Origin of the sequence: Pseudomonas sp. NBRC 111139, assembly GCF_001753955.1 — a bacterium.
Classification (GTDB): domain Bacteria; phylum Pseudomonadota; class Gammaproteobacteria; order Pseudomonadales; family Pseudomonadaceae; genus Aquipseudomonas; species Aquipseudomonas alloputida.
Genome location: NZ_BCBP01000033.1, coordinates 57453 through 101451 on the forward strand (window position 1 = coordinate 57453; position 43999 = coordinate 101451).

Consider the following 43999-nt stretch of genomic DNA (forward strand, 5'->3'; position numbering starts at 1 on the left):
CATCTAGGCTTTGGGTGGCCGGCAAAAAGTGTCATCGCCTGCAGGTGTGACTTGGTAGTCACATGCAGACTGACGATTTGGATTCAAGCAGTGGGTTGGGGATCGCGCAAGTGCCGTTCGGTAAGTAATGTGACTTTTGTCGCTGAGCGGTCGTGTGACGACACCGGCTGTCTGTCACGCCTGGACAGTGGCTATCTCATTGGCCGTCAGTTCACGATACTCCCCCGGCGCCAACCCCGGATCCAGCCGGATCGCTCCCATGCTCTCCCGATGCAGCCCCACCACCTTGTTGTTGAAGTGCCCGAACATGCGCTTGACCTGGTGGTACCGCCCCTCGACGATCGCCAGCCGGGCTCGGTGGGGGCCGAGGATGTCCAGCTGGGCTGGTTGGGTGGTGAGGTCTTCGAAGGCAAAATAGAAACCCTCGCGAAACTTGGCCACATAGTGCTCGCCAATCTCGTCATCGGTGTCCACCAGATAATGCTTGGGCAGCTTTGTGGCAGGCTGGGTCAGGCGCCGTGACCACTGGCCATCGTTGGTCAGGATCATCAGGCCGGTGGTGTTGAAATCCAGGCGCCCGGCTATGTGCAGGTCATCTCGCAACGCCGTGGGCAGCAGGTCGAGAACGGTACGGTGTTGCGGGTCGTGGGTGGCGCTTACGCAGCCAGTGGGCTTGTACAGCATCAGGTAGCGGGCCGGCCGGCCGGTCTGCAGCAGTTGCTCGTCCAGCTCTACGCGGCTGAATTCACGCACGTCGGTCAGCGGGTCACTGGCGACCTTGCCGTCCACCCGCACGCGGCGTTGCGCCAGCATCAGGCGAACTTGCTGGCGGTTGTAGCTGGGCAGGTTGGCGAGGAAACGGTCAAGGCGCATGGCAACGATCAGTGGGCAGCGGATGGACGGAGCTGTTCTTCAACGGCGGCGCAGCGCGGGCACAGACAGGCTTTGTTACGCAGTTCATCGGGCAGGGCCTGAAGCACGGCCGGGTCGATGGTCACGCTGTAGCACCAACACGCCTGGGTGGCACGGCGTGGGTCGGCCAGGCTGCATTGGTTGAGGGCACCGCAAGCGGGGCAGTGTTGCTTGTCATTCATGGCGGGTATCACTGCAGACGCGGTTGCGGCCAGCCTGCTTGGCACGATAAAGCGCGCGGTCGGCGCGGGTCAGCAGGGCGTGCAGGGTATCCCCCGGTTGCAGGCTGCTCAGGCCGATGCTGGTGGTCAGTCGCAGCGGCTGGTTGTCGTAACTGAAGGTCAGCTGTTCGGTGCGTCGCCGGATCTTTTCCGCCACCTCGATGGCCTGGTCGCCTTCAGCTTCGCGCAGCAGCACGATGAATTCCTCACCGCCCCAGCGGCACAGTATATCTGACTGACGCAGGCTGCCTTGCAGCACATTGGCGAATTGGCGTAGCACTTCGTCACCTGCCAGGTGGCCGTGGTTGTCGTTCAGTGCCTTGAAGTGGTCCAGATCAATCAGCAAGGCCACCAGAGGGCTATTGTCGCGCCGGGCTTCTCGCAGCGCCTGGGCGGCGAGCAGGTCGAAGCTGCGCCGGTTGTGCAAGCCGGTGAGGCTGTCGAGCGTGGCCAAGGCTTCGGTGCTGGCCTGGTGGCGGCGGACCATGGCATGCACCAGTGCCAGCACCACCAGTGTGATCATCGTACAGATCGCCAGGTTCAGGTACAGCGCGTGGCGAATGCGGTCGAGGACGCCGGTTTCGCGTTTGTCCACCAACAGGTACCAGTCCAGTTCGGGCAGGTGGCGAACGTTGAGAAAGTGGCTGTGGTTTTCGCTGTCATGGTACTCGTGGCTACCTTCGCCCGGCACCCACTGCTCGGCCAACATGGCCTTCAGCTCAGGGTTGTCGCTGAGTGACTGGCCAACTTGCAAACCATGCGGGCCACCCTCGGAGCCGGTCAACAGCACCTTGCCTTTGGCATCGGTGAATAGCACCGCGCGCTGGTAGCGGCGTTGGTACTGATCGATCAGCTTGACCACCGACGATACGCTCAGCCCTACGCCTGCCGCGCCGATGAAGCGCTGCTGGTAGTCGTGCACCTGGTAGTTGATGAACACGGTCAGGCTGTCCTGGTTGGCCATGTCCAGATCGACGTTGATCTCATAAGGGGCCTTGAGCTCACGCAGACGGAAATACCAGGCATCACGCCAGGTGCCCGGTTCGACGTGCTTGAGCACGCCTTTGGCCTGGTAGTAGGTCCGCGTGCGATCGGACACGAAAAAGGACGTGAAGATGTCCTGCTTGCCCATGACCTCGCTCAGGTAACGGGTCATGCGTTCGGTATCCTGCTCGCCGGACAGCACCCAGTCGCGCAGGAAGGTGTCCTGGGCCATCATCGAGGCGATCAGCACCGGGCGGATCAGGTCTTTCTGGATTTCCGAGTAGACAGTGTCGGAGGTCAGCGGCAATTCGGTATTGATGATGCCGTCGCGGATGGCGCTTCGCGAGGAGAAGTAGCTGAGCAGCGAAGTGGCCAGGAAGCCGCAGGCCAATAACACGAGCAGGGTAACGATCAGCGAGCGTTGCGAGAACAGAGCGGAACGTAAGGGCATGATCTTCCCGTGATGTGTGCCGAGCCGCTTATTCTAGTGAGATGGCCAGCAAATGACTGCAAGTTTTTCAGGGTTATTTCACCTGTATCAAGTTATTGCAGAAATGGCACTGAACCTGCGCGCCACTGTCTTATTAAGTGTCGATTGACGCACCTCGTCTCGACGCTCGCCAGCGCCGCTGTTCGGGCACTCCCGCGGTCCAGGAGGCCGCCATGTCCTATCGAATCCTGTTGATCACCCTGCTGGGGCTGATGACTTCGGCCTGCGCCCCGTACTACGAGCGCGGGGGCTATTACCGTTCGGACTACTACTCCACCGACCGCTATGTGGCGCCGGGGTATTACCGCTATGACCGGTACTATGTGGCGCCAGCCCCGCGCTATTACTATCAGCCTGCCCCCCGTTACTACCATGGGGCGGCCCCTGCGCCCTATTACCGGCCATATTCGCAGCCAGGGATGAACCAGTGGCATGGCAACCCGCGCTATGACTATGGCAATCGCCAGCGACAAGACTACAGGCAGGACCGGGATCGCCATGACTATCGCAATGACAGCCAGCGTTACCGGCATGGCGACTGGCACTCCAATGGGCAGGGTAATGACCGCGGGCGCTGGGAGGGTCGGCGCGGGCAGGGGCAAGGAGGAAACTGGCAGCGCTAGGTGAGTGGAGGCGGGGCTGAAAAGCAGCCCCAGGTTCACGAAGCTAACCCACATCCGCCAATGGGTGGCGTCCCTCCCACGCCTTGGCAAAATGCGCCTCGACTACCGCCGCCGGCACTTGCGCCACATCAGGCCAGTGCCAGCGCGGCTGGTTGTCTTTGTCCAGCAGGCGAGCACGCACGCCTTCGCTGAACTCAGGGTGGCGGCAACAGTTCAGGCTCATGCTGTATTCCATCTGGAACACTTGCGCCAACGACAGATACCGCGCCCGGCGGATCTGCTCCCAGACCAGATGCGCGGTCAGCGGGCAACCCTCATGCAGGCGTTGGCCGGCATCTGCCAGCAATGGGTCGTCATGCTGCTTGAGCCTTTCCAGCGCGCGCCAGGCTGAAGCCGCATCGGCCACGTCGAGTAACTGATCGATCACATGCCGTCGTGGCAGCCACTGGGCATCAGGCAGCTCGGCGCAGGCACGATGCTGCTCGGCCTTGAGCAAGCTGTTCAGTTGTACGGCGGTCTGCTCCTGCCAGTTGAGTTGCAGCAACTCCTCGATCAAGGCCTCTTGCTGGTGCTCGCCCAGAAAACGGTCAGCCAGGCCCAGGTCAAGGGCATCGCGGGCGTTGATCGGCGCGCCGGTCAGGCCGAAGAACAAACCCAGCTTGCCCGGCAGCCGGGCCAGGAACCAACTGGCGCCTACGTCAGGGTACAGGCCGATGCTGATTTCCGGCATGGCCAGCCGGCTGCTGGGTGTGACGATACGCACATTGGCGCCTTGCAGCAGCCCCATGCCGCCACCCAGTACATGCCCATGGCCCCAGCAGAGTAACGGTTTGGGGTAGGTGTGCAGGGCAAAGTCCAGGCGGTATTCGGCGGCGAAGAAAGAGGCCGCCAGCGGTGGGACACTGCCGGGGTGGTCGCGGCAGGCTTGCACCAGCGCACGGACATCGCCGCCTGCGCAAAAGGCTTTTGCCCCGTTGCCGCGCAGCAGCACGCTGACGATACCCGGGTCGCGGGCCCAGGCATGCAGTTGTTCGCCCAGCACTTCGATCATCGGCAGGGTCAGGGCATTGAGCGCCTTGGGCGCATCCAGGGTGGCGATGCCGATGCGGGCGCCATCGACGCCGGTGAGTACCTCGCAGTGAATGGTCATGGACTACCTCTCGCAAGTCATCGCTCAAGTATGGCTTGCCTGGCCAATCATGCCGGTCGTCGGTCGGATCGTTTGACAAGCGCGAAGGGCTTACCTAGTGTCGCGCCATTGTTTATGGAAGGCCCCATGACTGACGACGATCGCATCAAACTCGAACCCAGCTGGAAGGCCGCATTGCGCGGTGAATTCGACCAGCCTTACATGCACCAGCTGCGCGAATTTCTGCGTGGTGAGTACGCTGCCGGCAAGGAAATCTACCCGCCAGGGCCGCTGATCTTCAATGCGCTCAATTCGACACCGCTGGACCAGGTGAAGGTGGTCATCCTCGGGCAGGACCCGTATCACGGGCCGGGGCAGGCCCATGGCTTGTGCTTCTCGGTGCAACCGGGCGTGGCCACGCCGCCGTCGCTGGTCAATATCTACAAGGAGCTGCAGCGCGACCTGAACATCCCGATCCCCAGCCACGGCTACCTCCAGAGCTGGGCAGAACAAGGCGTTCTGTTGCTCAACACGACCATGACCGTCGAGCGCGCCAATGCCGCGTCGCATGCCAAGAAAGGCTGGGAATTGTTTACCGACCGGATCATTCAAGTGGTCAGTGAGCAATGCCCGAACGTGGTATTCCTGCTATGGGGGGCGCATGCACAGAGCAAGCAGAAGCTGATCGACGGTACCAAGCACCTGGTACTGAAGTCGGTCCATCCTTCGCCGCTGTCGGCGTATCGCGGGTTCATCGGTTGCGGGCATTTCAGCCGTACCAACAGCTTCCTCGAGCAGCGGGGGCTCGGGCCCATCGACTGGGCACTGCCCCCGCTGTGAGAAACCGGGGTGGGGTACGCAATCGCTCAGGGCGTCATGCTGATGCGCGGCTCGCTGCGCTGGCCAATTGCAATACCCCGCTCATGGTTCTGGCGTACATACGCCACCAAGGCTTCCAGGTCGGAGATGCCGGTGTCCTGGCGTCGCCTTCCTTCTTTGAAAGTGGCCAAGCCACCGCCACCATCGGCCAGGAACAGGTTGCTGACGACGCGATAATGGGTCAACGGCTCAACGGGTTTGCCGTGAAGACGCACACTGCCCTCGACGACACGGCTGCCGACAGGCCGTGAACCATCCCACTCATAATGAAAACCCTTCGATACTTGCAGCGGATTGAAACTGCCCCTGTTCCATTGAAGGTTGAGCAGTTCGGTAATCTGCTTGCCTGTCAGTTCCTGAACCACCAGTGGGTTATTGAACGGTTGTACGGCAAATAATTGTTCGTAGGTCAGGTCGCTATCGGCAGGCTGTATCAAGTCACTTCGCAGCCCACCCAGGTTGAGAAAGGCAATCTGGGTATTAAACGCTTGGGTCATGGCCAATTGGGCATCCGTGACCAGGTTCCCCAAGGTTGTTTCACCGGCGGCATTTTCTTTGCGGTCAAGTTCTGCCGTCGAGATGCGTCCTATGGGTTCGAGCAATTTTTCCCCGGACCGCTGACGCACTTCCTCCAGCAAACTCGTCAACTTGGCATTCGGCAGGTAGTTCTGTGGGTCAGCAGGAATATTGCGGGCGGTGATGTTCGTGACGTGATGGGTGCCTGGCGTTACCTGCAACTGCAACTGAGTCAGGAAGTGGCCGTATTTGCCAGCCTGAGTGATGCTCAGGTCACCCACCCTGCATTGATAGCTGGCATGCGAGTGACCGCTGATGACAGCATCTACCGCAGGATCCAGCCGCTTCGCCACGTCGACGACCGCGCCACTCAGCTGGCTGCAATCCTGCGTGTCGAACGGCTCGACGGTATCCCCTCCTTGGTGCATGACCGCAATGATTGCATTGACGCCTTTGGCCTTGAGCTCCGGAATCACGTCATTGATGGCTTGCGCTTCATCTGTGGCTTTGAGCCCTGCGAATGCGCTGGCCGAGACCACTTTTTCCATGTTGCGTGGCACGGCACCGACGAACGCTATCTTGACCCCTTTCACCTCTTGAATGTGATAGGCCGGTAGCAAGCGCTCGCCCGTGGTGGTATCGATCAGGTTGGACGCTATGTAAGGGAAGCCACTTCCTGGATAATCGCCGCGAAACGTGCAGGCCTTTTCAGGGCGCGTTGACTCGCATCCTCCGTGGATCTGACGAAGAAACTCGGCCTTGCCTGCATCCAGTTCGTGGTTCCCGGATGCGCTGACAATCATGCCCATCGCGTTCAAGGCCTCAAGCACAGGCTCGTCAGCCCACAGCGCAGAAATGGCGGGGCTGCCCCCTATCAAGTCGCCAGCCCCGATGAACAGCAGATCGGGGTCCTGCGTTCGCAGCTCATCGAGCATGGCGCCGAGTGTGGCGATGCCGCCGTAGGTCAGGCGGGTAGCGCCTTGCGCGCCGGCGTAGTCCTGGGGGTTGGGTTCCAGGTAGCCGTGAAGATCATTGATAGCCACGACGTTGATCTGGACGGGGGCAGGTGGCTCTGCGGCAAGGCTGCCTGCGCTGATGGCAAGGCATGCCCAGGCAATAGCCGAGCGATAGTTGCAAGAAAGACGGACTTTCATCATTACCTCTTGAATGCCGGGAAGTGTGGGTTTGCTGGCGATCAGGGCAGCAATCCGACTCTATTCATCCGGGCATTGGGCAAGTGGTAACTATCTATCTTCAGGGGGCTTGCCGCTTGAATACCTGTTGTCCCACCACCGGAAAAGCGGTTCTGCAAGAAACAACACCAAGATCAGGCGCATCACCTGCAGCGCGGTTACCAGCGGCACTGACAATTGCAACGTTTCGGCCGTGAGGCTCATTTCGGCGATCCCGCCAGGCATCATCCCCAGTGTCAGCGAACGCAAGTCCAGTGCAGTCATCATGCTCAGCACCCACGCGGCACTGGCTGCAATCGCCATGCACAACGCCGTGGCCATCAAGGTGCGTCCCAGGAACGACGGTGCGCGGCGGAAGAACGCGCGGTTGAAGTGGCAGGCCAGGCCGCTGCCGATGAGCCACTGGCCGATCTGGCTGGCGCCGTTGGGCAGGGCGATCTGCAGGTTGCCGGCCAGGCTGACCGTAGCCGCGACCAGCAATGGCCCGAACAGCCATGGGTTGGGCTGGCGCAAGCGCTGCCAGAGCAAGGCAACGGCAACGCCCAAGGGCGCAATCAACGCCAGCCAGCCCCAGCTCACGCTACCGGTGTGGTTCAGTGGTACCCCGTCACCCAGCAGAAACTTGAACAGCGCCGGCACGCACAGCACCACTGCCAGCACACGCAAGCTTTGCGCTGCCGCCACCTGGCTGAGCACCGCGCCATTGCGCGCCCCAAGGTTGACCATCTCGCCCGAACCGCCTGGCATGCTGGCAAAGAACGCGGTGGCGCGGTCTTCACCGGTTCGCCGCAGCAGCCATACGCTGATCACGCTGGACAGGGTGGTGAACAACGCACCGAAGCAGATCAGCGCGAAATGGCTGGCCACCTGCTCGATCACCGCGGGGGTGAAGTGCAGGCCAATACCGATGCCGATGATCCACTGCCCGCACTTGCGGCCGTTGGGGATTTCCGACAGCTGCCAACGCGTCAGGCAGCGCACCAGGATGATCGCCAGCAATGAGCCGACCATCCATGGCAAAGGCCAGCCGACCTTGCTGGCGGCAAAACCGCCAGCAAGGCCGACCAGCCCGGTCGCGACGAACAATGGCAACGACCGATCAGGCATCGGCCAGGGCCCGGCGCTGCAGGCTGCGTTTGCGCCAGATGCGCAGCAGCGGCAGGGCGAGCATCAGCACTACCAGCGCCCAGACGCCCATGCTGATCGGGCTGGACCAGAGGATGCCCAGTTCACCGTTGGAGATCGACAGCGCCCGACGCAGGTTTTGCTCCATCAGCCCGCCGAGGATGAAGCCCAGCAGAATCGGCGACAGAGGGAAGTCCAGCTTGCGCAGGATGTAGCCCATGATGCCGATACCGACCATGAGGAACAGGTCGAAGGTAGTGGCATGCACGGCGTACACACCGATCGCGGTGATGATGGCGATCACCGGCACCAGCGCCCAGTTTGGCACGGCGAGGATGCGGGTGAAGATGCGGATCATCGGGATGTTGAGGATCACCAGCATGATGTTGGCGACGAACAGCGAGGCGATCAGGCCCCAGACAATATCTGGCTGCTGTTCGAACAGCAGTGGGCCAGGGGTGATGTTGTACAGGGTCAGGGCGCCGATCATCACAGCTGTGGTGCCAGAGCCCGGTACGCCCAGGGTCAGCATCGGGACCAGGGCGCCACAGCAGGACGCACCAATGGCCGTTTCCGGCGCTGCCAGGCCACGGGCATCGCCTTTGCCGAACTTGCCGCTTTCCCCGGCCATGCGTTTCTCGGTCATGTAGGCCACGGCGCTGGCCAGCGTTGCGCCGGCGCCGGGTAGAACACCCATGATGAAACCGAGCAGGCCGCAACGGATGTTGACCAGGAACACCGAGGCCGCTTCCTTGAAGTTGAACAGCATGCGGCCGGTAGCCTTGACCGCCTGGTGGCCATGGTGGGTCTTTTCCAGCAGCAGGAGGATTTCGCTGACGGAGAACAGGCCCAGCACGAGCACCACGAACTGAATGCCGTCGGCCAGGTGCACGCTGTCACCGGTGAAGCGGTAAACGCCGCTGTTGGCGTCGATGCCGACCGCCGACAGGAACAGGCCGATGAGAGCGGCAATGAAGGTTTTCAGTGGTTTGTCACCGGCCATGCCACCCAGCGCGACGATGGCGAACACCATCAGCACAAAGTACTCCGCCGGGCCGAAGGCGATGGCCCATTTCGCCAGCAGCGGGGCGAACAGCACCATGCCGCAGGTGGCAATGAAGGCGCCGATGAACGAGCTCCAGGCCGACAGCGACAGCGCGACGCCTGCCAGTCCTTGGCGAGCCATCGGGTAGCCGTCCAGGGTTGTCATCACGGTCGAGGCTTCGCCCGGGATGTTCAGCAGGATCGAGCTGATACGCCCGCCATATTCGCAGCCCAGGTACACCGCCGCCAGCAGGATCAGCGCCGATTCCGGCGGCAGGCCGAGGGCAAAGGCGATGGGGATCAGCAGGGCCACGCCATTGATCGGGCCCAGGCCCGGCAGCAGACCGACCACGGTGCCGATCAAGGTGCCGGAGAGGGCGGTGACCAGGTTGTAAGGGGACAGGGCAATGCCGAAGCCCTGGCCCAGGTAGCTCAAGGTATCCATGTCAGTTCTCCAGTACGCTCAGCAGGCCAAGGGGCAGTGGCACGTCCATCACACGGTCGAACAGCCAGTAGAGGAAAATGCTCATGCCGGCCACCACAATGGCGCTTTGCAGCCAGCGGCCACCGTACAGCCGAGCCATGGGCAGGCCGACCAGGATGGCGCTGAGGATGAAGCCGAGCGCTTCAAAAGTGGCGGCGAAGACGATCAGCAGGCCGACACAGGCGGTGATCTTGATCAGGGTCTCGCGGTCCAGTTCCGGTTCGTCATCCTTGCGCACGATGGGCGTTGGGCGGAACAACAGGTACAGCAGGCCCAGCCCCATCAGGCCTAGCACTAACAACGGGTAAGCGCGCGGGCCCACCGGTTCATAGGAAAATGCAGCCTGATAGGGCCAGGCCATCACGGCCAGGGCGGCACACACCACTAGCAGAGCCAGGGCGAAAATGCGTTGAAGGATCATTGGGGAATCCTCGTTGGGATTGCTCAAGTGAGATGCACATCCTGTGGGAGCGGCCTTGCGTCGCGATCGGGCGCGAAGCGGCCGCTAAACCTGCCGATGCGATCTGTCCGAAGCATCGTATCGGCTGTGCCAGGGGCCGCGTCGCGCCCGATCGCGACGCAAGGCCGCTCCCACAGGGGTGGTGGTGAGTCCGACAGGCTTACTGGATCAGGCCGAATTCCTTGGCCAGTGCCTTGTAGTCAGCCACTTGCTTCTTCACATAGCCGTCCAGCTCTTCGCCGGTCATGGCGAACGGGAACAGCTCGCGCTGGTCTCGCAGCTTGGCGAAGTCCTCGGAGGCCAGCATCTTGTCGAACGAGGCCTTCCACCAGGCGTAGTCCTCGTCGCTCACTTTTGGCCCCAGGTAGAAACCGCGCACCACCGGCCAGACGATGTCGTAGCCCTGCTCCTTGGCAGTAGGGATGTCTTTCATTTCCGGCTCGTCCAGGCGGTTTTCAGAGAACACCGCGAGGATGCGCATGTTGCCGCTCTGGATGTGCGGCATGGAGTCGGAAATGTCGGTAGAGCCGACCTGGATATGGCCGCCCAGCAATGCCGTGGCGATTTCGCCGCCGCCCTCCAGGGCCACGTAGCGCAGGTCGCGCGGGTTTATGCCTGCGGCCTTGGCGATCAACGCGGTCTGCATCCAGTCCTGGCTGCCGACGGTACCGCCGGAACCGATCACGACCTTGCTCGGGTCTTTCTTCAGCGCTGCGACCAGGTCATCAAGGGTCTTGTAGGGCGAGTCGCTCTTCACCGCGATGGCACCGTAGCTGGTGCCGACGGCAGCCAGCCATTTCACTGCGTTTTCGTCGAAACGGCCGAATTTGCCCTGAGCCAGATTAAGCAGTGAGCCGCTGGACCAGGCCACCAGCGTGCCGGCGTCTGCCGGGCGCTGGGCGACCACGGCGTTGTACGCGACCGCGCCGACACCGCCGGGCATGTAGGTGACGCGCATCGGCTTGCTGAGGATTTTTTCTTGTACCAGTGCGCTTTGCACCAGCTTGCAGGTCAGGTCGAAGCCACCGCCAGGGGAGGCGGGTGCGATGCATTCGGGGCGTTTCGGTTCTGCAGCGAGGGCGTTGCCGGCCAACAGCAGGCAGCCGGTAGCGAGGACGAGGCGGCGCAGTGAAAAGGTCATCGTCGATCTCCGTGAGCGTTGTTGTTATTGGATTACCGCTATGGGGTTACCACAGCGCCACGCTGTAGCTGACCAACAGCCTCACTTCATCCGCGTCACGGGCAAAGTTGGAGCGGAAGGTGGCGTTGCGCAGGCGCACGGCGACGTTCTTCAACGGGCCGCTTTGTACCACGTACTTCAGTTCGGTGTTGCGTTCCCACTCTTTGCCTTCGCCACCGGCAGCACGGCTGACGTTGTCACCGCTGATGTAACGGGTCATGAAGGTCAGGCCCGGTACGCCGAGCGCGGCGAAGTTGTAGTCGTAGCGCGCCTGCCAGGAGCGTTCGTCGGCACCGGCGAAGTCGTTGATCTGGACGAAGTTGACCAGGTACGGGTCGGCGCCATCCACATACGGGAAGGCACTTTCGCCAGACAGCTGCTGCCAGGCGGCGCTGACCTTGTGCCCGCCCAGGGCATAGCTGAGCATGCCGTTGACGGTGGTGTTGTCGATGTTGCCGGCCTTGGCTGCACCGGCGTCGTCGCTGATGGCAAGGCGCAGGTCGGCACCCAAGGTGCCCGGGCCCCATGGCTGGGTGGCGACCATGCCGATGAAGTGCTGGCGGTAAATATCGTCGAGCTGGGCGAAGTGGTAGCTGCCGGTGATGCGGTCGGTGAACTGGTAGTCGAGCCCGCCCAGGGCCAGGTTGTCAGCGCTGAAGCTGCCACCGAAGCGGCCGTTCTTGTTGTTCAGCGCCAGGTCTTCCCAGTTGGTGTCGTTGCGGTCCTTGGCCTTGTCCAGGCGGCCACCGGTGAAGGTCAGGCCCTTGATCTCTTTGGAGGTGAGCAGGCCGCCCTCGAAGGTTTGCGGCAGGATACGCCCGTCGTTGGGCTGCAGGGTCGGCAGTTCGGGGATCAGGGTGCCGATCTTGAGTTCAGTCTGGGAGATCTTCACCTTGCCGGTCAGGCCCAGCTTGGAGTATTCGTCGGCAGCCTTGCCGTCATCGTGGGTCGGCAGCAGGCCGCTGTCGGTACGGTCGGGGCTGGAGTCGAGCTTGATGCCGAGCATGCCCAACGCGTCCAGGCCAAAGCCCACGGTGCCATCGGTGTAGCCAGACTCGAAATTGAGGATGAAGCCCTGGGCCCATTCATCGCGCTTGGATTGCTGCGCGCTGGTGCCGTCGCGGAAGTCGCGGTTGAAGTACATGTTGCGGGTTTCGAAGGTGGCCGTGCTGTCTTCGAAGAAGGCGGCCTGGCTCATCGGGGCGACACCGGCAAGCGCGAGGGCGCTGGCGATGGCTGAGGGGCGTGGGGCAAAGGAACGGGTAGGCGCGAACGCCTGCGGCTGCAATGACAGCATCGTCGATGACTCCGTTTATTGTTCTTATTCGTTGCACCTTGCTGGTGCTTTTTTCGGCGCGAAGGGCGACCGTGGTGCGATGCTAGGCAACGAACCTTTCGCTAACCTTTCAGCGTGAAAGGTTTGTCACGAGGGGCTTCACAGGCGTGGTGACAGCGGTACACTCCGCGCCACCGCCCCACCCGAGCCGGGAGAATCCGATGCGTGTGCTACTGGTCGAAGACCACCTGCAACTGGCCGAAAGCGTGGCCCTGGCCTTGAAAAGCCATGGCCTGACCGTAGATGTGCTGCATGACGGCGTGGCTGCCGACTTGGCGCTGGCCAGTGAGGAATACGCCGTGGCCGTGTTGGATGTCGGCCTGCCGCGCATGGACGGCTTTGAGGTACTGGCGCGCTTGCGAGGCCGTGGCAAAACCTTGCCAGTGCTGATGCTGACTGCGCGCAGCGACGTCAAGGACCGGGTCCATGGCCTGAACCTGGGCGCCGACGATTATCTGGCCAAGCCGTTTGAGCTTACCGAGCTGGAAGCGCGGGTCAAGGCCTTGCTGCGCCGCAGTGTGCTCGGTGGCGAGCGACAGCAACGCTGTGGGCCGTTGGTGTATGACCTGGACACCCGGCGCTTCACCCTCGGTGATGACAACCTGACGCTGACCTCACGCGAGCAGAGTGTGCTGCAAGCGCTGATCGCCCGCCCGGGTCGGGTGATGAGCAAGGAGCAGCTGGCTGCCCAGGTGTTTGGCCTGGACGAAGAAGCCAGCCCTGACGCCATCGAAATCTACATTCACCGCCTGCGCAAGAAGCTCGACGGGCACCCCGTAGCCATCGTCACGTTCCGTGGTCTGGGTTATTTGCTTGAGCACCGCGATGCGTGACAACGGCAGCCTGCGCGGGCGCTTGCTGGGTAATTTGGCGCTGTTGCTGGTGGTGCTGATGCTGGCCAGCGGCCTTAGCGCCTACTGGAATGGCCGCGAGGCCGCCGACACCGCCTACGACCGCACCCTGCTGGCTTCGGCGAGAACCATCGCCGCGGGCCTGTCGCAGCGCGATGGTTCGTTGAGCGCGGATGTGCCTTACGTGGCGCTGGACACGTTCGCCTATGACAGTGCGGGGCGCATTTACTATCAGGTGCTGGATATCCAGCAAAGGCTGATTTCTGGCTACGAGAACCTGCCGCCACCGCCGCCTGGCACGCCGCGCACCGACGACTATCCGGCATTGGCACGGTTCTACAACGCCACTTACCTGGGCCAGGACGTTCGTGTGGTCAGCCTGCTGAAGCCGGTCAGCGAGCCGAACATGAACGGCATGGCAGAAATCCGCGTAGCCGAAACCGAGGAAGCGCGGGTGCGTATGGCCCGAGGGCTGATGGCCGATACCCTGCTGCGCCTGGGCATGCTGGCACTGGGGGCGTTGGTGATGGTGTGGTTTGCCGTGAGTGCCGCGTTGCGGCCGTTGGAGCGCCTGCGCACAGCGGTGGAGGAACGTCAGCCGGACGACTTGCGAGCGTTGCCGGTGGTACAGGTACAGCGCGAGCTGGGCCCGCTGGTGCGCGCCTTGAACCACTTTACCGAGCGCTTGCGTGGCCAGTTCGAGCGCCAGGCGCAGTTCATTGCCGACGCGGCCCACGAACTGCGAACGCCGCTGGCGGCGTTGAAGGCACGTGTCGAGCTGGGCTTGCGCTCGGCCGAGCCACAGGAGTGGCGGCAGACCTTGGAGTCTGCAGCCCAGGGCACCGACAGGCTGACCCACCTGGCCAACCAGCTACTGTCGTTGGCGCGGGTCGAGAATGGCGCACGGGCAATTGCCGAGGGCGGTGCGCAGCGTCTGGATTTGAGCCAGCTGGCCCGTGAACTGGGCATGGCCATGGCGCCATTGGCGCACAAGCGCGGGGTGTCGCTGGCGCTGGAGGCCGAGGCGCCGGTATGGCTGAAGGGGGAGCCGACGTTGCTCAATGAGTTGTTGAGCAACCTGGTGGACAATGCCTTGGCGCATACACCAGCGGGTGGCAATGTGATTTTGCGGGTAATGGCGCCGGCGGTGCTGGAAGTGGAAGACGATGGGCCAGGTATTCCCGAGGCCGAGCGCGAACGGGTGTTCGAGCGGTTCTACCGGCGAAGTGCGCAGGGCAGTGGATTAGGGCTGGCGATCGTTGGCGAGATCTGTCGGGCGCACCTGGCGCAGGTGAGCCTGCATGATGGCGAGAAGGGCGGGTTGCGGGTGCGGGTGAGTTTTATTGCGGATTGAGGGTTTGCCTGTGTCGACCCTTTCGCGGGCTCATCTGCGAAAGGGCCCTGGCAGGCTGTTACAGCTCAGCGCAACATGCTCCGCGCCTCTAGCAGTTCATCGACCTCCAGCTCGGTGCCAAACGGCAGCCCCAGATGGCGGTAAGCCGGCAGCGCAGCCAATGGCCGGTGGCGCCCGCGCTGACTGATGCAGCGGGCGATCTGCACAATGTCGATGTAATCAATCTTGTCAGTCTGGCGGTCCAGGTCATGAACCTGGCTCGGCAGGTTGACCAACTGCTCCGGAAACTCCCAGGCCTTGAGGATCTTGTCCCCCAGCACCGGCTGGAGTTGCTCGATCACGTAATGCAGGCAAACCGGGTCGGACAACAGTTCGTTGTGCTCTTCGGCATAGATGAGTACCGGCAGCGCGCCAATCTGGTTGACCAGCCCACCCAAGGTGGCCTGGTCAGGCTTCAGAGGTGTAAAGCGACGGCAGATTTCGTAGCTGATGCCCGCCACTTCCAGGCTACTGGCCCAGATATCGCGCAGTTTCTGCTCGACTGCCGGCGAGCGGGCATGGAAAATCTGCTCGATCACCAGGCCGATGGCCAGGTTGCAGCTGTAGTTGATGCCTAGCCGCGTGATGGCGGTATGCAGGTCGGTCACCTCGACCGCAGCACGCAGCAGTGGGCTGTTGACGACCTTGATCAGGCGCGCTGAAAGGGCCGCGTCGCGGCCGATCACCTTGCTCAGGGCCGCTACGCTGATCTCGTTGTCTTCCGCTGCTTCGCGGATGCTCAAGGCAACCTCGGGCAGGGTTGGCAGGACCAGGTCATCCTTTTCGATGGCGTCGAGCAATTGTGCTTGAACCAACTCGGCCAGCTTGTTCATGGGCATGTCTACCGCAGTGGTGGTGCGGCCCCGCCACAGGGGTGGGGCAGGCTGGTCAGCGCTGGATTTCCCGGTCGCGGTCCAGTTCGTAAGGCAGGGTCAGCACCTGCAGGCGCGGGCCTTCGAGGCTGCCCAGGTGCAGGTTGCCGTCTTCCACCGCCTCGGCGCTGAGCACTGCGAGCAGTTCGCAGCCGGCGCCGTTGCCGGCAGCAATGACCACTTCACCGACCGACGACCCATGGGTGGGCGAGAAGATCTCGGCGCCCGGGGCCGGAATGGCCTGCTGGTCCAGAGCCAGGCGGTACTGGCGGCGCTTGAGTTTGCCCAGGTACTGCATGCGGGCGACGATTTCCTGGCCGGTGTAGCAGCCTTTCTTGAAACTGACGCCGTCGACGGCCTGCAGGTTGATCATCTGCGGGATGAACAGTTCACGGGTCGGGCCCATGACCTGGCCGATACCTGCGCGAATCTGGCCCAGCAGCCAGTCGTTGAGCGTGCCTTCGGGCAGCGCTGCGGCGAGGGCCTGGCGTACAGGCTCGGCGTCAGCCGCCGGCACCCACAGCTCAACCCGGCCGGCGGACACGGCGATCGCGATCAGCCCGTCATGGCGCACGGTGCTACCGGCGGCTGCGGGCACGACAAGCCCCAGCGCCTGCAGTGCAGCGTCGCCACCTTGCAGGCCGAAGCGTGCCCATGCGCTGCTTTCGTCGGTCAGCGTGGCCTTGGAGAACACAGCGTACTTTTTCAGGTCGGCCAGTTGCGCGTCGAGCAGTTCACTGGCCATGGCCAGCAAGTAGCCGTTGCCTTCGGGCACTATGCGGAAGCTCGACTGCATGCGCCCCTTGACCATGCAGCGGGCGCCGAGGCTGGCGTGTTCCTGGCTGAGGTAGTTGATGTTGCAGGTCAGCTGGCCTTGCAGGAACTTGCCTGCATCGGAGCCGCGGACGGCGAGGATGCCCTCGTGGGACAGGGGGCAGAAGAAAGCGGAATCGGCCATGGGTCATCGCGGTGGCTAAAGACTGGCGGCCATCATAGAACGCCGGTAACAAAATAGGTAGGTGACTAGACCAACGCCCGGTGTCGCTTCGCGCGCCGGGCTGTATACTGGCGGCCCATTCGAGGAGGGCCCCATGGTCGAACAAACTGAACTCAACCGGCTTTTCTGGCACAGCCGCCGCGGCATGCTGGAACTGGACGTACTGCTGGTGCCTTTCACCCAGGAAGTCTACCCCACCCTCAATGAGACCGACCGTGAACTGTACGTGCGTCTCTTGAGCTGCGAGGATCAGGACATGTTCGGCTGGTTCATGGAGCGCACCGAGTCCGAAGACCCGGAACTGCAGCGTATGGTCCGCATCATTCTGGACCGTGTCCAGCCCAAGTGAGTGTTTCGAGTGCCGTTGGCAAGGCTCGCGCCTGCTGCTGACGGCCTACCTGGCTTGTCAGGTACTGGCGTGGCTTGCCGTGTGGGCGAGCCCGCTGCCCGGGTGGCTGGCCTTTTCTGTTGTCGCCGCCTGTACGGCCCACGCTGGCTGGGCCATTCCCCGACGTATTCTGTTGACCCATGAGCATGCTGTTGTCGGCCTGCGCCGTGATGTGCGGGGCTGGCAGGTGTTCAGCCGTGCCTGTGGGTGGCAGTCAGTGCGCTTGTGCCGGGATAGTGTGGCTTTGCCTGGGCTGGTGGTGTTGCGCTTTGAGCGGGCGGGGCGGTGGTTGGGGCAGAGCCAGTGCGTACCGCGGGATGCGCTGGGGCCGGATGAGCATCGGCGGTTGCGCGTGCGATTGAAGTTCAGCCGGCGGCGCTGGGCTGCGGTGAGCCGGACATAGATCAGGATCGGGTCAGTTTCTTCGCGGGCTCGCCCGCTCCCACAGGTACTGCGCAATGCTGCAAGGCAGTCAAATTCCTGTGGGAGGGGGGGGCGAGCCCGCGAAGGCCGCGACGCCGTTTTCAGAGCGGGCTGAGGATGGTGTCCTTGGCCTCGTCCAGCATCCCTGGATAATCCAGTGTGTAATGCAACCCTCGGCTTTCCTTGCGCTGCATGGCGGACAGGATCATCAATTCGGCCACTTGCGCCAGGTTGCGCAGCTCGATCAGGTCACGGCTGACCTTGTAGTTGCTGTAGAACTCGACGTGATGAGGCTAAACCCAATGGATACAGGGGTTTCAGCCGATGACCATCAACCAGCCCTCCCAAACTGGGACAAACCTGTTACAAACTGCCCTCGCCAAGCCATACCACTATCGCCGGTCTGGTCGCTATTACCTTCGCCTTCGCCCTCAAGGCACCGCTAAGGGCTTCTTCACGCTGTCACTCAGGACCACCGACAAGGCCACCGCTATGACCATCTCGCAAGACATCCTCTCGACCCTCAAGGCCTACCATCTGGACAACCCAGAGGCGTCATGGGATGAGCTGAGAGAGCGTCTGTTGGACATCGCTGAGTACAGCCTGACGATGGCCCATGGCGATAGCTCACTGGTTGCCTACGAGATGATTAACGATGAGCACCATCAGGCCCTCCGTGAGGCAAGCGCAAAGCTGCCCCTGAGCGTCAATCAGCAACGGGCTGTGAGTAAGGCACTGGAGATCATTGAGGCGTCTCAGGAGCGCATGAAGGGCAGGTCTGGGAATCTGGTGGAGATCGTAAAGGGTCTCAAGGATGAGCATTGTAGCACGTCAGTGGCCCTGTCTCCGTCCCTATCTGTAAGTTCATCTGAGCGGCTGACCTTCAAGGCTCTGTCTGCGCTGTACATGGAGGAACGCAAAGACAGCATTCAGGCCAGCACCATGCGGGACGTGAGATCGTCCTGTGAGGCTATCGCTACGATCCTCGGTGACTTGGACTTGAAGGCCCATACGCGGGAGGACATGAAGAACCTTCGGGACAAACTCCTTGAGGACCGCAAGCCATCGACGGTGAAGAAGCTACTGACCCGGCTATCAACTGTCATGGACTGGGCTGTGCATAACGGTTACCTCGATAAGAGCTTCGACAAGGGTCTGAAGCCAACGAAAGGAGCTGATAGCTCCCGTGAGGCGTTCTCTCAGGATCAGGTCAAGGCCCTCATGGCGCACGCTAAGACCCTGCCGGTGGACGCATGGCTGCGTTGGGCATTGTCCCTTGGGGTCATCGCTGGGACCCGTATCGAGGAACTCAGGCAGTTAACGAAGGCCGATGTTAAGCAGGTCGGGGATGTCTGGGTTATCGACATCAATAGGAACGATGGCAAGACAGCCAAGACCAAGAATGCTTTGAGGGTCATCCCGTTGACCGATGGCGCCTATGGGTTCGACCTGAAGGCTTTCCTTGAGTTTGTCCAAAGGGCGGACTCTCGCCTGTTCGCTTTGGGCGCTGGGCGATTCTCTGAGTTGCTCAATGGGCTTATCCGTGATGTCTTGGGTGTGAAGGCTGATCGGACGCAAACCTTCCACTCGCTACGGCACTCTCTGGCTGGTGCCTTGAAGGCCGCTGAGATTCCTGTTGGCACCGCTGAGTCCATCTTGGGGCACGCTTCGGGGTCGATCAGTTATGACCTGTATGGGGCGGGCAGTGCGGTTGAGGTGGGGCGTATGGCTGAGGCACTGAAGACTGCCTTTCTCTAATGGCATGAAGGGTCTGCCGCTTGCGGTGGACCTGCTTTGAAAAGCGTAATTTCATGGGCATCGAGCTGGATGTTCTCGTGGGTCACCCTGAGCATGACCTGCTGTTCGTGGCGACTCAGGTTGCCAGAGCTGCTGGTCTGAAAGACCCATCTGTCGCAGTACGGGACCACCGGAAGACTAAGCACGGGTCTGGGCACGGGAGGATGCTTGAGGCACTGATGGGGGATTCACCCATTAGCCGCCCAGAGGACCACTTGGGCCGCTGCCTGCGCTGCAACACGGTCATGTTCATTGAGTCCGAAGTGTACGCAATGCTGCTCAGGTCACGAGCACCTCAAACCGAACCGTTCCGTAAGTGGGTCACTGAGGAAGTCCTCCCGACCATCCGCAAGACCGGCTCGTACAACGCTGCTGAGTCGAGCAACCCGATTGCCGTGGGCATCATGGATGAGCTGAAGCTGCTCCGTGGGGAACTGGTGGAACTGAAGGAGATCGTTAAGGCCCTTGTTTACTGGACTTGATGGCTGGTGTCGCCAAATACCCTCACTATGGCTGCACGTTCGCAGCGGCCATCTGAGGACCACTTCCATGACCCTGCTCACCCAACCCGGACCACTGCACCGCCACGTCGATCACGAAACCGGCACCATCCTTCACATTGACCCAATCACTGGCGAGGTCATCCGCCGCAAGGACATGGTACGACCCGCAAACCTCGAAGCCCAGTATCAGGCATGGGCCGCTGAGCGTCGTGCCGATGAGTCGCTCTCTGAGGACCACCAGAAAGCCGCCAAGGGCCTTTCCAGCGACCCCCAAGGGCAACCCCAAGAGACCCCAAGCGATGAGCCTAAGCGAGGACGTGGACGCCCAAAGGCCACCTTCGCCAACCCTGTCGCAGCCTATATGTACCTCCTTGCGATTCCCGATCCGCTGCCATGGGTAGACGACATCATTACCGGGTCAATCATCACCAGTGCAGGAGTCACCAACGGAAAGATCAACGTCAAGGCCCGAGCGGTCATCGGTGCGTTGTTCCTTTCGGAGATCACAGCGGACGCCTGCAAGACCAATGAGTATTCCTTGAGGACCGCCCAGCGAATCGCCAAGGCTGCTCGACACGCTGCCCATGGGATCGCTTCGTATGTCGAGAGACACCCAGACATCAAGGCTGAGATTGTGGCTGAGGTAGGCGCAGAGGCTCTATTCCGGGGCTTAGCGACTTAACGCCGGATAATATAAAGAAAATCTCAACGACCATCTTCAGGTCAAAGCATCGACCAGACCCAGAGGGAGAGGGGTTGTTAATTACAACTCCCCTCATCTCAAAGGGCATCTTTAAGAACACCTCAAAGGAGACCTTCCAACATGACCAGCATTGTCTGCCCAGCTAACTCACGCCTCACCGAACAAGATATGTCAGTCTTGTCTACTGTATTCCCTCGACCAGCTCGAACCCAGCTCATCGAGTTGCGTCGTGCCCTTAGTGACCATCGCTCCAACTTCAGGACCTACAAGGCTGGACAGGTCACCTTCGATATGGACGGTGTGGCCCAACGGGTCCTCGCTAAGTGTCCCCAAAAGACTCTCGACCGTTTGAACCAACTACTTGAACAAGGGTTGTGTCTTCAAGCCATCGCCTCGACTCACTTGAGGATTCCATTAAGCGGCTCTGAAGGAATCTCACTCACAACTTAAAGGCGTCCGTCAAGACTGTCGTTAAAAACCCTCACTATGGGTAAGACAGGAAGACCAACAACAAAATAATTTCCTCGACCCTGCACAACAGCCGTCGCCACGGTTGATCCAGTAGCGAGCTAACGCTGCGCCCTTCGATGCCCTTCAGGCTTGCCATGTCCTGAATCAGCGTCATCAACACCACTTGAAACCCAGAACCTTTTGATCGTCCTTGAAGATGCCCGCGAAGGCTTTCTCCTTGGCCGTCTGGTCGTGCGCGTCTATGGCGCAAGGACGAATCAAAGGGTCCCCAATAGGAGAACCCAAACCATGAAAATCACTATCACGAAAGTCCTGAAGAACGAAGTCACCGTGTCGGGCCAGACCCTGAACCGTGAGTACGTCGAGAACATCATGTTGCCCATGCTGGTCGCCCAATGCGGGACCGTTAAGGGCCAGCAATTCGAGATCGTTAAGGCGTTCGATGAGGCCGGTCTGTCGCTCCAAGCGATTCCCGTAGTTGCCCGAGAGTACCGCCAAGACCAATACCAGAAGGCCCAAGAGAAGGCTCAGAGAGAGGCTGAGGCCCGTTGGCATCAAGAGCGCTGCCGTGAGTACACACCTCGTGAGATCGCCCAAGCGAAGGCCGATAAGGAAGCCCGAGCCGCTGCCATTCGTGAGCATGGTGCCCGTATCCGTGCTGCCTCCCGTGCCAATAGCGCTGGCTGGTAACAGCACCTCGACACACAACCACTTCATTCATCTATTCAGGAGAAACAACCATGACTAAGCCATTCCAGTACACCAAACCTTCGACCTACACCACCGCCATCACCGATGAGCACACTGGGTCGATTCGATTCAACACTGCTGATGTTCGCCCAGAGACCCAAGCGGCCACCGATGTGTCCGTCTATGTAGAGGCCCTCGTGGAAGCCGCTGAGGACTACTTGAACGGCGATGAGTGGCGAGAGGCTGCCATGGAGGCAACCCCTTGCGAGTTCCGTCCGGCTGGCTCTGAGGCCACTGGGCAACAAATCATCACCATGGCCGACCGCTCTGTCACCTTCGACCCTCGTAAGAACTGGGATAACCAGACCGTCGAGAAGGGCGAGGTCCTGGCCGGTTCTGTGATCTTCACCGAGGCGACCGACAAGGCATTGGTCATCAGCCACCGAGCTACGATCTTTGACCACAACCTGATGGCAGGCTTCACCGTCCAGTCTATGGAGCAAACCGCTGACAAGATGCTTCGTGACATTGAGCACAGCGCAGCCGGTAAGGTCGCTGCCATCTTGGCGACTGCCCCAAGCACTGAGAGCGTCTCTGAGGCCAAACCAACGGGTAAGCCTGCTGAGATCGCTGAGGACCTCATCGACATCCTCACGACCCACGTTAACCAGACTGTAGGGACCTCGCTGAGCGACTTCGTGATCCTGCTGCCCGTGTCACTGGTGGCTGTTCTTGAGCGTGCTGCTCAACGTGCTGGTCAGGACTCTATCGAGGACCTCATTGGCGCGGGCGTACAGCCGTACACTGGGACCGACCACGGCGTCTTCATGTTGCCCAAGCTTTTCACCTCGCTGAGCTACCGTGAGCGCCAAGACGGTAGCATCTGGAAGATTGAAGCGACTCGCAACCCAAACGCCCAAGGCTGGGACCTTGAGATCGTGGCTGTGGTGGACATCATCGCCAATGGCATGGTCAAGGTAGCTCTGACCGAGGATCGTCTTCAGACCGTTCAAGTGCCGTTCCCGCTGGTCACTCGCATTGCCCTGAGCTGATCGAAGGGAAACCCTGAGCTGATCTAAGGGAAACCCTGATAGCCCCGTAAGGCCGGACCTAAAGAGGGACCGGCAGGGGCACAGCTTCACCTATCCGCATCATCGCCCGTCGCTGGGCATCTATCTAACCGAAAGTCTTTCTGTTTGTTCCTTCATGCCACCGGCAGAACCCTTGGTCGGGTCTTTCGGCTGCCGGTGGGAGCGAACTTGAGGGAGCAAACAAGAGGAAAACAGACTATGACCATGACCACCAATACAGCGACCATCTTCGAGAACATCTCCAAGGCCGGAGCGGTATCCTCAACGACTCTCAACGGCTTACCCGGTATGTCGTCCTTGGAGATCGCTGAGATCACCGGTAAGCGCCATGACCATGTACTCAGAGACATCCGAAAGATGCTCAACGAGCTGGAAAGGGAGACCCCAAATCTGGGGGCACCTCAATGGGTCGAGGCCAGCTACCAGTCCAGTCAAAGCAAGTTATTACCGCTGACCATCCTCGACAAAGAGCTGACCTTTACGCTGCTCTCCCGGTATTCCTTCAAGCTGTCCAACATGATCGTCAAGCGCTGGCTTGAACTGGAAGGCTCAGGGTTTGAACGTGTGTCGATACAGGCTGCTGTGGTTCACCTGCTCGAACGAGAGAAGGACAACTATCGAATCGCAATGAGGGACATCAAGGCCGCTGCAAGGCGTCTCAAGGCCCGCTGAGGTCGTTGATTGATACTTCCTCAAACGAAGCGTGACGGGCTATGCTCAATAGCTAAGTTGCCCACAAAAAGGTCCCGCGATGAGTGTCACACTGTGCTACACCTACAAGGGCAAACGGGTAGTCACTAAGGTGCCTGTCCAGTCTCTGACACCACATGCGGCGCTATGCTATGCCTTGCTTCAATCAGGCGCTTCTAATGACCAATCTCAAGGGAGTTGGCCGCATACCTATGAGCGCCTCCTTGAGGTAGCCCTGCAACACGAACTCACAGACGTTCGCTTTCACAAGTCACTCTAACCCTTCAAGGAGAACCCCATGGACCACCTACAGGCCCTCTACTGGGTCTGTCTGGCCGTTCAACTGGGGTTCTGGTTGTGGTCGCATAGGCCCCCTTGAGAATCTGACAGAAAAATCTGAAAGGTCACCATTACAAGACTTCCCGCGCAGGCTCCCCCGTAGGCCCTCGCATGGGTGCCCGTGGGCGCGTTAAGGACCCTCGCGGGCAGGCGATAAGGACCCCAGCGATGGGACAAAGATGCGCCAAAGCTGTAACAAACCGGGGCCTTACCGTGCTACGCTGAGGCTTCCTAACGTGCCTCATTCGGTCGGTGTAAGGATCGTATCCTTCGCTTCTGAAAGCAGCCCTGGATAGTCCAGCGTGTAGTGGAGACCCCGAGATTCCTTGCGTTGCATGGCTGACCTAATCATCAGCTCCGCTACCTGAGCAAGGTTCCTCAGTTCGATCAGGTCCCTACTTACTCGGTAGTTGCTGTAGAACTCGTCGATTTCATCCAGCAGCAGGCGAATGCGGTGCTGGGCCCGCTGCAGGCGCTTGCTGGTGCGCACGATGCCGACGTAGTCCCACATGAAGCGCCGCAGTTCGTCCCAGTTGTGCGCAATGATCACGTCCTCGTCCGAGTCGGTCACCTGGCTGGCGTCCCAGCCGGGCAGGGCCTTGGGCATGGCCACTTGCCCCAGGTGCGCCTGGATGTCGGCAGCGGCGGCGCGACCGTATACGAAACATTCCAGCAGCGAGTTGCTGGCCATGCGGTTGGCGCCGTGCAGGCCGGTGAAACTGGTTTCGCCGATGGCATACAAGCCAGGCACATCGGTGTGGCCGCAGTCGTCGACCATCACCCCGCCGCAGGTGTAATGCGCCGCAGGCACCACCGGGATCGGCTGACGGGTGATATCGATGCCAAAGGCCAGGCAGCGCTCGTACACGGTGGGGAAGTGGCTCTTGATGAAATCTGCGGGCTTGTGAGTGATGTCCAGGTATACGCAGTCCACGCCCAGGCGCTTCATCTCGTGGTCGATGGCGCGGGCCACGATGTCCCGTGGGGCCAGCTCTTCGCGTGGGTCGAAGCGTGGCATGAAACGTTCGCCGTTGGGCAGGCGCAGCAGGGCGCCCTCGCCGCGCAGGGCTTCGGTGATCAGGAAGCTCTTGGCCTGCGGGTGATACAGGCAGGTCGGGTGGAACTGGTTGAATTCCAGGTTCGCCACTCGGCAGCCGGCCCGCCAAGCCATGGCGATACCGTCGCCGCAGGCACCATCGGGGTTGCTGGTATAGAGGTAGACCTTGGCCGCACCGCCCGTGGCCAGCACGGTGAAGCGCGCGCCGAAAGTGTCCACCTCGCCGGTGTTGCGGTCGAGCACGTAGGCGCCCAGGCAGCGTTCGCCGGGCAGGCCCAGGCGGCGTTCAGTGATCAGGTCGACCGCCACCCGCTGCTCCAGCAGCTGGATGTTCGGGCGCTGGCGAGCCTGTTCCAGCAGCGTGGTGAAAATTGCCGCGCCGGTAGCGTCGGCGGCATGGATGATGCGCCGGTGGCTGTGGCCCCCCTCACGGGTGAGGTGGAACTCGAATCCGCCATCGTCGACGCTGTAGTGCTCATCGCGGGTGAAGGGCACGCCTTGTTCGATCAGCCACTGGATCGCTTCGCGGCTGTGCTCGACGGTAAAGCGCACTGCGTCTTCATGGCACAGCCCGCCGCCGGCATTGAGGGTGTCCTCGACATGCGACTGCACAGTATCGGTATTGTCCAGCACTGCAGCGACGCCGCCCTGGGCCCAGAAGGTCGAGCCGTTGGACAGGTCGCCCTTGCTCAATACGGCAACGCGAAGGTGGCTGGGGAGGTTAAGTGCCAGGCTGAGACCGGCGGCACCGCTGCCGATCACCAGGACATCATGTTGGAATTGTTGGCTCATGTCGGGACACTAGTAATCTTTGGGAGGGGCACGGCACAATGGTCACGCGCGGATGGCATTGTGAAACTATCGTTAAACGTGGCCGGGATGCCTTTATAGCAGCCCCGGGTGGCCAATTTCCATGCTACCTGCCAGGTTGCGACGACCTTTGTGGGAACTTTCCGACATCGCCGGAAATCCTATGAAGGCTGCCCGTACGCCACAATTTGCCGCGGCGACGCAGGGCGGCAGGCCTTTCCGGGCTTTACCCCTGCGTATTTGAAACCTGATTATCGACGTAGCCGGCCGTGACCGCGCCGCGTCTTCCGTGCAAGCCGACCAAGGGCTGCAGGAAACTTGCTTGGAGGGGAGAACTTTTGCGCAAAGCCCGAGTCTATGTTTGCAAGCCTGAGCGATGGCTGATGCAACGCTCCTTCGAGTTCACTGAGGAGTGTTCATGCTAACCCAGGAAGAGGATCAGCAGCTTGTCGAGCGCGTTCAGCGCGGCGACAGGCGAGCTTTCGATCTGTTGGTGTTGAAGTATCAGCACAAGATTCTCGGGTTGATCGTGCGGTTTGTCCACGATACCCACGAGGCCCAGGATGTAGCACAGGAAGCCTTCATCAAGGCCTACCGTGCGCTTGGCAACTTCCGCGGCGACAGTGCGTTTTATACGTGGCTGTACCGCATCGCCATCAACACGGCGAAGAATTACCTGGTGTCCCGTGGAAGACGGCCGCCAGACAGTGATGTGAGCTCCGAGGATGCGGAGTTTTACGACGGCGATCATGGTCTCAAGGATCTCGAGTCCCCAGAGCGCTCGTTGTTGCGGGATGAAATCGAAGGCACTGTCCATCGCACCATCCAGCAACTGCCCGAAGACCTGCGTACGGCATTGACGCTACGCGAGTTCGACGGGCTGAGTTACGAAGACATTGCCAGTGTCATGCAATGTCCGGTGGGTACCGTGCGCTCTCGAATCTTCCGCGCTCGGGAGGCCATAGATAAAGCCCTGCAGCCGTTGTTGCAGGAAACCTGAGACAGCGGCGACAGCGCCAAGAGAGGAACCGCCATGAGTCGTGAAGCTTTGCAGGAATCGCTGTCCGCGGTGATGGATAACGAAGCGGATGAACTGGAACTGCGTCGGGTGTTGAACGCCGTCGACGACGCCGAAACCCGTGCCACCTGGTCGCGTTACCAGGTTGCCCGTGCAGCCATGCACAAGGAGCTGCTGCTGCCTAACCTGGATATCGCCTCGGCGGTGTCCGCGGCGCTGGCCGACGAAGCCGTGCCAGCCAAGGTCAAGAAAGGCCCTTGGCGCAGCATTGGCCGCCTGGCGGTAGCCGCCTCGGTTACCGTCGCGGTACTGGCCGGTGTGCGTATGTACAACCAGGACGAGATCACGGGTGCAGAGCTTGCTGCCCAGCAGCCTGTCCAACAGGGCCTGAGTGTGCCACAAGCGCAAGGCCCGGCCGTTTTGGCAGGCTATAGTGAGAGCAGTGAGCAACCGACCGGGCCGATGGCCAATGGCGTGCTGCAGAACCAGGCCGGCTGGGATCAGCGTCTGCCAGGTTACCTGCGCCAGCATGCCCAGGAATCTGCGCTCAAGGGCACTGAAACCGCATTGCCGTATGCCCGCGCCGCCAGCCTGGAAAACCGTTAAGTAAGGAGGATCATGCGCGCGCTACCTCTCCTGTCGCTGCTGATTGGCAGCTGCATGACGGTGCCAGCATTGGCGGCCAATTCTTCGCCTGAGGCGAGTGAGTGGTTGAACAAGCTGGCACAGGCCGAGCAAAAACAGAGCTATCAAGGGTCGTTCGTCTACGAACGCAACGGCAGTTTCTCCTCCCACGACATCTGGCACAGGGTCGACGACGGCAAGGTCAGCGAGCGGCTGTTGCAGCTTGATGGCGCCGCCCAGGAAATCGTGCGCGTGGATGGCAAGGTGGAGTGCGTCAGCGGGGCCTTGGCCAGCGGTGTCACGGCGCCGCCGGATACCGCGCCGCGTGTGCTTGATCCGCTGAAACTGATGGGCTGGTACGATTTGAGTGTGGCAGGCAAGTCACGGGTCGCCGGGCGCGATGCCGTGATCATTACGCTAACGCCACGCGACCAGCATCGCTATGCATTTGAATTGCATCTGGACCGTCATTCGGGTTTGCCGCTGCGTTCGTTGATGCTCAACGACAAGGGGCAGTTGCTGGAACGCTTCCAGATGACCCGTCTCGATACCGATGATGTCCCCAGCGACGCAGACCTGCGCCCAGGTGCTGCCTGCAAGCCGGTGCAACATGTGGCCGCCGGCAGCAATGATACCGTCGCGGGTTGGCGTTCGGACTGGCTGCCACCCGGTTTCGAGCTGGTCAACAGCTCGGTACGCCGTGATCCCAAGCGCAACAGTTCGGTCAGCAGCTTGATGTATGACGACGGCCTGGCGCGTTTTTCGGTGTTCATCGAGCAAGTGAGCGATGATGGCGGCACCGACATGCGCACCCAGTTAGGCCCGACCTCGGCAGTCTCGCGTCGCCTGAACACACCCAAGGGCAAGGTGATGGTGACCGTGGTTGGCGAAATTCCGCTGGGTACGGCAGAGCGCGTTGCCCTGTCGATGCGCCCCCAGGATGCCCAGGCGCGCCAGTAATGGCGCGCTTTTGCGTGCCGAGCCAAGGTGGGCGGGTATACGGCTGAAATGAAATTAAAGCATTGTCATTTGCAATCCATCGGCAAATTTTCTATAGGTCAGGCTTTGAAGAGCCTGGCCTTTCTGCGTTGTGCAGGGGTCTTTCCAAACTACCGCTCGTTGTGACGGGAGTCGTATGTCAATACCACGCTTGAAATCCTACCTAATGATGTTCGCTGCTGTGCTGATGCTCGGCCAAGTCCTCACCGCCCAGGCCGAGGAAGCCCTGCCGGACTTCACCACCCTGGTGGAGCAGGCTTCGCCGGCGGTGGTCAACATCAGTACCAAGCAGAAGCTGCCTGACCGCCGAATCGCCGCAGGCCAGATGCCGGACCTGGAAGGCCTACCGCCGATGTTCCGCGAGTTCTTCGAGCGCAACATGCCCCAGCAGCCGCGCTCGCCGCGCGGCGACCGCCAGCGCGAGGCGCAGTCGCTGGGCTCGGGTTTCATCATCTCCAGTGATGGCTACGTGCTCACCAATAACCATGTGGTGGCCGATGCCGACGAGATCATCGTCCGCCTGTCGGACCGTAGCGAGCTCCAGGCCAAGCTGGTGGGTACCGACCCGCGTACTGACGTGGCGCTGCTGAAGGTCGATGGCAAGAATTTGCCAACGGTGAAATTGGGTGACTCCGAGAAGCTCAAGGTGGGCGAGTGGGTACTGGCCATCGGTTCGCCGTTCGGCTTCGACCATTCGGTGACCAAAGGTATCGTCAGCGCCAAGGGCCGGACCCTGCCCAATGACACCTACGTACCGTTCATCCAGACCGACGTGGCCATCAACCCGGGTAACTCCGGCGGCCCCCTGTTCAACATGAAAGGCGAAGTGGTGGGGATCAACTCGCAGATCTTCACCCGTTCTGGCGGTTTCATGGGGCTGTCGTTCGCCATCCCGATTGACGTGGCGATTGATGTCTCCAACCAGCTGAAGAAAGACGGCAAGGTCAGCCGCGGCTGGCTGGGCGTAGTGATTCAGGAGGTCAACAAGGACCTGGCTGAATCGTTCGGTCTGGACAAACCGGCGGGCGCCCTGGTGGCCCAGGTGCTGGAAAACGGCCCGGCAGCCAAAGGCGGCCTGCAGGTGGGCGACGTGATCCTCAGCATGAACGGCCAGCCAATCGTCATGTCGGCCGATCTGCCGCACCTGGTTGGCAGCCTCAAGGATGGCGAGAAGGCCAGGCTGGAAATCATCCGCAACGGCAAGCGCCAGAACCTGGACATCAGCGTCGGCGCACTGCCGGATGACGACGTTGAGATTGGCGCTGGCACCGAAGGTGGCGCCGAGCGCAGCAGCAACCGCCTGGGTGTATCGGTCGCCGACCTGACCGCCGAGCAGAAAAAGTCCCTGGAGCTCAAAGGTGGCGTGGTCATCAAGGAAGTGCAGGATGGCCCGGCAGCCATGATCGGCTTGCGCCCGGGTGATGTCATCAGCCATCTGAACAACCAGGCTATCGGTTCGGCGAAGGAATTCACCGAAATCGCCAAGGAACTGCCGAAGAACCGTTCCGTGTCGATGCGCGTGCTGCGTCAGGGCCGCGCCAGCTTCATCACCTTCAAGCTTGCTGAATAAGCGGTTTCGCTAGGCGAAAGGGCAGCTTCGGCTGCCCTTTTTCATGAATCTTCACAATTGCCGGAATGATTGCTGTGTACAGTCGGACAGAGGAATCTCCCATAACCCAGCAGCTTAAGGTACAATTCCCGGCTATTTTTCGGCGGGCGTCCGGCTCGCAGCCTTTTCGAGTGTTGACCCGTGAGTGATTTGAGTCATATCCGCAATTTCTCCATCATCGCCCACATCGACCATGGCAAGTCGACGCTGGCTGACCGTTTCATCCAGATGTGCGGTGGCCTGTCGGCGCGCGAGATGGAAGCCCAGGTGCTCGATTCCATGGACCTGGAGCGTGAGCGCGGTATCACCATCAAGGCCCACAGCGTCACCCTTCACTACAAGGCGCAGGACGGCAAGACCTACCAGCTGAACTTCATCGATACCCCCGGCCACGTCGACTTCACCTACGAAGTTTCGCGTTCGCTGGCTGCCTGTGAAGGGGCACTGCTGGTGGTTGACGCCGGTCAGGGCGTGGAAGCCCAGTCCGTAGCCAACTGCTACACCGCCATCGAGCAGGGCCTGGAGGTCATGCCGGTCCTGAACAAGATGGACCTGCCCCAGGCCGACCCGGACCGCGTCAAGGACGAGATCGAGAAGATCATCGGTATTGATGCCACCGACGCCGTGGCCTGCAGCGCCAAGAGCGGTATGGGCGTTGACGAGGTGCTCGAGCGCCTGGTGCACACCATCCCCGCGCCAGAAGGTGAGATCGATGCACCGCTGCAAGCGCTGATCATTGACTCCTGGTTCGACAATTACCTGGGTGTGGTCTCGCTGGTGCGTGTGCGCCAGGGCCGCGTCAAGAAAGGCGACAAGATCCTGGTCAAGTCCACCGGCAAGGTGCACCTGGTCGACAGCGTCGGTGTCTTCACCCCGAAGCACACCCAGACCGCTGATCTGAAAGCCGGCGAAGTAGGCTTCATCATCGCCAGCATCAAGGACATCCACGGTGCCCCGGTTGGCGACACCCTGACCCTGTCCTCGACCCCTGAGGTCGAGGTGTTGCCAGGCTTCAAGAAGATTCAGCCGCAGGTCTACGCTGGCCTGTTCCCGGTCAGCTCCGACGACTTCGAGGATTTCCGCGACGCTCTGCAGAAGCTGACCCTGAACGACTCCTCGCTGCAGTACATGCCGGAAAGCTCCGACGCGCTGGGCTTTGGCTTCCGTTGCGGTTTCCTGGGCATGTTGCACATGGAGATCATCCAGGAGCGCCTGGAGCGCGAATACGACCTGGACCTGATCACCACCGCACCCAGCGTGATCTATGAGCTGGAGTTGAAAACCGGCGAAACCATCGTCGTCGACAACCCGTCCAAGCTGCCGGACGTCTCGGCTGTAGCCGACTTCCGCGAGCCGATCGTCACCGCGACCATCCTGGTTCCGCAGGAGCACCTGGGCAACGTCATCACCCTGTGCATCGAGAAGCGTGGCGTACAGCGCGACATGCAGTTCCTCGGCAGCCAGGTGCAGGTGCGTTACGACATGCCGATGAACGAAGTGGTGCTCGATTTCTTCGACCGCCTCAAATCCACCAGCCGCGGCTATGCTTCGCTGGATTATCATTTCGATCGCTACCAGTCGGCCAACCTGGTCAAGCTGGACGTACTGATCAATGGCGACAAGGTCGATGCCCTGGCATTGATCGTGCACCGCGACAACGCGGCCTACAAAGGCCGTGCGTTGACCGAGAAGATGAAGGAACTGATCCCTCGGCAGATGTTCGACGTAGCGATCCAGGCAGCCATTGGCGGCCAGATCATTGCGCGGACAACCGTCAAGGCGCTCAGAAAGAACGTACTGGCCAAGTGCTACGGCGGTGACGTCAGCCGTAAGAAGAAGCTGCTGGAGAAGCAGAAGGCCGGTAAGAAACGCATGAAACAGGTGGGCAATGTGGAAATTCCACAAGAAGCCTTCCTCGCCGTGCTCAGGTTGGATAGCTAGGTCCTATGTCGCTAAATTTCCCGCTGTTGCTAGTCATCGCCGTCTTCATCTGCGGTCTGCTGGGCTTGATCGACCTGCTGTTCCTGGCCCCGCGCCGGCGTGCGGCAATCGCCAACTATCAGGGCAGCGTCAGCCAGCCTGAGATGGCGGTGGTCGAACGGCTGAACAAGGAGCCGTTGCTGGTCGAGTACGGCAAGTCGTTCTTCCCGGTGCTGTTCATCGTGCTGGTGCTGCGTTCGTTCCTGGTCGAGCCGTTCCAGATCCCTTCGGGATCGATGAAACCGACCCTGGAAGTGGGCGACTTCATCCTGGTGAACAAGTTCTCGTATGGCATTCGCCTGCCGGTGATCGACAAGAAGGTCATCGAGGTCGGTGACCCGCAACGCGGGGATGTGATGGTGTTCCGCTACCCGAGTGACCCGAATGTCAACTACATCAAGCGTGTGGTTGGCCTGCCGGGCGACGTAGTCCGCTACACCAACGACAAGCGGCTGTTCGTCAACGGCCAGCCCGTTGCCGAACAACTGGTGGGCAGCGAGCCGGGTACCCTGGGCAGTGCTCAGCTGTACAAGGAAAAGCTCGGCGCGGCCGAACACCTGATCCGCAAGGAAATGAGCCGTTATCGCATGCCGCCGGACCAGCAGTGGACCGTGCCTGCAGGCCATTACTTCATGATGGGCGACAACCGCGACAACTCCAACGATAGCCGTTTCTGGGATGACCCGAACATTCCCAAGGAACTGCACGGCATGGTTCCGGACCGGAACATTGTCGGCAAGGCCTTCGCGGTGTGGATGAGCTGGCCAGAGCCCAAACTCAGCCACTTGCCCAACCTGTCGCGGGTTGGCCTGATCCATTGATACCCATCGGCGCTGTCCAGCAGACAGCGCCGAATGCATTTCTGACATAGGCTGTGTTCTCAGGGATCGGGAGATTCGCCACACATCAATCGGCGGACCACAGCCAAACAGTCTTTCAGGATGTTGATTTGAACAACGCGTTGAACAACGATCGGGTGGCCGCATGAGTGCTTCCCTTGCCGGTCTGGAGCGAAAGCTCGGTTACACCTTCAAGAACCAGGACCAGATGCTCCTGGCACTGACCCATCGCAGTTACGCCGGGCGCAACAATGAGCGCCTGGAGTTCCTCGGTGACGCCATTCTCAACTTCGTTGCCGGCGAAGCGCTGTTCGAGCGTTTTCCGCAGGCTCGCGAAGGCCAGTTGTCGCGGCTGCGTGCGCGGTTGGTCAAGGGGGAGACCCTGGCCCGTCTGGCCCGTGGTTTTGATCTGGGCGATTACCTGCGCCTGGGTTCCGGAGAACTCAAGAGCGGCGGCTTTCGCCGCGAGTCGATCCTGGCCGACGCCCTGGAGGCACTGATTGGTGCCATCTACCTGGACGCTGACATGGACACCGCCCGGGAGCGCATTCTGGCCTGGCTGGCCGATGAGTTTGAAGGCCTGACACTGGTCGACACCAATAAAGATCCGAAAACCCGCCTGCAAGAGTTCCTGCAGTCGCGCAGCTGTGAGCTGCCGCGTTACGAAGTCGTGGATATCCAGGGTGAACCACACTGCCGGACCTTCTTCGTCGAATGCGAAGTGGTACTGCTGAACAACAAGAGCCGTGGTCAAGGCGTTAGCCGGCGTATTGCCGAGCAAGTCGCCGCCGCGTCTGCACTGATCGCCCTGGGCGTGGAGAATGGCAATGACTGATAGCAACCCGACCCGCTGCGGCTACGTAGCCATTGTTGGCCGTCCCAACGTCGGCAAGTCGACCCTGCTCAACCACATCCTGGGCCAGAAGCTGGCGATTACTTCGCGAAAGCCGCAGACCACCCGCCACAACATGCTCGGCATCAAGACCGAAGGTGATGTGCAGGCCATCTACGTCGATACCCCCGGTATGCACAAGGCCAACGACAAGGCCCTGAACCGTTACATGAACCGCAATGCCTCGGCGGCCCTCAAGGACGTCGACGTGGTGATCTTCGTGGTCGACCGTACCAAGTGGACCGACGAGGACCAACTGGTGCTGGAGCGCGTGCAATATGTGACCGGCCCGCTGATCATCGCGGTCAACAAGACCGACCGTATGGAAGAGAAAGCCGAGCTGATCCCGCACCTGCAGTGGCTGCAAGAGCAGCTGCCGAACGCCGAGGTGATGCCGATTTCCGCACAGCAGGGGCACAATCTCGAGGCGCTGGAAGCACAGATCGCCAAGCACCTGCCCGAGAACGATCATTTCTTCCCCGAAGACCAGATCACCGACCGTAGCAGCCGCTTCCTGGCCGCCGAACTGGTGCGCGAGAAGATCATGCGCCAGTTGGGTGCGGAGTTGCCGTACCAGATCACCGTGGAGATCGAAGAATTCAAGCAGCAGGGCCATGTGCTGCACATTCACGCGTTGATCCTGGTTGAACGCGATGGCCAGAAAAAAATCATCATTGGTGACAAGGGTGAGCGCATCAAGCGCATCGGTTCCGAGGCGCGCAAGGACATGGAAGTGCTGTTCGATTCCAAGGTCATGCTCAACCTGTGGGTCAAGGTAAAGGGCGGCTGGTCCGACGACGAGCGCGCCCTGCGTTCGCTGGGCTACGGCGACCTGTAAGCCGCGCGCTGGTCCCTGTAGGAGCGGCCTTTTGTCGCGATAGGGCTGCGCAGCAGCCCCGGCGATTTATGCTGCGAAGCTAAAAATCTGGGGCCGCTTTGCGGCCCTTTTCGCGACACAAGGCCGCTCCCACAAGGGCCAGTGCAACCCTCGGCGCGAGTGATTTTTAATGGAACAACCTGTCGGCCAGCCAGCCTACGTGCTGCACAGCCGTGCCTATAAGGAAACCAGCGCGCTGGTGGACTTTTTCACCCCGCAGGGCCGCATGCGCGCCGTGCTGCGTCGCGCGCGGGGTAAGGGCGGTAGCCTGGTGCGGCCGTTCGTCCTCCTGGAGCTAGAGCTGCGGGGGCGCGGCGAGCTGAAGAATGTCGGCCGCATGGACAGCAACGGCATCGCCGCCTGGCTGCATGGCGATGCGCTGTTCAGCGGGTTGTACCTGAATGAGTTGCTGATGCGGCTGCTGCCCGCCGAAGCACCGTTTCCGGCCATTTTCGAGCACTACACCCTGACCTTGCAGGCCCTGGCTGAAGGCCGCCCGCTGGAACCTCTGCTGCGTTCGTTCGAATGGCGGCTGCTTGATGAGCTCGGGTATGCGTTTTCATTGCGCCAAGACGTCAACGACCAGCCGATCGCCGCCGACGGCCTGTATCGCCTGCGCGTGGATGCCGGCCTGGAGCGGGTCGAGCTGTTGCAGCCCGGCCTGTTTCGCGGGATCGAGTTGCTGGCCCTGGCTGAAGCCGACTGGGACGCACCCGGCGCCTTGCTCGCTGCAAAGCGGCTGATGCGCCAGGCACTGGCAGTTCACCTGGGGGCAAAACCGCTGGTCAGCCGGGAACTGTTTCGCAAGCGCTGATCAGGACGTATGCTGTTGGGCTCAATCTTCAGGAGAGCCTTTCGTGACTCACAGCAACCGCATGCTTCTTGGCGTAAACATCGACCACGTGGCGACCCTGCGCCAGGCCCGTGGCACGCGCTACCCTGACCCGGTCAAGGCTGCCCTGGACGCCGAGGAAGCAGGCGCCGATGGCATCACCGTGCACCTGCGTGAAGACCGCCGGCACATCCAGGAGCGTGACGTTGTGCTGCTCAAGGATGTGCTGCAGACCCGCATGAACTTCGAGATGGGCGTCACCGAAGAGATGATGGCCTTTGCCGAGAAGATTCGCCCGGCGCACATCTGCCTGGTACCCGAAACCCGTCAGGAACTGACCACTGAAGGTGGCCTGGATGTGGCAGGGCAGGAAGCGCGGATCAAGGCTGCAGTCGAACGGCTGGCGCGTACCGGTGCCGAGGTGTCGCTGTTCATCGACGCCGACGAACGGCAGATCGAGGCCTCGCGTCGGGTTGGCGCACCGGCCATCGAGCTTCACACCGGCCGTTATGCCGATGCCGAAACCCCCACCGAAGTGGCTGAAGAGCTCCAGCGGATCGTCGAGGGTGTGGCGTTTGGCGTGGGGCATGGGCTGATCGTCAATGCGGGTCACGGGCTGCACTACCACAACGTCGAGGCGGTGGCGGCGATCAAGGGTATCAATGAGCTGAACATTGGCCATGCGCTGGTGGCGCATGCCTTGTTTGTCGGCTTCAAGGCTGCTGTGGCCGAGATGAAGGCGCTGATCGTGGCGGCTTCGCGCTGATTGTTGGCCGCCTGTACCAGCCTCTTCGCGGGCAAGCCCGCGAAGAGGCCGGTACAGGCGGCCGATCACTCGGCAGGAAACACCAGGGTAAACCGGGTAGGCCCCAGGGGGCTGCTGCTGACCTCGACCCGCCCGCCATGCAACTGCATGATCGACTTCACGATCGCCAACCCCAACCCGGTCCCGCCCTCCAGCCGCGAACGCCCTGAACCTACCCGGTAAAACCGCTCGAACAAGCGCGACTGGTGCTCAGCAGGCACACCCGGCCCCTGGTTCTCCACGGATAGCCTGACTTCGCTGCCCGAGCGTTCGATGCGCAGAGCCACGGGTTTACTCTCGGGACTGTGCCGTATGGCGTTGCTCAACAGGTTCGACAGTGCCCGCTGAAACATCAGCCGGTCTCCCAGCGCTGTCCCCCAGCCCTGAACACGTAGCTCAATTTCTTTCAGCTCGGCACTGTAGGCAAACAGCTCGACAACCCGCGCTGCCTCGTCGGACAGCGCCAAGGGTTTCAACGCAACCTGCGTATGCGGCTGGCTGACCTGGGCAAGAAACAGCATGTCGTTGATGATGCGGTTGAGCCGGGTCAGCTCTTCGATGCTGTCTTCAAGCACTTCCCGATAGTTGGCGTTGTCCCGCTCACGGGCCAGTGTCACCTGCGCCTTGCCCATGAGGTTGCTCAACGGTGTGCGCAGTTCATGGGCCAGGTCGTCAGAGAACTGCGACAGCTGCCTGACACCTTGGTCGAGTCGATCGAGCATCACGTTGATACTGCCGGCCAGGTCTGCCAGTTCCTGCGGCAGGGCGGTAGCGGGCAGGCGATGCTGCAGGTCCTGGGCCGACACCTGCCCGGCAATGCGCCGGAAGTGCCGCAATGGTTTCAGGCCGCGCTGCATCAGCCACCATGCCCCCGCACCAATCAAAACCAGTAGCAGTGGCAAGGCGAGCAACGTCGAGTGCAGGTAGGCTTGCAGCAGGGCGTTGTCGTCGGCGCGGTTGAGCGACATCATCACCTTGACAGGGGTGTTGTCGCGCAGGCGCATCAGCCGGGTAACGGTGAGGATCTGGTTACCGCCGCTGTCACGCCAGGCGTGAAAGGTCAGGCGCGCATCGGTGTGCAGTTCACCGACCCGCGATTCCAGGGCCGGGCCGAGGCTGAGCAGGTGGGGGTGGCGGCCGTCGAGAGCCAGCACACTGAGGCTTAGGTTGTCATGCCCCATCACCAGGTCCAGCAGTGGATGGGCGCGGCTGCCCAGGTCCTCGCTGCGCAGGTCGACACGCAGGTTGTGCTCGACCTGAAGCATCTTGCGCGCCAAATCCTTGCGCGCGCGGCTGTCCAGTTCGTGATCCAGGGCAAACACGGCCAGGCAGGCCAGCAGCAGCACCAGTGCGGCGCCCATCAATGTCACGCTCAGGCCCAGGCGTAACGACAGGCTGGCATTTTTCAAAGGCGAGCCTCAAGTACGTAGCCCACACCACGCAGGGTATGGATCAGCTTGTTGTCGAACGGGTCGTCGATCTTCGCCCGCAGGCGCCGGATCGAGACCTCGACCACGTTGGTGTCGCAGTCGAAGTTCATGTCCCACACCAGCGAGATGATCTGCGTGCGCGACAACACTTCGCCAGTCTGGCGCATTAGCAGGTGCAGCAGGGCGAACTCCTTGGCGGTCAGGTCGATGCGCTGCCCGGCGCGGTAGGCGCGGTGGCGGCCGGGGTCCAGTTCCAGGTCAGCGACGCGCAGGGTGCTGGGCTGCAGTTGCTGGTCGTTGCGGCGTAGCAGGCTGCGGATGCGCGCCAGTAGCTCAGGGAACTCAAAGGGCTTGAGCAGGTAGTCATCCGCGCCCAGGTCCAGGCCTTTTACCCGGTCGGCCAAGCGACCGTGGGCGGTCAGCATCATGATGCGCGTGGCCGATTCGGCACGTAGCCGCTGTAGCACGGTCCAGCCATCGATTTCGGGCAGGTTGACGTCGAGAATGACCAGGTCATAGGCCTGTTGGCGTGCCAGGTGCAGGCCATCGGTGCCTGTGTGGGCGCAGTCGACCACGTAACCGTTCTCGCGAAGGCCCTGTTGCAGGTAGTCGGCGGTACGCAGCTCGTCCTCGATGATCAGTAGGCGCATGGGGGGCTCGGTGTATTGAAAGGGGGCGATTCTTGACCCTGTAGTGACATCAGGGTCAAGCGCCCCAATGTTACGGCATGAAAAAAGGCCTGCGGTGCAGATAACGGATTTGTAATTCTGCTGTTATCTGGCTGTCTGTTCGGGCCTCTTCGCGGGTAAACCCGGGCCTGTAGGAACGGGTTTACCCGTGAAGAGGCCCGAACAGTCCACACAAGGCCACATTGCAGGACTGTAATCCCCGCCTCACCTTGCCGTTAGCCAGCCCTCGCTAGGATGGCCGTGTCTGATCGGTTATTACGAGGCAAACACGATGAACCTGACCAAATACCTGCTGTTGGCCACCCTTGCCCTGGGCAGCGCCAGTGTTTATGCCGAGGGCGGTGCGGAGCGCTCGAAGCAGTTCTGGCAAGCCTTCCGCGAAGACCAGCAGCGACTGCATGGCGACAAGCAACAGGCTGTTGCCGAGCGCGAGCGCAAGGCGCAAGAGAAGGCGCGTGAGGTGGCCAAGGATTGAAGTAACGACACCTGCGCCGCGACGGCTCCTCGCCGCAGGTGTATTCAGGCGCCCCTGCGGGCGCCTTTTTTATTTGCGCGCCAGTAGGGTGGCGCGGCGTGGGGCAGGCAGGCCTTCGACGGTCTTGCTGTGGTCGTTCGGGTCGAGGAAGTCGCTCAGCGACTGGTAGCGCATCCAATCGGTGCTGCGCTGCTCCTCGACGCTGGTCACGCTCACGTCGACGCAGCGCACATCGCTGAAGCCGGCACGGCGCAACCAACGGGCCAACGCCGGTACCGACGGCAGGTACCAGACGTTGCGCATCTGCGCGTAGCGGTCCTCAGGCACCAGCACCTGGTTTTCGTCGCCCTCGATAACCAGCGTTTCCAGCACCAGCTCGCCACCTTTGACCAGGCAGTCCTTGAGCGCCAACAGGTGCTCGATGGGCGAGCGGCGGTGATAGAACACGCCCATGGAAAACACGGTATCGAAACCTTCAAGGTTGGCGGGCAGGTCTTCCAGGGCGAACGGCAGGTGCCAGGCCGGTAACTCCGGCAGGTATTGCTGCACGGCCTGGAACTGGCAGAAGAACAGCCAGTTGGGGTCGACCCCAACCACCATGTCGGCGCCGGCGCCGAGCATGCGCCATTGGTAGTAGCCATTGCCGCAGCCCACGTCGAGTACGCGTTTGCCTTTGAGGTCCAGGTGCGGGCCGACCCGCGACCACTTCCAGTCCGAACGCCATTCGGTGTCAACGTGCACGCCAAACAGGTCGAATGGCCCCTTGCGCCAGGGCGACAGGCCCATCAGTGCCTGGCGCATCTGCGCGCGGGTGGCGTCGTCGCAGTCGCAATCCAGACGCAACCCGTTGACCAGGTCGACTTCACTGGGTTGCAGGGCGGGCAGGGCTTCCAGCGCCCCGCGCCAGCGGTCGAGGTCACCGTGACCCTTTTCCAGCTTGGCGTCGAGTTGCGCTTGCAGGCCTTGCGACCAGGAAGCCAGGGGCGTGCCCGCCAGGCGGCGGACGAGGGGAGACAGATCGATCATGGCAGGGCTATCAACGAGGCGAAGTTAAGGCATTGGAACCAAGGCACCACTTTCGAGAAGCCGGCTGCGCGCAGGCGTTCCTGGTGGGTTTCGAGTGTATCGGGCTTCATCACGTTTTCGATGGCACTGCGCTTCTGGGCGATCTCCAGTTCGCTGTAGCCATTGGCCCGTTTGAAATCCAGGTGCAGTTCATTGAGCAGGTCCTGCGCTTGCTCATCGGCGAAGCGCAGCTTCTCCGACAGAATCAGCGCGCCGCCGGGCAGCAGCGCCTGGCGGATTCGCCCGAGCAGTTCAAGGCGCTGGTCAGGGGCAATGAACTGCAGGGTGAAGTTCATCGCCACTACCGAGGCCGGCTCGAAGGGCAGGGCAAGGATATCGGCCTCCAGCACGTGCACCGGCAGCAACACCTGGAACATCGAATCTTGTGCAGTGAGGTACTGCCGGCAGCGCTCGACCATGGCAGCGGAGTTATCCACCGCGATTACCCTGCAGCCGTCGCTGCGCACATGGCGACGCAGCGACTGGGTAACGGCGCCCAGCGATGCGCCCAGATCGTACAGTGCGGTGCCTGGCTGGGCGAACCGGGCGGCCAGAACCCCGAGGTTCTCGACAATGGTTGGGTAACCGGGCACCGAGCGCTTGATCATGTCCGGGAACACACGTACGACGTCTTCGTTGAAGACGAAGTCGGGCACCTGCTCCAGGGGTTGGGAGAAAAGGCGGTCGGGTTGTTTGCTCACGGCGAATCCAGGCGGCTGGTGATAGGCAGGGGGCGCATTCTAGCCAAACCGCAGCCGGGATGCATGGTTGGCTGACCAGCGCTGTGCGTTCAATTGACCCGAATGGCGCAATCGAAGGTCTGCACCGGGCGCACTTCCGGGGCCCAGGGTTGCTGGTAGACCAATACCAGGTTCCCTTCGCCGGCAGCGCGGGCCTGGAAGCGCCAGGTCGACATGCCCGAGCTGCCGACGATACCGGTGTCTTCAGGCGCGCTGTAAACCTCGGGGCCAAGGCTTTGCAATACGTTGGGCGCCGGGTTCTGTAACAGCCAGCGGTAGCCGGTGGTGGGGTTGCTGGGCAGGGTAAGCGTGAGGACCTGACCGACCTGCAGGCGCTTTGGGCATTCGCTTTCGGCGTCCAGGTCAACAGGCTGCGAGGGTTGTTGAGCGCAGGCAGAAAGCAGGGCGAAGCTCAGGGGAACGAGCAGACGAGGAGAGGTCATGGTGGCTCCGAAGGCTGGCGATGGCCTGAGGATAACCGATGATCGAGGACATTTGTGTTGCCTGTGCCGGCCCTTTCGCGAGTAAGCCCGCGCCTGCAGGGATAGCGTACCCGTGCAGGCGCGGGCTTGCCCGCGAAGAGGCCGGTACAGGCTAGAACAGCACTTTCGCCACGTCGGCAAAGCGCTTGGCGAAATGCACTGTCAGGCCTTCGCGCAGGTAGTCCGGCAGTTCTTCGAAGTCGCCGCGGTTGGGCTCCGGCAGGATCAGTTCGAAAATCTTCTGCCGCCGCGCCGCAATCACCTTCTCGCGCACGCCGCCAATCGGCAGTACCTGACCGGTGAGGGTCAGCTCGCCCGTCATGGCGACACCCTTTTTGGCAGGCTGGTCGCGGGCCAGTGAAAGCAACGCGCTGGCCATTGTGATGCCGGCACTGGGGCCGTCCTTGGGGGTTGCGCCTTCGGGCACGTGCAGGTGGATGAACGCTTCGTTGAAGAAACCAGGATCCCCGCCAAATTGCTTGAGGTTGGAGCTGATGTAGCTGTAGGCAATTTCGGCAGACTCCTTCATCACGTCACCCAGTTTGCCCGTCAGCTTGAAGCCGCGGTTTTGTGTGTGGATGCGGGTCGCCTCGATCGGCAGCGTGGCGCCGCCCATGCTGGTCCAGGCCAGGCCGGTGATAACGCCTTTGCCAGCCAGTACCTGCTCGCTGCGGAACACCGGTATGCCGAGAGCGGTCTCCAGGTCTTTGGTGCCGATCTTAAGTTTGGCGTCGGGGTTTTCCAGCAGCTTGACCACGGCCTTGCGCACCAGTTTGCCCAGTTGCTTCTCCAGCTGGCGCACACCGGCCTCGCGGGCATAACCGTCGATCACCAGGCGCAGGGCGCTGTCGCTGATGCTGAGGCTGGTCTTGGAAACGCCGGCCTTTTCCAGCTGTTTGGGCCACAGGTGGCGCTTGGCGATGGTCATTTTTTCTTCGGTGATATAGCCGGACAGGCGGATCACTTCCATGCGGTCGAGCAACGGCCCGGGTATCGAATCGAGGGTGTTGGCAGTGCACACGAACAGCACCTTGGACAAGTCCAGGCGCAGGTCGAGGTAGTGGTCGAGGAAGTCGACGTTCTGCTCGGGGTCGAGGGTTTCCAGCAACGCTGATGCCGGGTCACCCTGATAGCTCTGGCCCATCTTGTCGATTTCGTCGAGCATGATCACCGGGTTCATCACTTCGACGTCTTTCAGGGCCTGCACCAGCTTGCCGGGCTGGGCACCGATGTAGGTGCGGCGATGGCCCTTGATCTCGGCTTCGTCACGCATGCCGCCGACGCTGAAGCGATAGAATGGCCGGCCGAGCGATTCGGCGATGGACTTGCCGATGCTGGTCTTGCCCACACCGGGCGGGCCCACCAACAGCACGATCGAGCCGCTGATCTCGCCTTTCCAGGCGCCCACGGCGAGGAACTCGAGGATGCGCTCCTTGATGTCGTCGAGGCCAGCGTGGTACTGGTCGAGGACTTTGCGCGCATGTTTGAGGTCGAGCTTGTCTTTGCCGTACACGCCCCACGGCAGGGCGGTGGCCCATTCCAGATAGTTGCGGGTGACGGCGTATTCGGGCGAGCCGGTTTCCAGGATGGCCAGTTTGCCCATCTCTTCATCGATGCGCTTGCGTGCCTGGGGCGGCAGGGTCTTGCCTTCCAGGCGCTGTTCGAACTGTTCGAGGTCGGCGCTGCGGTCGTCCTTGGTCAGCCCCAGCTCCTGCTGGATGACCTTGAGTTGTTCCTTGAGGAAGAACTCGCGCTGGTGCTCGCCGATCTGCCGGTTGACCTCGGCCGAAATTTCGTTCTGCAAGCGTGCGACTTCCACCTCTTTGCGCAGCATTGGCAGTACCTTTTCCATGCGTTTGAGCATGGGCACGCAGTCGAGCACTTCCTGCAACTGGTTGCCGGTGGCCGAGGTGAGCGCGGCGGCGAAGTCGGTGAGCGGCGAGGGGTCGTTGGGGCTGAAGCGGTTGAGGTAGTTCTTCAGCTCTTCGCTGTACAGCGGGTTGAGCGGCAGCAGCTCCTTGATCGCGTTGATCAGTGCCATACCGTAGGCTTTGACCTCGTCGGTCGGCTCGGCGGGCTGGCGCGGGTATTCGACTTCGACCAGGTAGGGCGGGCGGTGGTGCTTGAGCCAGTTGCGGATACGCACCCGGGACAGGCCCTGGGCGACGAACTGCAATTTGCCGTTTTCGCGGCTGGCATGGTGCACCTTGACCAGCGTGCCGTACTGCGGCAGTGCCGAGGTGTCGAAGTGGCGGTGGTCTTCTGGCGGGGTGTCCATGAAGAACAGCGCCAGGCAGTGGTCCGGTGACTTGGCCACCAGATCGAGCGTTTCGGCCCAGGGTTCTTCATTGACGATGACCGGCAGTACCTGGGCCGGGAAGAACGGGCGGTTGTGGATCGGGATGACGTAGACCTTGTCCGGCAGCTGCTGGCCGGGCAGGGCGAGGGCGTGGCCGGTTTCGGCCTGGAGGGTGTGTTCGACTTCGCTGTGTTCGTCCGGGTGTTCCGGGAAATCCTGCTGGTCGCTCATGGGGCACCTGCGTGAATGACTATGGTGCTTAGATGGGGCGGGAGGGGATGGGTTTCAATGGTATGGGAGTGGCCTTGTGTCGCGATTGGGCTGCGCAGCAGCCCCAGCATCCATCCAGCATTCTAGAGCGTTGGGGCCGCTACGCGAGCCAATCGCGACACAAGGCTCCACAAGGACTGCGCCAGGCTTTAGATGTGGACGGCGACTTTCAACGCTTCCAGCGCCGGCTCGACCTTGATGCCCAGCGCTGCACCCAGCTCCATTACCCAGGGTTGATGGGCGGGTTTGCGGTGATGATGTTTCTCGACACTGCGCTGGGCTGAGGCTGAACACCGGCCTGTGGGAGCGGCCTTGTGTCGCGAAAGGGCCGCGAAGCGGCCCCGGCATTATTTGCATCGACGCTGAAACCCCGGGGCTGCTGTGCAGCCCTTTCGCGACGCAAGGCCGCTCCCACACGGATCT

General features: G+C 61.4%; 43 protein-coding genes and 1 pseudogene. 24 read left to right on the plus strand and 20 right to left on the minus strand.

The window, feature by feature from the left end; genetic code table 11:
* Positions 1–174: 174 nt before the first annotated feature.
* From BJQ17_RS13145 to BJQ17_RS13155, 3 genes are read right to left on the minus strand one after another with little or no spacing between them, the layout of a single operon-like run.
* Complete coding sequence (locus tag BJQ17_RS13145; protein WP_070096164.1) at positions 175–873, minus strand: pseudouridine synthase; 699 nt, start codon at positions 871–873, stop codon at positions 175–177.
* A gap of 8 nt (positions 874–881) precedes the next feature.
* Positions 882–1094: a cysteine-rich CWC family protein gene (locus tag BJQ17_RS13150; protein ID WP_003252007.1), complete on the minus strand. Its 213-nt coding sequence runs from the start codon at positions 1092–1094 to the stop codon at positions 882–884.
* Positions 1087–2568 (minus strand): diguanylate cyclase, encoded by a 1482-nt coding sequence (locus BJQ17_RS13155; RefSeq protein WP_070096165.1) that lies wholly within the window; start codon positions 2566–2568, stop codon positions 1087–1089. Before BJQ17_RS13155 ends, BJQ17_RS13150 begins: the two co-directional genes overlap by 8 nt.
* 212 nt (positions 2569–2780) lie before the next feature.
* On the opposite strand from BJQ17_RS13155, the gene BJQ17_RS13160 reads away from it, so the two are divergent.
* The gene (locus BJQ17_RS13160) at positions 2781–3230 is read left to right on the plus strand and encodes a hypothetical protein (protein WP_004575159.1); all 450 of its coding nucleotides are present in this window, start codon (positions 2781–2783) and stop codon (positions 3228–3230) included.
* A gap of 43 nt (positions 3231–3273) precedes the next feature.
* Here the strand turns inward: BJQ17_RS13160 and BJQ17_RS13165 are convergent, their stop codons facing one another.
* Positions 3274–4380 carry an enoyl-CoA hydratase/isomerase family protein gene (locus tag BJQ17_RS13165; RefSeq protein WP_070096166.1) on the minus strand — a complete coding sequence of 369 codons (1107 nt, stop codon included), beginning with the start codon at positions 4378–4380 and terminating at the stop codon, positions 3274–3276.
* Positions 4381–4506: 126 nt separating this feature from the next.
* Between BJQ17_RS13165 and ung the strand changes: the two genes are divergently transcribed.
* A complete protein-coding gene (gene ung / locus BJQ17_RS13170; protein WP_003252014.1) occupies positions 4507–5199 on the plus strand; it encodes a uracil-DNA glycosylase in 693 nt (230 codons plus the stop codon).
* Between the two features lie 26 nt (positions 5200–5225).
* Here the strand turns inward: ung and BJQ17_RS13175 are convergent, their stop codons facing one another.
* The 6 genes from BJQ17_RS13175 to BJQ17_RS13200 all read right to left on the minus strand — a co-directional run bounded on the left by BJQ17_RS13175 (position 5226) and on the right by BJQ17_RS13200 (position 12537).
* Positions 5226–6908, minus strand: a complete 1683-nt coding sequence (locus BJQ17_RS13175; protein WP_070096167.1) for a bifunctional metallophosphatase/5'-nucleotidase — start codon at positions 6906–6908, stop codon at positions 5226–5228.
* Positions 6909–6998: 90 nt separating this feature from the next.
* Positions 6999–8054: an AbrB family transcriptional regulator gene (locus tag BJQ17_RS13180; RefSeq protein WP_004575162.1), complete on the minus strand. Its 1056-nt coding sequence runs from the start codon at positions 8052–8054 to the stop codon at positions 6999–7001.
* Positions 8047–9561 (minus strand): tripartite tricarboxylate transporter permease, encoded by a 1515-nt coding sequence (locus BJQ17_RS13185; protein WP_019752457.1) that lies wholly within the window; start codon positions 9559–9561, stop codon positions 8047–8049. Before BJQ17_RS13185 ends, BJQ17_RS13180 begins: the two co-directional genes overlap by 8 nt.
* A 1-nt stretch (position 9562) precedes the next feature.
* Positions 9563–10021: a tripartite tricarboxylate transporter TctB family protein gene (locus tag BJQ17_RS13190; RefSeq protein ID WP_014859157.1), complete on the minus strand. Its 459-nt coding sequence runs from the start codon at positions 10019–10021 to the stop codon at positions 9563–9565.
* Between the two features lie 199 nt (positions 10022–10220).
* The gene (locus tag BJQ17_RS13195) at positions 10221–11201 is read right to left on the minus strand and encodes a tripartite tricarboxylate transporter substrate binding protein (RefSeq protein ID WP_003252023.1); all 981 of its coding nucleotides are present in this window, start codon (positions 11199–11201) and stop codon (positions 10221–10223) included.
* A gap of 46 nt (positions 11202–11247) precedes the next feature.
* Complete coding sequence (locus BJQ17_RS13200) at positions 11248–12537, minus strand: OprD family porin (RefSeq protein ID WP_070096168.1); 1290 nt, start codon at positions 12535–12537, stop codon at positions 11248–11250.
* Between the two features lie 200 nt (positions 12538–12737).
* Between BJQ17_RS13200 and BJQ17_RS13205 the strand changes: the two genes are divergently transcribed.
* Positions 12738–13409 (plus strand): response regulator, encoded by a 672-nt coding sequence (locus BJQ17_RS13205; protein WP_003252029.1) that lies wholly within the window; start codon positions 12738–12740, stop codon positions 13407–13409.
* Positions 13402–14781 carry a sensor histidine kinase gene (locus BJQ17_RS13210; protein WP_003252031.1) on the plus strand — a complete coding sequence of 460 codons (1380 nt, stop codon included), beginning with the start codon at positions 13402–13404 and terminating at the stop codon, positions 14779–14781. Before BJQ17_RS13205 ends, BJQ17_RS13210 begins: the two co-directional genes overlap by 8 nt.
* Positions 14782–14846: 65 nt before the next feature.
* Here the strand turns inward: BJQ17_RS13210 and BJQ17_RS13215 are convergent, their stop codons facing one another.
* Positions 14847–15653 (minus strand): HDOD domain-containing protein, encoded by an 807-nt coding sequence (locus tag BJQ17_RS13215; protein ID WP_004575165.1) that lies wholly within the window; start codon positions 15651–15653, stop codon positions 14847–14849.
* A gap of 55 nt (positions 15654–15708) precedes the next feature.
* Positions 15709–16650, minus strand: a complete 942-nt coding sequence (locus BJQ17_RS13220) for a folate-binding protein YgfZ (protein ID WP_070096169.1) — start codon at positions 16648–16650, stop codon at positions 15709–15711.
* Positions 16651–16783: 133 nt separating this feature from the next.
* Between BJQ17_RS13220 and BJQ17_RS13225 the strand changes: the two genes are divergently transcribed.
* The gene (locus BJQ17_RS13225) at positions 16784–17038 is read left to right on the plus strand and encodes a succinate dehydrogenase assembly factor 2 (RefSeq protein ID WP_003252043.1); all 255 of its coding nucleotides are present in this window, start codon (positions 16784–16786) and stop codon (positions 17036–17038) included.
* Positions 17022–17480, plus strand: a complete 459-nt coding sequence (locus BJQ17_RS13230) for a protein YgfX (RefSeq protein WP_060537732.1) — start codon at positions 17022–17024, stop codon at positions 17478–17480. The genes BJQ17_RS13225 and BJQ17_RS13230 overlap by 17 nt, the downstream gene beginning before the upstream one ends.
* 121 nt (positions 17481–17601) lie before the next feature.
* On the opposite strand, the pseudogene BJQ17_RS29985 reads toward BJQ17_RS13230, so the two are convergent.
* Positions 17602–17781, minus strand: a pseudogene (locus tag BJQ17_RS29985) (L-aspartate oxidase); the annotation flags it as partial.
* Between the two features lie 43 nt (positions 17782–17824).
* Between BJQ17_RS29985 and BJQ17_RS13235 the strand changes: the two are divergent.
* The 6 genes from BJQ17_RS13235 to BJQ17_RS13265 all read left to right on the plus strand — a co-directional run bounded on the left by BJQ17_RS13235 (position 17825) and on the right by BJQ17_RS13265 (position 23427).
* Positions 17825–19258 carry a tyrosine-type recombinase/integrase gene (locus BJQ17_RS13235; protein ID WP_070096170.1) on the plus strand — a complete coding sequence of 478 codons (1434 nt, stop codon included), beginning with the start codon at positions 17825–17827 and terminating at the stop codon, positions 19256–19258.
* A 53-nt stretch (positions 19259–19311) separates the two neighbouring features.
* Positions 19312–19779 carry a BRO family protein gene (locus BJQ17_RS13240; RefSeq protein ID WP_070096171.1) on the plus strand — a complete coding sequence of 156 codons (468 nt, stop codon included), beginning with the start codon at positions 19312–19314 and terminating at the stop codon, positions 19777–19779.
* A 67-nt stretch (positions 19780–19846) separates the two neighbouring features.
* Positions 19847–20482, plus strand: coding sequence for a hypothetical protein (locus BJQ17_RS13245; protein ID WP_070096172.1), 636 nt, complete (start codon positions 19847–19849; stop codon positions 20480–20482).
* A gap of 780 nt (positions 20483–21262) precedes the next feature.
* Entirely contained in the window at positions 21263–21664 is a 402-nt protein-coding gene (locus BJQ17_RS29990) for a hypothetical protein (RefSeq protein WP_054904073.1), read from the plus strand.
* A 50-nt stretch (positions 21665–21714) separates the two neighbouring features.
* The gene (locus BJQ17_RS13260; protein WP_061202907.1) at positions 21715–22716 is read left to right on the plus strand and encodes a hypothetical protein; all 1002 of its coding nucleotides are present in this window, start codon (positions 21715–21717) and stop codon (positions 22714–22716) included.
* A 237-nt stretch (positions 22717–22953) separates the two neighbouring features.
* Complete coding sequence (locus BJQ17_RS13265; RefSeq protein WP_054903677.1) at positions 22954–23427, plus strand: Rha family transcriptional regulator; 474 nt, start codon at positions 22954–22956, stop codon at positions 23425–23427.
* A 598-nt stretch (positions 23428–24025) separates the two neighbouring features.
* Here the strand turns inward: BJQ17_RS13265 and nadB are convergent.
* Positions 24026–25633 carry an L-aspartate oxidase gene (nadB, locus tag BJQ17_RS13270; protein WP_070096173.1) on the minus strand — a complete coding sequence of 536 codons (1608 nt, stop codon included), beginning with the start codon at positions 25631–25633 and terminating at the stop codon, positions 24026–24028.
* A gap of 436 nt (positions 25634–26069) precedes the next feature.
* Between nadB and rpoE the strand changes: the two genes are divergently transcribed.
* The 10 genes from rpoE (at position 26070) to pdxJ (ending at position 36087) form a co-directional block, all read left to right on the plus strand.
* Positions 26070–26651, plus strand: coding sequence for an RNA polymerase sigma factor RpoE (gene rpoE, locus BJQ17_RS13275; protein WP_003252049.1), 582 nt, complete (start codon positions 26070–26072; stop codon positions 26649–26651).
* A 33-nt stretch (positions 26652–26684) separates the two neighbouring features.
* Complete coding sequence (locus BJQ17_RS13280; protein WP_003252050.1) at positions 26685–27275, plus strand: sigma-E factor negative regulatory protein; 591 nt, start codon at positions 26685–26687, stop codon at positions 27273–27275.
* A gap of 12 nt (positions 27276–27287) precedes the next feature.
* A complete protein-coding gene (locus BJQ17_RS13285) occupies positions 27288–28253 on the plus strand; it encodes a MucB/RseB C-terminal domain-containing protein (protein WP_003252052.1) in 966 nt (321 codons plus the stop codon).
* Positions 28254–28458: 205 nt separating this feature from the next.
* Positions 28459–29862 carry a DegQ family serine endoprotease gene (locus tag BJQ17_RS13290; RefSeq protein ID WP_003252054.1) on the plus strand — a complete coding sequence of 468 codons (1404 nt, stop codon included), beginning with the start codon at positions 28459–28461 and terminating at the stop codon, positions 29860–29862.
* Between the two features lie 180 nt (positions 29863–30042).
* Entirely contained in the window at positions 30043–31842 is a 1800-nt protein-coding gene (gene lepA, locus BJQ17_RS13295) for a translation elongation factor 4 (protein ID WP_010952535.1), read from the plus strand.
* Between the two features lie 5 nt (positions 31843–31847).
* Positions 31848–32702 carry a signal peptidase I gene (gene lepB / locus BJQ17_RS13300; protein ID WP_003252057.1) on the plus strand — a complete coding sequence of 285 codons (855 nt, stop codon included), beginning with the start codon at positions 31848–31850 and terminating at the stop codon, positions 32700–32702.
* Between the two features lie 163 nt (positions 32703–32865).
* Entirely contained in the window at positions 32866–33555 is a 690-nt protein-coding gene (rnc, locus tag BJQ17_RS13305) for a ribonuclease III (protein WP_003252059.1), read from the plus strand.
* Positions 33548–34450 carry a GTPase Era gene (gene era, locus BJQ17_RS13310; protein WP_003252061.1) on the plus strand — a complete coding sequence of 301 codons (903 nt, stop codon included), beginning with the start codon at positions 33548–33550 and terminating at the stop codon, positions 34448–34450. Before rnc ends, era begins: the two co-directional genes overlap by 8 nt.
* A gap of 169 nt (positions 34451–34619) precedes the next feature.
* Complete coding sequence (gene recO, locus BJQ17_RS13315; protein WP_019752453.1) at positions 34620–35303, plus strand: DNA repair protein RecO; 684 nt, start codon at positions 34620–34622, stop codon at positions 35301–35303.
* Between the two features lie 61 nt (positions 35304–35364).
* The gene (gene pdxJ, locus BJQ17_RS13320) at positions 35365–36087 is read left to right on the plus strand and encodes a pyridoxine 5'-phosphate synthase (protein WP_012053601.1); all 723 of its coding nucleotides are present in this window, start codon (positions 35365–35367) and stop codon (positions 36085–36087) included.
* 65 nt (positions 36088–36152) lie between these two features.
* Here the strand turns inward: pdxJ and BJQ17_RS13325 are convergent, their stop codons facing one another.
* The gene (locus tag BJQ17_RS13325) at positions 36153–37535 is read right to left on the minus strand and encodes a heavy metal sensor histidine kinase (protein WP_054888637.1); all 1383 of its coding nucleotides are present in this window, start codon (positions 37533–37535) and stop codon (positions 36153–36155) included.
* Complete coding sequence (locus BJQ17_RS13330; RefSeq protein ID WP_003252070.1) at positions 37532–38206, minus strand: heavy metal response regulator transcription factor; 675 nt, start codon at positions 38204–38206, stop codon at positions 37532–37534. The genes BJQ17_RS13325 and BJQ17_RS13330 overlap by 4 nt, the downstream gene beginning before the upstream one ends.
* A gap of 310 nt (positions 38207–38516) precedes the next feature.
* On the opposite strand from BJQ17_RS13330, the gene BJQ17_RS13335 reads away from it, so the two are divergent.
* Positions 38517–38720: a hypothetical protein gene (locus BJQ17_RS13335; protein WP_003252072.1), complete on the plus strand. Its 204-nt coding sequence runs from the start codon at positions 38517–38519 to the stop codon at positions 38718–38720.
* A gap of 69 nt (positions 38721–38789) precedes the next feature.
* On the opposite strand, the gene cmoB is transcribed toward BJQ17_RS13335, so the two are convergent.
* The 4 genes from cmoB to lon all read right to left on the minus strand — a co-directional run bounded on the left by cmoB (position 38790) and on the right by lon (position 43537).
* The gene (cmoB, locus tag BJQ17_RS13340; protein ID WP_004575433.1) at positions 38790–39746 is read right to left on the minus strand and encodes a tRNA 5-methoxyuridine(34)/uridine 5-oxyacetic acid(34) synthase CmoB; all 957 of its coding nucleotides are present in this window, start codon (positions 39744–39746) and stop codon (positions 38790–38792) included.
* Positions 39743–40486, minus strand: a complete 744-nt coding sequence (gene cmoA / locus BJQ17_RS13345; RefSeq protein ID WP_070096174.1) for a carboxy-S-adenosyl-L-methionine synthase CmoA — start codon at positions 40484–40486, stop codon at positions 39743–39745. The genes cmoB and cmoA overlap by 4 nt, the downstream gene beginning before the upstream one ends.
* A gap of 89 nt (positions 40487–40575) precedes the next feature.
* Positions 40576–40968 carry a protease inhibitor I42 family protein gene (locus BJQ17_RS13350; protein ID WP_003252079.1) on the minus strand — a complete coding sequence of 131 codons (393 nt, stop codon included), beginning with the start codon at positions 40966–40968 and terminating at the stop codon, positions 40576–40578.
* A gap of 151 nt (positions 40969–41119) precedes the next feature.
* A complete protein-coding gene (gene lon / locus BJQ17_RS13355) occupies positions 41120–43537 on the minus strand; it encodes an endopeptidase La (RefSeq protein ID WP_003252103.1) in 2418 nt (805 codons plus the stop codon).
* 194 nt (positions 43538–43731) lie between these two features.
* Between lon and BJQ17_RS32115 the strand changes: the two genes are divergently transcribed.
* A complete protein-coding gene (locus tag BJQ17_RS32115; RefSeq protein WP_256559617.1) occupies positions 43732–43860 on the plus strand; it encodes a hypothetical protein in 129 nt (42 codons plus the stop codon).
* Positions 43861–43999 lie beyond the last annotated feature (139 nt).

Excerpts from the sequence above, each read along its gene's own strand:
- BJQ17_RS13350 (WP_003252079.1), bottom strand. The coding sequence starts at position 40,968 with ATGACCTCTCCTCGTCTGCTCGTTCCCCTGAGCTTCGCCCTGCTTTCT.
- BJQ17_RS13205 (WP_003252029.1), top strand. The coding sequence starts at position 12,738 with ATGCGTGTGCTACTGGTCGAAGACCACCTGCAACTGGCCGAAAGCGTG.
- era (WP_003252061.1), top strand. The coding sequence starts at position 33,548 with ATGACTGATAGCAACCCGACCCGCTGCGGCTACGTAGCCATTGTTGGC.
- BJQ17_RS13290 (WP_003252054.1), top strand. The coding sequence starts at position 28,459 with ATGATGTTCGCTGCTGTGCTGATGCTCGGCCAAGTCCTCACCGCCCAG.
- recO (WP_019752453.1), top strand. The coding sequence starts at position 34,620 with ATGGAACAACCTGTCGGCCAGCCAGCCTACGTGCTGCACAGCCGTGCC.
- BJQ17_RS13335 (WP_003252072.1), top strand. The coding sequence starts at position 38,517 with ATGAACCTGACCAAATACCTGCTGTTGGCCACCCTTGCCCTGGGCAGC.
- BJQ17_RS13225 (WP_003252043.1), top strand. The coding sequence starts at position 16,784 with ATGGTCGAACAAACTGAACTCAACCGGCTTTTCTGGCACAGCCGCCGC.
- BJQ17_RS13215 (WP_004575165.1), bottom strand. The coding sequence starts at position 15,653 with ATGAACAAGCTGGCCGAGTTGGTTCAAGCACAATTGCTCGACGCCATC.
- BJQ17_RS13245 (WP_070096172.1), top strand. The coding sequence starts at position 19,847 with ATGACCCTGCTCACCCAACCCGGACCACTGCACCGCCACGTCGATCAC.
- lepB (WP_003252057.1), top strand. The coding sequence starts at position 31,848 with ATGTCGCTAAATTTCCCGCTGTTGCTAGTCATCGCCGTCTTCATCTGC.
- BJQ17_RS13200 (WP_070096168.1), bottom strand. The coding sequence starts at position 12,537 with ATGCTGTCATTGCAGCCGCAGGCGTTCGCGCCTACCCGTTCCTTTGCC.
- pdxJ (WP_012053601.1), top strand. The coding sequence starts at position 35,365 with ATGCTTCTTGGCGTAAACATCGACCACGTGGCGACCCTGCGCCAGGCC.
- BJQ17_RS13210 (WP_003252031.1), top strand. The coding sequence starts at position 13,402 with ATGCGTGACAACGGCAGCCTGCGCGGGCGCTTGCTGGGTAATTTGGCG.
- BJQ17_RS13220 (WP_070096169.1), bottom strand. The coding sequence starts at position 16,650 with ATGGCCGATTCCGCTTTCTTCTGCCCCCTGTCCCACGAGGGCATCCTC.
- BJQ17_RS13195 (WP_003252023.1), bottom strand. The coding sequence starts at position 11,201 with ATGACCTTTTCACTGCGCCGCCTCGTCCTCGCTACCGGCTGCCTGCTG.
- cmoB (WP_004575433.1), bottom strand. The coding sequence starts at position 39,746 with ATGATCGATCTGTCTCCCCTCGTCCGCCGCCTGGCGGGCACGCCCCTG.
- BJQ17_RS13240 (WP_070096171.1), top strand. The coding sequence starts at position 19,312 with ATGGGCATCGAGCTGGATGTTCTCGTGGGTCACCCTGAGCATGACCTG.
- BJQ17_RS13235 (WP_070096170.1), top strand. The coding sequence starts at position 17,825 with ATGACCATCAACCAGCCCTCCCAAACTGGGACAAACCTGTTACAAACT.
- ung (WP_003252014.1), top strand. The coding sequence starts at position 4,507 with ATGACTGACGACGATCGCATCAAACTCGAACCCAGCTGGAAGGCCGCA.
- BJQ17_RS13165 (WP_070096166.1), bottom strand. The coding sequence starts at position 4,380 with ATGACCATTCACTGCGAGGTACTCACCGGCGTCGATGGCGCCCGCATC.
- BJQ17_RS13190 (WP_014859157.1), bottom strand. The coding sequence starts at position 10,021 with ATGATCCTTCAACGCATTTTCGCCCTGGCTCTGCTAGTGGTGTGTGCC.
- BJQ17_RS13265 (WP_054903677.1), top strand. The coding sequence starts at position 22,954 with ATGACCATGACCACCAATACAGCGACCATCTTCGAGAACATCTCCAAG.
- BJQ17_RS13155 (WP_070096165.1), bottom strand. The coding sequence starts at position 2,568 with ATGCCCTTACGTTCCGCTCTGTTCTCGCAACGCTCGCTGATCGTTACC.
- BJQ17_RS13180 (WP_004575162.1), bottom strand. The coding sequence starts at position 8,054 with ATGCCTGATCGGTCGTTGCCATTGTTCGTCGCGACCGGGCTGGTCGGC.
- nadB (WP_070096173.1), bottom strand. The coding sequence starts at position 25,633 with ATGAGCCAACAATTCCAACATGATGTCCTGGTGATCGGCAGCGGTGCC.
- BJQ17_RS13185 (WP_019752457.1), bottom strand. The coding sequence starts at position 9,561 with ATGGATACCTTGAGCTACCTGGGCCAGGGCTTCGGCATTGCCCTGTCC.
- BJQ17_RS29990 (WP_054904073.1), top strand. The coding sequence starts at position 21,263 with ATGAAAATCACTATCACGAAAGTCCTGAAGAACGAAGTCACCGTGTCG.
- BJQ17_RS13145 (WP_070096164.1), bottom strand. The coding sequence starts at position 873 with ATGCGCCTTGACCGTTTCCTCGCCAACCTGCCCAGCTACAACCGCCAG.
- BJQ17_RS13160 (WP_004575159.1), top strand. The coding sequence starts at position 2,781 with ATGTCCTATCGAATCCTGTTGATCACCCTGCTGGGGCTGATGACTTCG.
- BJQ17_RS13175 (WP_070096167.1), bottom strand. The coding sequence starts at position 6,908 with ATGAAAGTCCGTCTTTCTTGCAACTATCGCTCGGCTATTGCCTGGGCA.
- rnc (WP_003252059.1), top strand. The coding sequence starts at position 32,866 with ATGAGTGCTTCCCTTGCCGGTCTGGAGCGAAAGCTCGGTTACACCTTC.
- BJQ17_RS13330 (WP_003252070.1), bottom strand. The coding sequence starts at position 38,206 with ATGCGCCTACTGATCATCGAGGACGAGCTGCGTACCGCCGACTACCTG.
- BJQ17_RS13150 (WP_003252007.1), bottom strand. The coding sequence starts at position 1,094 with ATGAATGACAAGCAACACTGCCCCGCTTGCGGTGCCCTCAACCAATGC.
- BJQ17_RS13285 (WP_003252052.1), top strand. The coding sequence starts at position 27,288 with ATGCGCGCGCTACCTCTCCTGTCGCTGCTGATTGGCAGCTGCATGACG.
- rpoE (WP_003252049.1), top strand. The coding sequence starts at position 26,070 with ATGCTAACCCAGGAAGAGGATCAGCAGCTTGTCGAGCGCGTTCAGCGC.
- lon (WP_003252103.1), bottom strand. The coding sequence starts at position 43,537 with ATGAGCGACCAGCAGGATTTCCCGGAACACCCGGACGAACACAGCGAA.
- BJQ17_RS13260 (WP_061202907.1), top strand. The coding sequence starts at position 21,715 with ATGACTAAGCCATTCCAGTACACCAAACCTTCGACCTACACCACCGCC.
- BJQ17_RS13280 (WP_003252050.1), top strand. The coding sequence starts at position 26,685 with ATGAGTCGTGAAGCTTTGCAGGAATCGCTGTCCGCGGTGATGGATAAC.